Below are 55,969 nucleotides of genomic sequence, written 5' to 3' on the forward strand. Positions count from 1 at the left end.
AGCGCTGGGCGGTGCGGAAAACATTGTCAGCCTGGATAACTGTATTACCCGTCTGCGTTTGTCAGTAAAAGATATGTCGCTTGTTAACGTACAGGCTCTGAAGGACAATCGTGCCATTGGCGTAGTACAGCTCAATCAGCATAACCTTCAGGTCGTTATTGGTCCGCAGGTCCAGTCAGTAAAAGACGAGATCGCGGTTCTGATGAACACCGTACAGGCTTAAGGACAACACTATGTATGATTTTTCAAAGGTAGTGGACAGGCACGGTACCTGGTGTACTCAGTGGGATTACGTTGCCGACCGTTTTGGTTCAGCCGACCTGCTGCCGTTCACCATCTCCGATATGGATTTTGCCACCGCGCCTTGTATTCTGGAGGCGCTGACTCAGCGCCTGTCACATGGCGTGCTCGGCTACAGTCGCTGGAAAAATGATGAGTTTCTGGCAGCGATTAGCCACTGGTTTCATATGCGTCACAATACGCAAATCGATCCTCAGTCGCTGGTGTATGGCCCCTCGGTCATCTATATGGTCTCGGAGCTGATCCGCCAGTGGTCTTCTGCGGGTGATGCGGTGGTGATTCATACGCCGGCGTACGACGCGTTTTACAAAGCAATTGAAGGTAATCAGCGCGTGGTGCGCGCTGTCGAACTGGAAAAGCGCACTGACGGCTGGTATTGCGACATGGTTGCCCTGGAGAAAGCGCTTTCTCGACCAGAAAGTAAAATTCTTCTGCTTTGCAGCCCACAAAATCCGACGGGCAAAGTGTGGACTCGCAATGAACTGGAAACCATGGCGGAACTGTGCGAACGCCACGGCGTTAAGGTTATTTCCGATGAGATCCATATGGATATGGTATGGGGAGAACAACCGCACATTCCGTGGAGTAACGTCGCGCGCGAAAACTGGGCTCTGCTCACCTCCGGCTCAAAGAGTTTTAATATTCCGGCATTAACCGGGGCTTATGGAATCATTGAGGATGCGCAAAGCCGCAATGATTACCTCAGCGCGTTGAAGGGTCGTGATGGTCTTTCCTCGCCTGCGGTGCTGGCGCTTAGCGCGCATATTGCCGCTTATCAACAAGGCGCAAGCTGGCTTGATTCGCTGCGCGACTATCTTGCCAGTAATCTGCATTACGTAGCCCAAGAGCTAAATGCGGCCTTCCCCGAACTTAACTGGCAGGTTCCGCAATCCACTTATCTGGCATGGATTGACCTGCGCCCGCTGAATATTGATGACCATGCCTTGCAGGATGCTCTCATCAACCAGCAGAGAGTCGCCATCATGCCGGGATATACCTACGGAGAAGAAGGTCGAGGTTTTGTGCGTCTCAACGCCGGATGTCCACGATCCAAGCTTGAAAAAGGCGTTCAGGGATTGATTAACGCCATCCATTCGGTACGCTAACTCAGTTTGCGCAATGAAATTATTCATTGCGCAACATAGATTTTTATCCCGATTTTTTCATATAATACGACGCACTTTACCTAAATACACGAGTGCGACCATGATTGATACTTCCCTCCCACTAACCGACGTCCATCGCCATCTTGATGGTAACATCCGTGCGCAAACGATCCTCGATCTGGGTCGTCAGTTCAATTTGACGCTTCCGGCGCAAACACTTGAAACACTGATCCCTCATGTACAAATCACATCTACTGAGCCGGATTTAGTGAGCTTTTTATCCAAGCTCGATTGGGGCGTGAAGGTACTGGCCTCGCTGGATGCCTGTCGCCGTGTGGCATTTGAGAATATTGAGGATGCCGCACGTAACGGCCTGCACTATGTAGAATTACGTTTTTCCCCAGGCTATATGGCGATGGCGCATCAACTTCCCGTTGCTGGCGTAGTTGAAGCCGTCATTGCCGGCGTTCGCGAAGGCTGCAAGACCTTTGGCGTCGAGGCACGCTTAATTGGCATTATGAGTCGTACCTTCGGTGAAGCCGCCTGCCTGCAGGAGCTGGATGCGCTGTTAGCACACCGGGACCAGATTACCGCCCTGGATCTGGCCGGCGACGAGCTGGGCTTCCCGGGTAGTCTGTTCCTGTCGCATTTCAACCAGGCGCGTGACGCGGGATGGCGTATTACCGTGCATGCAGGTGAAGCCGCGGGACCAGAAAGCATCTGGCAGGCCATTAAAGAGCTGGGCGCTGAGCGTATTGGTCACGGCGTTAAAGCCGTTGAAGATCGTGCGTTGATGGATTATCTCGCTGAGCACCGGATCGGCATCGAATCCTGCCTGACATCGAACATTCAGACCAGCACCGTCGCCTCCCTGGCGACCCATCCGCTGAAGACATTCCTCGAGCACGGCGTGGTAGCCAGTTTAAATACGGACGATCCGGCGGTGCAAGGGGTGGATATTATTCATGAGTACACCATTGCCGCACCCGCTGCGGGGTTAACGCGAGAACAGATCCGCCAGGCGCAAATCAACGGACTGGAAATGGCATTTCTGAGTAACGAAGAGAAACGTGCGCTGCGTGAGAAAGTTGCCGCAGCGTAATAGCAGTATCGCAGGTCGCTAATGATTATCCGGCCTACGTTGGGTTTTTGTAGGCCGGATAACTGTGCCCGGGCACAGTTATCCGGCATTGGCGTAATCAGGCAAGGCACAATGTCGAACGATGCTTAGCTGATTCAATACCAAGCTCAATCAGTTCCATGATTTGGATCGCTTGTCTCGCCGGTACCGGGTTTTCACCGTGACCATTTAACGCATCACGAATGCCAGCATAATACGCAGGATAGTTGCCCGGTACGGTAAGCCAGGTCTCTTCAACCTGCTCTTCACCTTCAATTCGCGTCAATACGCCATCGCGCATGTCATAACCCCAATCCTCCTGAGGCAGTCGCTCGCCATTTTTCAGGCGCTCTTCCTGTGGGTCAAGACCATACTTCACATAGCTACCGCGCGAACCGTGTACAATATAACGGGCCGATTCTGCGGCTGCGAGCATGGTACCGTGCAGAATCACACGACGCTGCGGATACGTCAGAATGGCATGGAAGTAGTCCGTTGCTTGCGCCCCCGGGCGAAGTTGAGCCAGATCAACCGTCAAGCTGACGGGTAAACCAAACAGGTTAATCGCCTGATCCAAAAGGTGCGGTGCTAGATCATACCAGATACCGCTTCCCGGGCCGCCCTGTTCACGCCAACGGTCACGAACCTGCGGACGGAAACGATCGAAATGAGATTCGAAATACGCGACTTCCCCCAGCACACCATCCGCCAGCAGAGCTTTGAGCGTCAGAAAATCACTGTCCCAGCGCCGATTATGGAAAACAGACAGCACACGCCCGAGGCTACGCGCTAACGCATCCAGTTCGCGAGCTTGTGACAGTGTCACAGTGAAAGGCTTATCAACAACCACATGTTTGCCCGCTTCCAGCGCAGCCTTTGCTAACGGGAAGTGCGTATCATTAGGCGTGGGGATCACAATCAGGTCGATATTCGGATCGTTAAAAAGATGCTTAGGCTCAGCAACAACCGCGACCTGCGGCCAGTCTGCCTTCACTTTTGCTTCATCACTACTGGAAACTGCAACCAATTCCAGGCCCGGTGTGCCCACGATCAGCGGGGCATGGAAAGTTTTGCTGGCGTAACCATAGCCAATTAGCCCAACGCGGATGTTGTCGCTCATGTTATTGCCTCTCAATTCAGGACTGACCTATTTCACACCATACCCTGCAACGTCTCAATAGTTTAATAACCTTTACGCTACAAAGGTTGTTTCTTAACTTAAGTCAAACATATGCCACTTATGCTTAACTTACCGCGAAAAAGAGGGAGAAATCGTTCCCAATTATCTTGCTGTATTATTGAGAGATTAGTAACATTTGCAGCCTGTGTTTATGGATAAATCAAAGCAAATGTCATCAGTAATGAATCGTCTTATTGAATTAACAGGTTGGATTGTTCTCACCGTCTCCGTGATCCTGCTGGGTGTTGCCAATCATATTGACAATTACCAGCCGCCGGAGCCCGTTGCTACCGTGCAGAAGAAATAAGCATCTGCAGCACTTTTGCGCCCGGCAATTAACATGTGTTAGTTGCGTCATATGGCTACAAAAGATCGAATTCTGTCAAAAAAAGCGAATTATGCCGCATCCTTCTCCGCAGCATATTGCCTGTGGTAGCGAAGCGCGTTACCCTTGCTGCAGGTGTGCATAACGCCTACTTTTCCACAGGTATGAACTCTCTTCTTACATTTGCGCGTAAATCCGCTTTTACCTGTGCACGTTGTTTATTTTTTATATTATCTACTCCGTTGGTATTATTTTATTAATATGGATCTTCATTTATGACTGTTCAGGATTACTTATTAAAATTCCGCAAAATCAGTTCACTCGAAAGCCTGGAAAAACTGTTCGACCATCTTAACTACACGCTCACCGACGACGGCGACATTATCAATATGTACCGTGCGGCAGACCACCGCCGTGCAGAGCTAACTTCGGGAGGCCGCCTGTTTGATGTTGGTCAGATCCCTAAATCAGTCTGGCATTACGTGCAATAAATAAGAAAGTAGCGCTTAACGTTAAAAGCTTTATAATAATTGCCCCAAAATAAAAGGCATGCTTGATCGCGCGCGTAAACCTGGAGAAGAGATGACTACCACACCGGCACAACGTATCGGAGGCTGGCTACTTGGGCCACTGGCCTGGCTGTTAGTCGCATTGCTGAGCGCTTCGCTGGCGTTACTACTTTACGTCACTGCGCTGGCTACACCGCAAACCTTCCAAACCCTGGGTGAACAAAGTACGGCCAATTTGTTGCTATGGGGCGTCTCCTTTATTACCGCAATCGCCATGTGGTATTACACACTGTGGCTGACGATTGCATTTTTCAAGCGCAGAGCCTGTGTGCCCAAGCACTATATTCTGTGGTTGTTGATTTCCGTGCTACTGGCGATTAAAGCGTTTGCTTTTTCACCGGTCCCGGACGCCTTTGCCGTGCGCCAACTGTTGTTCCCATTGTTAGCGGCAGCACTGTTGGTACCCTACTTTAAACGCTCGCAGCGCGTAAAAACAACGTTTGTGAACCCGTAATAACCCTACAGTTAACCTGTTGTCGCCTGTTCTGGATTGTCAGATAATAGGCGGCTTTTTTATTTCAGGCCGAAAAATGACTGATTACCTGCTGCTGTTTGTCGGAACTGTACTGGTCAATAACTTTGTACTGGTTAAGTTTCTGGGCCTTTGTCCATTCATGGGCGTTTCCAAAAAACTGGAAACCGCAATGGGTATGGGCCTTGCCACGACGTTTGTCATGACGCTGGCATCCATCTGCGCATGGCTGATTGATACCTGGATTCTAATCCCGCTCAATCTCATCTATCTGCGCACGTTGGCATTTATTCTGGTTATCGCTGTCGTTGTGCAGTTTACTGAGATGGTTGTACGCAAAACCAGCCCTGCACTTTACCGTCTGCTGGGGATCTTCCTGCCGCTGATCACCACAAACTGCGCGGTGTTGGGTGTGGCGCTTCTGAATATCAACCTCGGCCATAACTTTTTACAGTCGGCACTGTACGGTTTTTCCGCCGCTGTCGGCTTCTCGCTGGTGATGGTACTGTTCGCTGCTATTCGCGAACGCCTTGCTGTGGCAGATGTCCCGGCTCCGTTTCGCGGTAACGCAATTGCTCTAATTACCGCCGGTCTAATGTCATTGGCCTTTATGGGCTTTAGTGGTTTGGTGAAGTTGTAATGAATGCTATCTGGATTGCCGTTGCCGCAGTGAGTCTACTGGGTCTGGCGTTCGGCGCTATTTTGGGTTACGCCTCACGACGCTTTGCCGTCGAGGATGATCCGGTGGTGGAGAAAATTGATGAAATTCTACCACAAAGCCAATGTGGACAATGCGGTTATCCGGGCTGCCATCCTTATGCAGAAGCGATCGGCTCTCAGGGTGAAAAAATTAACCGTTGCGCACCCGGTGGTGAAGCTGTGATGTTAAAAATTGCCGCCCTGCTGAACGTCGACCCGCAGCCGATTGATGGTGATGAACATGATGTTACGCCCGTACGTATGCTGGCGGTCATTGATGAAAATAACTGTATCGGTTGCACAAAGTGCATTCAGGCCTGCCCCGTCGATGCGATCGTGGGCGCGACGCGCGCCATGCACACGGTGATGAGCGATCTCTGCACCGGCTGCAACCTGTGCGTTGATCCGTGCCCGACGCAGTGCATCGAGTTACGTCCGGTAGCCGAGACACCAGACAGCTGGAAATGGGATTTAAACACCATTCCTGTGCGCATCATTCCCGTGGAACAACATGTTTAAGTTATTCTCTGCATTCAGAAAAAATAAAATCTGGGACTTTGATGGCGGCATTCATCCACCAGAAATGAAGACTCAGTCAAACGGTACGCCGCTGCGGCAGGTTCCGCTGGCGCCACGTTTTGTTATTCCGCTGAAACAACATATTGGCGCGGAGGGTGAACTGTGCATCAGCGTGGGCGACACTGTGTTGCGAGGCCAGGCGCTAACCATAGGGCGTGGCAAAATGCTTCCGGTACATGCGCCAACGTCAGGCACCGTGGTGGCCATTGCCCCGCACTCTACCGCGCATCCATCGGCGTTAGCTGAGCTGAGCGTTATCATTGACGCTGATGGCGAAGACCGCTGGATCGAGCGCGACGGCTGGGCCGATTATGGCTCCCGCAGCCGGGAAGAACTGATCGCGCGTATTCATCAGTTTGGCGTCGCCGGACTGGGCGGCGCAGGTTTTCCCACCGGTGTAAAACTGCAGGGCGGCGGTGATAAAATTGAAACACTGATCATCAACGCCGCTGAATGCGAGCCGTATATTACAGCTGATGACCGCCTGATGCAGGACTGCGCGGCGCAGGTCGTCGAAGGTATCCGCATCCTGGCCCACATTCTTCAGCCACGTGAAATTCTGTTGGGCATCGAAGATAACAAACCGCAGGCAATTTCCATGCTGCGCGCGGTGCTGGCTGATTCACACGATATCAGCTTGCGCGTGATCCCTACTAAGTATCCGTCCGGCGGGGCCAAACAGTTAACGCAAATTCTGACTGGCAAGCAGGTTCCCCATGGTGGACGCTCATCCGATATTGGCGTGCTGATGCAAAACGTCGGAACCGCCTATGCGATCAAACGTGCGGTAATTGACGGAGAACCGATCACCGAGCGTGTCGTGACGCTTACCGGGGAGGCCGTCAGTCGTCCAGGCAACGTCTGGGCGCGTTTAGGTACGCCAGTTCGTCATCTGCTCAACGACGCGGGCTTTTGTCCTTCCGCCGACCAGATGGTGATTATGGGTGGACCGCTGATGGGCTTTACGCTGCCATGGCTGGATGTACCGGTGGTCAAGATAACCAACTGTCTTCTGGCACCTTCTGCTAGTGAAATGGGTGAAACGCCAGAAGAGAAAGGCTGTATTCGCTGTAGCGCTTGCGCCGATGCCTGCCCGGCCGATCTCCTGCCACAGCAGCTTTATTGGTTCAGTAAAGGGCAACAGCACGACAAAGCCACGGCCCACAATATCGCCGACTGCATTGAATGCGGTGCCTGCGCCTGGGTATGCCCAAGCAACATTCCATTGGTGCAGTATTTCCGTCAGGAAAAAGCCGAGATTTACGCCATTAGTCAGGAAGAAAAACGTGCAGCTGAAGCAAAAGCGCGATTTGAAGCCCGACAGGCACGCCTTGAACGTGAAAAAGCTGCCCGTCTTGAACGTCACAAAAACGCAGCCGTTCAGCCTGCAGCGAAAGATCATGATGCCATCGCCGCCGCGCTGGCTCGCGTAAAAGAAAAGCAGGCTCAGGTGCTGCAACCCGTGGTGATTCAACCAGGCGAAAAACCTGACAATAGCGCCGTGATAGCCGCACGCGAGGCGCGTAAGGCGCAGGCTCGCGTGGCCCGAACGGAAAATCAGGCCCAGGTTGAAGAGAACAGCACAGGTAGTGACCCACGTAAAGCCGCCGTGGAAGCGGCAATCGCACGCGCCAAAGCCCGCAAGCTTGAGCAGCAGACAACAACGGAAACAGCCGAGCCGGTTGATCCCCGCAAAGCCGCCGTGGAAGCGGCAATCGCTCGTGCCAAAGCCCGCAAGCTTGAGCAGCAGACAGCAACTGAAACAGCCGAACCGGTTGATCCCCGCAAAGCCGCCGTGGAAGCGGCAATCGCTCGTGCAAAAGCCCGCAAGCTTGAGCAGCAGACAGCAACGGCAACAGCCGAGTCGGTTGATCCACGTAAAGCCGCCGTCGCGGCCGCTATCGCACGCGCTCAGGCAAAGAAAGCCGCGCAGCAGCAGGTTGTTAACGAGGAATAAATGGTATTCAGAATAGCAAGCTCCCCTTATACCCATAACCAGCGCCAGACATCACGAATCATGATGTTGGTGTTACTTGCGGCGTTGCCAGGGATCGCCGCGCAGCTGTGGTTCTTTGGCTGGGGTACGTTGTTCCAGATAGTTCTGGCCGCCATCAGCGCTATCGCCGCCGAAGCGGGCGTGCTTAGACTGAGGAAACAACCCATCGTGCCAATTTTAAAAGACAACTCCGCCTTACTCACCGGGTTGTTGCTGGCCGTGAGTATTCCTCCGCTCTCCCCCTGGTGGATGGTGGTATTAGGCACGGTATTCGCGGTTATTATTGCTAAACAGTTGTATGGCGGTCTCGGTCAGAACCCGTTTAACCCTGCCATGATTGGTTACGTCGTGCTGCTAATCTCATTTCCGGTACAGATGACCAGCTGGCTGCCGCCGCACGAAATTGCGGCTACCGTGCCTGGGTTCTTTGACGCACTGAACGTTATCCTTAGCGGCCACACTGTCAGCGGCGGGGATATGAATACGCTGCGAATGGGCATTGATGGTATCAGCCAGGCAACGCCTCTTGACACCTTTAAGACGTCATTGCATGCAGGGCGTACTGTTGAACAGGTGATGCAATACCCGATCTATAGCGGTGTGCTGGCAGGTGCAGGCTGGCAGTGGGTTAATCTTGCCTGGCTGGCAGGCGGGATCGTTCTGTTATGGCAGAAGGCGATTCGCTGGCATATCCCGGTTAGCTTTCTTCTGTCTCTCGCCGTTTGCGCCACCCTGGGATGGTGGATCTCACCGGAGTCACTCGCATCACCTCAGTTACACCTGCTTTCAGGCGCGACCATGCTGGGTGCATTCTTTATTCTTACCGACCCCGTTACGGCCTCGACAACTAACCGTGGCCGCCTGGTTTTTGGCGCACTTGCAGGTCTGTTAGTGTGGTTGATTCGCAGTTTTGGCGGTTATCCTGACGGTGTGGCCTTTGCCGTATTACTGGCAAATATCACGGTTCCCTTGATTGATTATTACACCCGCCCTCGCGTGTACGGACATCGCTAAGGAATTCCAATGCTGAAAACGATTCGTAAACACGGTATTACGCTGGCACTGTTTGCTGCGGGCTCAACGGGATTAACCGCGGCAATCAATCAATTAACCAAGTCCACCATTGATGAACAGGCCGCATTGCAGCAAAAAGCACTGTTCGATCAGGTTCTGCCAGGCGACCGCTACAATAATAACTTGTCTGAGAGCTGTTATCTGGTTAATGCGCAGGCGTTAGGTAAAGGTACTCACCGTGTGTATATTGCGCGCCAGGACGACCATCCCGTGGCAGCAATTCTTGAAGCTACAGCGCCAGATGGTTATTCCGGGGCTATTCAACTGCTGGTCGGTGTCGATTTTACGGGTACTGTGTTGGGTACGCGGGTAACCGAGCATCATGAAACGCCGGGACTGGGCGACAAAATCGAACTGCGGCTTTCTGACTGGATCACCCACTTTAGTGGCAAAACAATCGCTGCGGGTAACGACGCCCACTGGGCGGTAAAAAAAGACGGCGGTGACTTTGACCAGTTTACTGGCGCAACCATTACGCCGCGGGCGGTAGTGAATGCAGTAAAACGCGCCGGTTTGTATGCTCAAACGCTACCCGCACAGCTTCCTCAACTTAGCGCCTGTGGAGAATAAACCATGAGCGAAATTAAAGACGTTATTGTCCAGGGGTTATGGAAAAATAACTCCGCGCTTGTGCAGTTACTCGGGATGTGTCCGTTGTTGGCTGTTACCTCTACCGCCACTAACGCGCTGGGGCTGGGGCTCGCGACGACGCTCGTCCTGACGCTGACCAATCTGACGATTTCGGCCCTTCGTCGCTGGACACCGCCTGAAATCCGTATTCCAATTTATGTCATGATCATCGCCTCTGTGGTGAGTGCAGTGCAGATGCTGATTAATGCCTACGCCTTTGGCCTGTATCAGTCTCTGGGCATCTTTATCCCGCTGATTGTGACCAACTGTATTGTTGTTGGTCGTGCTGAAGCCTTCGCCGCCAAAAAAGGCCCAGCATTATCCGCGCTCGATGGTTTCTCCATCGGTATGGGGGCTACCGGCGCCATGTTTGTTCTGGGCTCACTGCGTGAAATAATTGGTAACGGTACACTATTTGATGGCGCCGACGGTTTGTTGGGTAGCTGGGCTAAAGTATTGCGCGTTGAGATCTTCCATACTGATACGCCGTTTCTGCTGGCCATGCTGCCACCAGGCGCGTTTATTGGTCTGGGCTTGATGCTGGCAGTTAAGTATCTTATTGATGAGAAAATGAAGAAACGTCGTGCCGAGGCGGCTGTCGTGGACAGTCCGGCTGGTGAAACAGGGAATGTGTCATGAACAAAGCTAAACGGCTGGAAATTCTCACTCGCCTGCGTGATAACAATCCGCATCCAACAACCGAGCTTAATTTTACATCACCTTTCGAACTGCTGATTTCGGTCTTGCTTTCCGCTCAGGCCACCGATGTCAGCGTCAATAAAGCAACGGCCAAGCTTTACCCCGTCGCTAATACGCCCGCCGCGATGCTGGAGCTAGGCGTCGAAGGCGTTAAGTCCTACATTAAAACAATCGGTTTGTTTAACAGCAAAGCGGAGAACGTGATTAAAACCTGCCGCATTTTACTGGAACAACACAATGGCGAGGTTCCGGAAGACAGAGCCGCATTAGAAGCCCTGCCTGGCGTTGGGCGCAAGACGGCGAATGTGGTGTTAAATACTGCCTTTGGCTGGCCGACTATTGCTGTAGATACCCATATTTTCCGGGTATGTAACCGGACACAATTTGCCCCTGGTAAAAACGTCGAACAGGTAGAAGAGAAGCTACTGAAAGTCGTACCCAGTGAATTTAAAGTCGATTGCCATCACTGGTTAATTCTTCATGGCCGCTACACCTGTATAGCCAGGAAGCCTCGTTGTGGTTCCTGCATCATCGAAGATCTCTGTGAATTCAAAGAGAAAGTTGATATCTGATGCTGCCGGGGCATCCTCTTTGCCCCTCGCATACATAACGATTAGTTATGCACTCCCTCGCAATAGTTTTCCCGACAATGATGCCATTCAATTACCCATCTCTAATGTAATATTCTTGTGAATTAGCGCCTGAGCAGGTTAATCGTTTTTTTAGTACTAGAAATTTCTATCTATACGTGATCAGGATCACGCAGCTAACACAATGTTAAAAAATATTTATTTTTTAGTTAAAGTGACAATCATATGACCTAAGTGAACAGTTTATAAACAAAACATTACACTAGCTATTTTTCAGATATTGGCCTATATCACTGGATTCAACCGCAAATAGCAGAACATATCGCCACATTGCGGTTTTCACCGTAATTAAACAGTGTAAAAATCTGCCATTTTCTAAATGAAGAAATTTAACGCTAGATAACATTTCAGCGCCCCGACGATTTCACCAGTCATGATATATGTAACAGATTATTACAAACCACTTGTCTGAAGGGTCAAGATAGTGAACATTACTTGCCGTTTCCCCTCCCACTATAACAATCGGACGGATGAACTTGACTCATCACGTACCTGAACACCCCCGTTGATATGGGATGTAAAAAAAGAGGTAAAAGTGTCTACTGCAAACAATAAACCAACAGAAGGCGTGAGTTTAAACGCCTTCAAACAACCAAAAGCGTTCTATCTCATTTTCTCAATTGAGCTGTGGGAACGTTTTGGTTATTACGGCCTGCAAGGAATTATGGCCGTCTACCTGGTTAAACAACTGGGCATGTCAGAAGCGGATTCCATCACCCTTTTCTCCTCCTTTAGCGCCCTGGTATATGGCCTGGTTGCGATTGGCGGTTGGTTAGGTGATAAAGTTCTGGGTACAAAACGCGTCATTATGCTGGGTGCCGTTGTGCTGGCGATTGGTTATGCGCTGGTAGCATGGTCCGGTCACGATGCGGGTATCGTTTATATGGGTATGGCGGCCATCGCTGTCGGTAACGGTCTGTTTAAAGCAAACCCATCATCCCTGCTCTCTACCTGCTATGCCAAAGATGACCCGCGTCTTGATGGTGCATTTACCATGTACTATATGTCCGTCAACATCGGTTCATTCTTCTCTATGCTGGCAACGCCGTGGCTGGCTGCGCGTTACGGCTGGAGCACCGCGTTCGCACTGAGCGTCGTGGGTATGCTGATTACCGTGGTTAACTTCGCATTCTGCCAGCGCTGGGTTAAACAGTACGGTTCTAAGCCTGACTTTGAGCCAATCAACTTCCGTAACCTGCTGCTGACCATCGTTGGCGTTGTGGTGCTGATCGCGATTGCAACCTGGCTGCTGCATAACCAGCAGATCGCACGTATGGTTCTGGGTGTGATTGCCATTGGTATCGTGTTTATCTTCGGTAAAGAAGCCTTCACCATGAAAGGTGCTGCCCGTCGTAAAATGATCGTTGCCTTCATTCTGATGCTGGAAGCGATTATCTTCTTCGTGCTGTACAGCCAGATGCCGACCTCGCTGAACTTCTTCGCGATTCGTAACGTTGAGCACTCTATTCTTGGTATTGCTTTTGAACCTGAACAATACCAGGCATTGAACCCGTTCTGGATCATCATTGGTAGCCCAATCCTCGCCGCTATCTATAACAAGATGGGCGATACGCTGCCGATGCCAACCAAGTTTGCGATTGGTATGGTGCTGTGTTCCGGTGCGTTCCTGATCCTGCCGCTGGGTGCGAAATTCGCTACCGACGCGGGCATCGTTTCCGTTAACTGGTTGATCATCTGCTACGGCCTGCAAAGTATTGGTGAGCTGATGATCTCCGGTCTGGGTCTGGCAATGGTGGCACAGCTGGTTCCGCAACGCCTGATGGGCTTCATCATGGGTAGCTGGTTCCTGACCACTGCCGGTGCCAATATCATCGGTGGTTACGTGGCTAACATGATGGCGGTCCCAGAGAATGTGACTGACCCGCTGATGTCTCTGGAAGTCTACGGTCGCGTGTTCCTGCAGATTGGTGTTGCAACGGCGGTTATCGCTGTTCTGATGCTGCTGACGGCACCGAAACTGAATCGTATGACTCAGGACGACGAAGCCGATGAGAAAGCCGCTAAGGCCGCAACAGCGTAATTCTCAGGGAAACTTTCTTTCCGGCCGCTAACTGATGTTAGCGGCTTTTTTTTTGCCTGAGGTAGCACTACCATACGGTATACCTCAGCCAAAAGGAGTTACCGATGAAACTGTTCTACAAACCGGGCGCTTGTTCTCTCGCTTCCCACATCACGCTTCGTGAGAGCGGTAAAGATTTCACGCTGGATGGTGTTGATCTGATGAAGAAACGTCTGGAAAACGGCGATGATTTTTTCGCGGTAAACCCAAAAGGTCAAGTCCCCGCGCTGCTGCTGGATGACGGAACGCTACTGACCGAAGGCGTCGCCATCATGCAATACCTGGCAGACAGCGTGCCAGACCGTCAGCTCCTGGCCCCTACAAGCAGCCTCTCCCGTTACAAAACCATCGAATGGCTTAACTACATTGCGACAGAGCTGCATAAAGGCTTTACACCACTTTTCCGTCCCGATACGCCGGAGGACTTCAAGCCAACCGTTCGCGCGCTGCTGGAGAAAAAAATGCAGTATGTGAATGACTCGCTGAAAGATAACCCATGGATCTGTGGCTCGCGCTTCAGCATTGCGGACGCTTATCTGTTCACCGTGCTGCGCTGGGCCTATGCGGTGAAGCTGAATATGGCCGGTTTAAGCAATATAGACGCGTATATGGCGCGGATGGCTGAACGCCCGGCGGTTGCAGCGGCGTTGAAAGCTGAAGGGTTAAATTAACTGCTGTTGCCGGGTAGCGCTGGCGCTTACCCGGCCTATAGTCAAACCAATGCCCGATAAGCGAGAGCGCCATCGGGCATTGATTACAGCTGCGTCGCGCTGAAGTAATGTTCAGGCCTGGCGATAGAATCCTGCGCGGCCACCACCTGCAACTCATACTCGTGCATCTCTTTGGTGGCGATCATCACTTCATACACCGCCGCTGTCACATGCTCAAGCGCCTGCTGTAAAGACGCCCCCTGCAACAGTTTAACCAGCAACAAGCCACTGGTGACATCACCGACGCCAACGGGCTGACGAGCGCCAAAATCAACTAACGGTCGGCTGATGTGCCACGCCTGGTCGGCTGTGACCAACAACATCTCGAAACGATCTGAGCTAATACCTGCACGAGCCAGATGCTTCACCAGCACAATTGCCGGTCCTTGCGCAATGAGCTCACGTGCGGCTGCCACTGCCTCATTGACGCTGTTAACCGCGTGTTCGCACAAAATTTCGAGTTCAACCAGATTCGGGGCGATAATGTCGCTGGCCGGCAACGAATGGCGCACGTGAAACTCAGCGACGCCGGGTGCAACGATACACCCTTTCTCCGGATGCCCCATCACCGGGTCGCAGAAGTATTTCGCCTGCGGATTGGCCGCTTTCACCTGGCGTACAATATCCAGAATATGCTCGCCCTGCTCTGCTGAACCAAGATAACCGCTCAGGACTGCGTCACAGGTTTGAAGTTTATCAATATCGGCAATACCCTGAACGATTTCGGTCAGGTGGCTCGGCGGCATAACGCAACCGGTCCATTTACCGTATTGTGTATGGTTAGAAAACTGAACGGTATTCAGCGGCCAGACATTTGCGCCAAGACGACGCATTGGAAACTCTGCTGCACTATTGCCCGCATGACCAAAAACAACGTGGGACTGGATGGCGAGGATATTCTTCATTTTGCTTACCACAACCCTGAAAAAATAAAGGGGCGAAGTTTCCCACGCCCCTGCTAACTAAATCTTACTTCCAGCAAATCAGACAATAATTCTTCTTACCACGGCGCAGTAAGGTGTAGCGCCCGAACAGGATATCACTCTCCTGGAAGAAATATTCCGGATCAGATTGCTTCTCACCGTTGATGGTCACCGCGTTTGACGCGATGGTCTTACGTGCCTGACCGCGAGAAGGCTGCAGTTCGGAGTCCACCAGCGCCTGCATCAGATCGGCACCCTTATCCATTTCGATCATCGGCACACCATCCTGCGCCAGCTGTTCGAAATCAGCTTCGCTCAAATCGCTCAAATTACCGTTGAACAAACTTTCGGTAATGCGTTTTGCCGCAACCAGACCTTCTTCACCGTGAACCAGACGCGTGACCTGTTCGGCCAGTACATACTGGGCACGCGGTGCTTTACCGCTGTTTTTATCTTCTTCTTCCAGCGCATTGATCTCTTCAATGTCCATGAAAGTGAAGAATTTCAGGAAGCGATAAACGTCCGCATCGGCGGTGTTGATCCAGAACTGGTAGAATTTATAAGGGCTGGTTTTCTTCGGATCCAGCCACACAGCGCCGCCTTCAGTCTTACCGAATTTGGTGCCGTCAGCTTTAGTGATCAGCGGAACGGTCAGACCAAATACCTGATTCTGATGCAGACGACGGGTCAAATCGATACCTGAAGTAATGTTACCCCACTGGTCTGAACCACCAATCTGCAGCGCCACGCCGTGCAGTTTATTCAGACAGGCAAAGTCATAACCCTGCAGCAGGTTGTAAGAAAACTCGGTAAAGGAGATCCCTTGATCGTCGCGGTTCAGACGCTGCTTCACCGCTTCTTTGTTGATCATCTGGTTAACAGAGAAGTGTTTGCCGATATCACGCAGGAAGGTCAGTACGTTCATACCGCCAAACCAGTCGTAGTTATTCGCAGCAATCGCCGAGTTGTCGCCACAGTCGAAATCGAGGAACGGCGCAACCTGTTTGCGGATTTTGTCCACCCACTCCTGCACGGTGTCTTCGGTATTCAGTTTACGCTCGGCGGCTTTAAAGCTCGGGTCACCAATCAGACCGGTTGCGCCACCTACCAGTGCGACAGGTTTATGGCCTGCCTGCTGGAAGCGTTTCAGGCATAACAATGGAACCAGATGCCCCAAATGCAAGCTGTCAGCGGTAGGATCGAAGCCGCAATAGAGCGCGATCGGGCCTTGCGCCAGTCGCTCTGCTAACGCTTCCTCGTCCGTCACCTGGGCCACCAGCCCCCGCTCTTGCAATTGTTTAATCAAGTTACTGCTTGCCATCAAAATCTCCATGTATAAAACGACTGCACCTTTGCCGGTACACGACTTTTCGCCTGATGCGAAAGAAACATAGAATAAAGCGCCGGATTGTTCAGCACCAGCGCTTAAAACAAGAAATTTGCATCTTTAGGGAGCCAGGCGATCAATTTTCCACGCGTTATCTTCGCGTTGGTATAAAAAACGATCGTGTAAGCGGTTTTCACCACCCTGCCAGAACTCCATTTGTTCAATACTCACACGAAAGCCGCCCCAGAAACTGGGCAGAGGCACTTCCCCTTGCTGAAACTTCTGTTTCAGTTCGAGGAATTTGCTTTCGAGAATACCGCGAGCGGAGATCCGACTGGATTGTTTAGATACCCAGGCGCCAATCTGGCTGTCGCGTGGGCGACTGTGGAAGTATTTGACCACTTCAAGTGTGGAAAGACGCTCAGCCTTACCGATAACCATCACCTGCCGTTCCAGCGTGTGCCAGGGGAACAAGAGGCTAATGCGTGGGTTTTTCTCGATCTGATGCGCCTTACGGCTACCGAGGTTGGTATAGAACACCAGCCCTTTATCATCATAATGTTTGAGCAACACGATACGCTGATACGGCTGACCATTTTCATCGACGGTCGCAACGACCATCGCGGTGGGATCGGCGAGTTTGGCATCACAGGCTTGCCCCAGCCAGCGCTCAAACAGTGCAAGGGGGTCGGCGGGAAGATCGCGGCGGCGAAGACCGCCTTTCGTGTATTCACGGCGCAGATGCGCTATTTGCTGCAATTCGTCGTTATCAGACATGATGTTGGCTACGGATTGTCAGTGGGTGACGCTATTGTGCGCCGCCCAGGTGAAAATCTCAACGCTTCGGGTTCTGTAACTGACAGTTATTTAGCACAATTCTGTCTCGTTTATAGACCGTTGCCTCGTTGCCTTTAGACCAGAAGACGTAGATACCATCGGTATAGCGCGCACCTGATGCCGACACGCCCTGTTTGAGGTTCAATAGCTGATTATCATATACAAAGCTTGCCATCTGACGGGTATTGTTCAACTTCACGGTAAGCGGTTTTTCGTCACAACGATATTCCAGCGTATCCGTTTGCATACGCTCGACAAATTGGTTGTACACACTACACCCGCTAAGCAATACCGGCAGACACACTAACAACAGTTTTTTCATAGCCATATCCTGAAGACTTTCCTGGTCCTGGAGGGTAATGGCACCCTCCCTATTATTCCTAGTTTACCGGCATATGGCGCTGAATAATTTCAGTTAACTCTGAGTTCGTGGGTTAGCTGGATAAATCGCCCCTAAAACGCTCGGCTCTGATGCGCCGGTGACTGAAGGCAGATTTCCCGGTAACCCTGCCAGCGTTCGCCACGCCAGCCAGGCAAAGGCTAACGCTTCCATATCGTCGCCGCTAATCCCGGCTTCATCGGTTGAGGTGACCTCTGTACCCGGCAATAATGCCGCCAGACGCATCATCAACAGCGGATTACGGCTTCCTCCCCCGCAGACCATGAGTCGTTCACAGCCGCCGCTGAGCAAGACCTGCTCTGAAATAGTCACCGCGGTCAGTTCGGCAAGCGTCGCCTGTACATCCCGCGGACTTATACCCGGGAACTGCGACAGATGACGTTCTATCCAGCCATAATTGAAATACTCACGACCGGTGCTTTTGGGTGAAGGCGCAGAAAAATAAGGATCGCTAAGCATATTTTGCAGTAAAGGCAGGATCACCGTTCCTGAACTGGCCCACTGCGCATCTTTGTCGTAGGGTTGACCACATTGCCGCCAGATCCAGGCATCCATCAGCATATTGCCAGGTCCGGTATCGTAGCCGCGAACGGGTTGCTGGGGAATAAGCAGAGACAAATTGGCAATTCCGCCGATGTTTAGCACCATCCGCCGCTCCGTTGGATGAGCCAGCAGCGCCTGATGAAAAGCCGGAACCAACGGTGCCCCCTGCCCGCCGAGGGCGATATCGCGGCGGCGAAAATCGCCTACTACGGTTATCCCTGTGCGTGCCACAATCTGATTATTGTCGCCAATTTGCAGCGTGTGCGGCGCGGGGCCTGTCGGTTCATGCCACACGGTTTGCCCATGACAACCGATCGCAACAATGTCCTGCGGTTTCATCTTTTCCTGCGCCAGCAGGGCATTCACCGCCTCAGCAAACAGATAACCGAGCTGTGCATCCAGTTGCCCAAACTGAGAAAGCGTAAGCTGCTGACCCTGACAGATATCCAGAATCGCTTGTTTTACATGACCAGGAATAGGCCAGCTCAGACTCGCCTGTTGCGCAACCATCGTTTCATCTATTGTCGCCAGCACAACATCGACGCCATCAAGGCTGGTTCCAGACATTACACCGATAAAACGGCCCGATTTCATATGTCATCCTTTTAAGCAAATTAGCCTTGACACTCAACCATAAAGTGCCGAGTAATGCCATGCTTCCTTAATGATTTTTGATGGCTAATCATTACAATGGATGCTTTATTACATCAATTATATGAATGATTCGTTTATACTCGGTATATCCGATTTCAGTTAAGATTTTCATATTGTTCCAGTAGAACATGTGAACTTGGGTTCACAAATGCCATATAATTTAGTCATGAAGGGTGCTTATTGAGCATTTCGTGGCGACAAAGGAGATTTGTAAATGATTAAACGTGTGCTGATTGTTTCATTAATGGGCGTATCTTTAGCGGGCTGCGTTAACAATGATAGCCTTTCGGGCGACGTATATACCGCATCCGAAGCGAAACAAGTTCAGAACGTGACCTACGGTACGATTGTTCATGTTCGTCCGGTGCAAATCCAGGGTGGTGATGACGCAAACGTGATTGGCGCTATTGGCGGTGCGGTACTCGGCGGGTTCCTCGGTAACACCGTTGGCGGCGGTACGGGTCGTTCATTAGCGACGGCTGCAGGCGCCGTTGCCGGCGGCGTAGCGGGTCAAAGCGTACAAGGTGCGATGAATAAAACCCAGGGTGTGGAACTGGAAATCCGTAAGGACGACGGTAATACCATTATGGTGGTTCAGAAACAGGGTGCGACCAAGTTTTCAGCCGGTCAACGCGTTGTTATGGCAAACAACGGCAGCCAGGTTACCGTGTCTCCACGCTAATCGAATTTACGTGTGGTCAGACTCTGGCCACACGCTATCTTCTGTATCAGCCTTGTGACTGTAGCTCAATAATATTATGTTCCAGTCTGGCGACCAGTTTAATCAGCAGATCAATTTCCTCAGCTGAAATCCCTTCCAAAATTTCTCCACGTGTTTTGTTGATAACCGCTTCCATATCCGCGATCAGCGGCTCTGCTTTTTCTGTCAGTCTAATTCTCTTTGCCCGGCGATCGCTGGCGCAAGTCTGGCGTGAAATGAGTCCCTTTTCTTCCAGTTGGTCAAGCGTACGTACCAGCGAAGGCTGTTCGATGCCAATCGCTTTCGCCAACTGAATCTGCGATTGATCGGGCGGCAATTGATGAATGTTGTGCAGCGTAACCCAATGGGTCTGCGTCAACTCCAGAGGTTTCAGGCGATGGTCAATCAGAGCACGCCAAATGCGCACCAACCGTGCCAGATCAGAACCTAATGGCGATTCCAATTTCATCTCCTTATAATTAGCTTGCTAAGTTATTGTGCTGATTTTAGAATAGTGTGCAGCATTTGTATTGCCAAAACAAATGTATTGCCAAATTTGCTTACCGGCAGACATTTTTTCAGACATTATGCGTTACAGAGACTCGTTGTCTCTTTTTTGCTAAACCTATAGCGATGCTCTCTTCCGCCAAGGATTTTGCCCGTGAAGTTTATGTTTAATGCAACAGGATTGCCCCTACAAGATTTAATGATCGGCGCATCTGTCTACTTCCCGCCTGTTTTCAAGGCATTTGTAGCAGGATTCCTTCTCTGGCTGGTTGTTCATCGCCTGCTTCGCGACTGGATTTATTCCGGCGAAATCTGGCATCCCCTGTTAATGGATCTGTCCCTCTTTACGCTATGCGTATGTCTGGCCTTTGTCATGCTGATTGTGTGGTGATTATGTCGCTTAAAACCGTTAAATACTTCTCCACGATTATAGTCGCTGCAATCGCAGTTTTCGCCGGATGGTGGATGTGGAATTACTATATGCAATCGCCCTGGACCCGTGACGGCAAAGTGCGCGCTGAGCAGGTCAGCATCACGCCGCAGGTTTCGGGCAGTATCAGCGAACTCAACATAAAAGATAACCAGTTTGTGAATGAAGGCGATGTCCTGTTTGTTATCGACAAGACGCCATTTCACATTGCTGAACTGAATGCACAAGCCCAGTTGGCTAAAGCACAGTCCGATCTGGCAAAAGCCAATAACGAGGCCAACCGCCGCCGTCACTTATCGCAAAATTATATCTCTGCCGAAGACCTGGATACCGCCAACCTCAACGTGAAAGCCATGCAGGCGAGCGTTAAAGCAGCAGAGGCCAGTCTGCGCCAGGCACAGTGGCAACTGACACAAACGGTGGTCAAAGCCCCCGTGGCAGGCTGGGTCACCAACCTTTCAATCCGTACCGGAGACTACGCCTCAACCGGTAAACCCCTGTTTGCCCTTGTCGACAGTCAATCTTTTTATGTAATGGGGTATTTTGAAGAAACCAAATTGCGCCATATTCGCGAAGGTGCGCCTGCGCTGATCACCCTCTACAGTGGCAATATAAAGTTACAGGGTCACGTATCCAGTATTGGTCGTGCCATCTACGACCAAAGTGTGGAAAGTGACTCCGGCCTGATCCCCGATATTAAACCTAACGTGCCGTGGGTGCGCCTGGCGCAACGTGTTCCGGTGCGCATCGAATTCGACGAGCCAGTGCAGGGTATCACGCTGGTTTCAGGTACGACCTGCAGCGTGTCTATCGGTCAGCGTAAATGAAACTGCCCCATCTGACACCTGGCAATTTGCCGTGGTTTAAAGCCACGGCGGCGCAGTGGCGCTATGCACTGCGAAACACCATTGCGATGTGTCTGGCGTTAACGTTCGCCTATTACCTGAATCTGGATGAACCCTACTGGGCGATGACCTCGGCGGCGGTGGTCAGCTTTCCTACTGTTGGTGGGGTTATCAGTAAAAGCCTCGGTCGCGTTGCGGGTAGCTTGCTTGGTGCCACCGCCGCCTTAATTATTGCCGGACATGCCCTCAATGAGCCGTGGTTGTTTTTGCTCTGCATGTCGCTGTGGATTGGTTTTTGTACCTGGGCCTGTGCCCATTTTACCAATAACGTCGCTTACGCCTTTCAATTGGCGGGCTACACCGCGGCAATCATTGCGTTTCCCATGGTTAATACCATTGAGATTACGCAGTTGTGGAATATCGCGCAGGCCCGCGTGTGCGAGGTTATCGTGGGTATCCTGTGCGGTGGGATGATGATGATGATCCTGCCCAGCACCTCCGATGGCACCACGTTACTTACCGCGCTGAAAAACATGCATTCTCGTTTACTGGAACATGCCAGCTTACTCTGGCAACCGGAGACAACGGACGCCATTCGTACGGCTCATGAAAGTGTCATCGGCCAGATCCTGACCATGAACCTGCTGCGTATACAGGCGTTCTGGAGCCACTACCGCTTTCGCCGTCAAAATGCGTTGCTCAATTCGCTGTTGCACCAGCAGTTGCGTATGACCAGCGTGATTTCCAGTCTGCGCAGGATGTTGCTGAACTGGCCTAATCCCCCGGTCAATACCCGGGAGGTCATCGAGCAGTTGCTCAGCGCGCTGGTCAAATCCAATACCGACAGCTACACCGTTGCGCGTATTATTGCCCCTCTTCGCCCAACCGATGCGCGCGACTACCGACACGTCGCTTTCTGGCAACGGTTACGCTATTTTTGCCGAATTTACCTGCGCAGTAGCCATTACCTGCATTTACTTGAAAATGGGGTCAATGCGGAACAGATTAATGTTGACCGTACGCCAGGTCTTGCGCGCCACACTGATAATGCGGAAGCCATCTGGAGCGGGTTGCGTACATTCTGCACGTTGATGCTTATCGGCGCATGGAGCATTGGCGCACAATGGGAATCAGGATCTGGCGCGCTCACGCTCGCAGCCATCAGCAGCGTTCTGTATTCTACCGTCGCTACACCATTCAAGTCACTTTCGCTGCTGATGCGCACGCTGGTTCTGCTGTCGCTGTTTAGCTTCGTGGTTAAGTTTGGCCTGATGGTGCAAATTTCCGATCTCTGGCAATTCATTCTTTTTCTCTTCCCGCTTCTCGCCACCATGCAACTCCTGAAGCTACAAATGCCTGCGCTGGCGGGCCTGTGGGGACAGCTGATCGTGTTTATGGGATCGTTTATCGCGGTAACCAATCCGCCGGTTTATGATTTCGCTGATTTCCTGAATGACAATATGGCGAAAATCATCGGCGTGGCGCTGTCCTGGCTGGCCTTCGCTATTCTGCGTCCAGGTTCAGATGCGCGGAAAAGTCGGCGTCATATTCGTGCCCTGCGTAGGTATTTTGTCGATCAGCTGAGTCGACGTCCCTCACTCAGTGAAAACGAATTTGAGTCGCTGACCTATCACCACGTCAGCCAGCTTAGCAACAGTCAGGACGCGCTGGCGAGACGCTGGTTATTGCGTTGGGGAGTAGTTTTGTTGAACTGCTCACACGTGGTGTGGCAGCTTCGCACATGGGAGGCGCGTTCAGATCCACTCGCTCGCGTCAGGGACGTATGTATCTTACTGCTCCGTGACGTGATGAGTGAACGTGGCGTCCAGCAACGACCGCTGAATGCCACGCTAAATCAGTTACAGCGCATCTGCGATACGCTTGCCCACCATCATCAACCTGCCGCGCAGGAACTGTCTGCGCTTGTCTGGCGGCTACACTGTTCGCTTTCGCAACTCGAACAAGCGCCGCCGCCGGGTACACTAAGCAGTTGATTATTTAATAACGCCACAAGCGTAGCGCGCTCCGCCACCGCCCAGCGGTTTCGGTTGATCGGACATATTATCGCCGCCCACATGGATCATCAGCGCCTTACCTTTCACCTCGTCGAGCGTTTTCAGCCGCGGTGCAAAAACTGGTGTTGTGGCGTTCCCGTCGTTATTTACCAGTAACAGCGGCAGGTCGCCCATGTGACCTGCGCCTTCCGGCCCTTCGTGTTTGCCAGTTTTGTGTGGATCATAATGGCCTCCGGCCGATTCTGCGGCTGAAGCTTTTCCTTCCTTAATAGCCGGTTGACAGCTGCCATTCGCATGCACATGGAAGCCATGTTCACCTGGCGGCAGCGCTCTAAGATCGGGCGTAAACTCCAGTCCTTTCGCGGTTTCAGCAATAGTGACCGTACCAATCGCCTGGCCGACGCCTTGCGACGTTACCAGATTCATCGTCACCTTTTCTTCACTGGCAGCCTGTGCACTTGCACAGGCGAGTAATGTGATAATGGCCAAACTCAAACGCTTCATAAGAACTCCGTCCAAAGGGTGTCTGATTGATAAGTGTAAACCAGTGACGCTAATTTGAACGGTAAAGCGCTGAAAACGCGATTAAGGTACGTCGTAACCCAGGGCGGCTTTACGAATACGGAACCACTGCTGGCGAGACATGTCCAGTGACTCAGACTCAATGGCGGCGCGGACACGTTCTATCTTACCTGAGCCAATAATTGGCAGCGGCTGGGACGGCAGGCGTAAAATCCAGGCGTACACCACCTGCTCAATAGACTGCGCGTTTAACTCTTCTGCGATCGCGGCAAGTTCATTGCGTAATGGCTGGAACGCATCGTCATTAAACAAGCGACCGCCACCAAGGCAGGACCAGGCCATTGGACGAATACGCAGTTGCTGCAGTTGATCTAAAGTACCATCCAGCAGGAGCGGCTGATGTACCGGAGAGATCTCAACCTGGTTGGTTGCCAGCGTAAACGGTAGACGCGATTGCAGCAGTGAAAACTGTGCGGGAGTGAAATTAGAAACGCCAAAGTGACGTACTTTGCCGCTATGGTGTAATTTTTTAAAAGCGTCTGCTACGTCGTCTGCATCCATAAGCGGGTCAGGACGGTGGATCAGCAGCAGGTCAATATGATCGGTCGCCAGTAATTTCAACGACTGTTCCGCACTGGCAATAATATGCGCACTATCGGTAATGTAATGGCCCAGCACATTTTCCGCGCGTGCTGTCGTCGCGATCCCACATTTAGTCACAATCTGCATTTTTTCACGCAGATGCGGGGCCAGCTTCATTGCCTCGCCAAACGCCGCCTCACACTGGTATCCACCGTAAATATCGGCGTGATCGACGGTGGTAACCCCCAGATCCAGATGCTCTTCAATAAAGCTGACTAACTGGCGCGCGGACATATTCCAGTCCATCAGGCGCCAATACCCCATCACAAAGCGAGAAAATTCAGGACCTTGTGGCGCAATAGTAATACGCTGAACCATAGCAGCTTCCTTATGAGTGAATGTGCATCGAGTATACGCAATTACACTTTTAAAAGAGTGAAGGTTGTTGCGGTTCTTCCGAAGGATTGGGTTTGTTTGCGCGTAATTTACGCATCAGACGCTGACGACAAAGCCGCAGCACTTCCTGCTTTTCGGCATCGCTCATCTTTTGCCAGTTAAAACGCTCATCCCGACTACGAAAACAGCCACGGCAAAAGCCGCGCTCGTCAGACTGACATATTCCACGGCATGGGCTCTGGACGGGGAAAAACTCCAGCTGTTCCGCCACATCCCCTCCTTTAGTAAAATTGATATACTTATTGAAGACGTTAACTGAATTTCTCGCAAGGGGCTATTGCATTAGACCGACTGGTCTATTACACTCCATCTCATGAACAAAGTCACTGAATACGATACACGCGAACATCTGCTGGCGACTGGCGAACAGCTGTGTATGCAGCGCGGCTTCACCGGCATGGGTTTAAGCGAACTACTGAAAACTGCTGAAGTTCCTAAGGGTTCGTTTTATCACTATTTTCGCTCTAAAGAAGCATTCGGTGTCGCGATGCTGGAACGCCACTATGCGGCCTATCATCAGCGACTGGCTACGCATTTTGATACAGGGGCGGGGAATTACCGCGACCGAATACTGGCCTACTATCAGGAAACCCTGAACCAGTTTAGCCAGCACGGGATTATTAGCGGCTGTTTAACTGTAAAACTTTCTGCTGAAGTATGCGATCTGTCAGAAGATATGCGCACAGCGATGGATAAAGGCGCGCGACACATTATTGCGCTGTTAGCGCAGGCGCTGGAGAAAGGTCGGGCCAACCAATGTCTGTCCTTTGTTGGCGAGCCGTTACAGCAAGCGCAGGTCCTGTATGCACTCTGGCTTGGTGCCAACCTGCAGGCCAAGATTTCTCGTAGCGCCACCCCGCTGGAAAATGCGCTGGCGCACGTTAAAAACATCATCACAACGCCTGCCGTTTAACAGGCGTTTTTATTTACTTTATTACTAGACGACCGGTCTATTCAGGAGTGCCACATGTCATCTGAAAAACTGTTTTCCCCACTGAAAGTAGGTGCCATTACGGCAGCTAACCGCGTATTCATGGCGCCACTGACGCGTCTGCGCAGCATCGAGCCTGGCGACATCCCTACTCCGCTGATGGTCGAGTATTACCGTCAACGCGCCAGCGCAGGCCTTATTATCAGCGAAGCCACGCAGATTTCCGCCCAGGCAAAAGGGTATGCTGGAGCCCCCGGCTTACACAGCGAAGCACAAATCGCCGCCTGGAAAAAAATCACTGCGGCTGTACACGCTGAGCAAGGTCATATTGCCGTTCAGTTGTGGCACACCGGGCGCATTTCTCACGCCAGTCTGCAGCCAAATGGACAGGCACCGGTTGCACCTTCTGCAATTATCGCAGGTACCCGCACCTCATTGCGTGATGAAAACGGCCTGGCAACACGCGTCGATACCTCCATGCCGCGCGCTCTGGAAACCGAAGAAATTCCAGGCATTGTAAATGACTTCCGTCAGGCTATAGCCAACGCACGCGAAGCAGGTTTCGACATGGTAGAACTGCACTCCGCTCACGGCTACCTGCTGCACCAGTTCCTGTCACCAACGTCTAACCAGCGTACCGATCAATACGGTGGTAGCGTCGAAAATCGTGCGCGTCTGGTACTGGACGTTGTCGATGCAGGTATTAAAGAATGGGGTGCCGATCGCATTGGTATTCGCATCTCCCCGATTGGCTCTTTCCAGAACGTTGACAACGGTCCGAACGAAGAAGCCGATGCGCTTTATCTGATTGAACAACTGGGCAAACGCGGCATCGCTTACCTGCATATGTCGGAACCTGACTGGGCCGGTGGCGAGCCGTATTCCGATGCGTTTCGCGAAAAAGTTCGCGCGCGTTTTCACGGTCCGATCATTGGCGCGGGCGCCTACACACCAGAAAAAGCAGAATCGCTGATCGAAAAAGGTCTGATCGACGCCGTTGCTTTTGGTCGCGCTTATATCGCTAACCCGGATCTGGTCGCGCGTCTGCAGCGTAAAGCGGAGCTGAATCCACAGCGTGCCGAAAGCTTCTACGGCGGCGGCGCTGAAGGTTACACCGATTATCCTACCCTCTAACGTCACAAACTCAGTTCTGCCATTGATAGCGGTGTAACAACGCCGCTATACTAAAACAACATTTTGAATGTATTAGCCATTTTCGAAGGGGAAAAAGATGCGTTTACTTCATACCATGCTGCGCGTGGGTGACCTGCAGCGTTCCATCGAGTTTTACACCAACGTGCTGGGCATGAAGCTGCTGCGTACCAGCGAGAACCCTGAATATAAGTACTCTCTGGCCTTTGTCGGCTACGGCCCGGAAACCAGTGAAGCGGTGATCGAACTGACCTATAACTGGGGTGTCGATAAGTATGAGCTGGGCACAGCCTACGGCCATATCGCCCTGAGTGTAGACAATGCGGCCGAAGCCTGTGAACGTATTCGTCAGAATGGCGGCAACGTAACGCGTGAAGCGGGTCCGGTAAAAGGCGGCACAACAGTGATCGCGTTCGTTGAAGATCCGGACGGTTACAAAATTGAGCTGATCGAAGAGAAAGACGCCGGGCGCGGTCTGGGCGACTAACTTCCCCCTCGGGCGCAGATCGTCTGTGCCCGTAGTTTTATACTCATCATTTTGCAATAATACGTGCTGCAATTTTCCCGTATTAAGAGACCCAGATGTCCGATAACGCTCAACTTTCCGGTCTGTGTGACCGTTTTCGTGGTTTTTATCCTGTCGTCATTGATGTCGAAACCGCAGGGTTCAATGCCAAAACCGATGCGCTGCTTGAGATCGCCGCCATCACACTGAAAATGGATGAACAAGGCTGGCTGATGCCGGACACGACGTTACATTTCCACGTAGAGCCATTTGAAGGCGCGAATTTACAGCCGGAAGCCCTCGCCTTTAACGGTATTGACCCTAACAATCCGCTACGTGGTGCGGTCAGCGAATATGACGCACTGCATGCCATCTTCAAAATGGTACGCAAAGGGATTAAAGACAGCGGCTGCAATCGGGCTATCATGGTGGCGCATAACGCTACCTTCGATCACAGTTTCATGATGGCCGCAGCAGAGCGCGCCTCTCTCAAACGAAATCCATTTCATCCATTTGTCACTTTTGATACTGCGGCATTAAGCGGTCTGTCATTGGGGCAAACGGTGTTGTCAAAAGCATGTCTGGCGGCTGGAATGGAGTTTGACGGGAATCAGGCGCACTCGGCGCTGTATGATACCGAACGGACAGCCGTACTGTTTTGCGAAATCGTTAACCGCTGGAAACGCCTCGGCGGTTGGCCTCTTCCCGTGCCTGAAGAGGCATAACGGATCGATAAAAAAAGCGACCATCACAGGTCGCTTTTTTATTTCCGCTAAAATTACTCAGCGTCTGGTTCTTCGGTTTTGTATTTCGCCGCTGTTTCTTTAATCAGCTGCTGTAACTCACCGCGCTGGTACATTTCGATCAAAATGTCACAGCCGCCAACCAGCTCACCATCAACCCACAGCTGCGGAAAGGTCGGCCAGTTTGCGTATTTCGGCAGCTCGGCGCGAATATCCGGGTTCTGCAGAATATCAACGTAAGCAAAACGTTCACCACAGGCAGACAACGCCTGCACAGCCTGAGCGGAGAAACCGCAGCTTGGCAGTTTAGGGGAACCTTTCATGTACAGGAGAATCGGGTTTTCAGCGATCTGGCGCTGGATTTTTTCGATAGTGGTGCTCATTATCTTGCTTCCTTAAACTTCTTTTACGGCAGTAGTCTGACATTGTAACGGGTCAGACAGGCAACGGAAAATAACATTTTCATTACGCCTTATTATTTTATCCCCTGACGCTAAAAGTTGCATTCATAATCTCATTTATCCCCTTGAAGCCTGTGGATTTGATTGTCCTTTCACCTGTTCCCACGTTAATTGCTGTTTTTTTTTGCGGTCGGTTACGAAACACAGTTTTAAACAAAAAAAGCTATTAACTTTCCCTCTTTCTATAGATTAGAATCATCAAGTTTTGAAAATCACACGCAGGCACTATAGACCTGCCTTACCAGAGGACTGCTCAGTGGCGCGGATAAACCGAATCTCGATCACGCTCTGTGCTTTACTTTTTACTACACTGCCCTTTACGCCTATGGCTCATGCTTCCAAGCAGGCCAGGACGACAACTACCCAATCCCACCCCATCAAAACGGTAGATAAAAAGAAAAGCGCAACAACCAGCCAAAAAACAACAAAGACCAACAAGAAAACGGCGACAAAGACCTCCAGTAAAACCAGCACCAAAACCGCTTCCTCTTCTAAAAATCGCACTGCCACTCCGGCAAAGTCGACTAAAACTGCAAACCGTCGAGGCAAAACCGCCGCAGCACAAACCGCTGCCGTGACCTGGACTGAAAAATGCACGCCGCGTAAAGGCCATAAGCCACGCTGTGTGAAAGTGAAAACCACGGCTCCGACTACGCTCGCTGACGCGCACAAGGTCAAAGTGCAGAAAGCCACTAAAACCGCCATGTCCACGCTGATGAATCAAATAGGCAAGCCTTATCGCTGGGGCGGTACATCGCCAAGAACCGGGTTTGACTGCAGCGGTCTGGTCTATTATGCCTATAAAGATCTGGTGAAATTCCGCATTCCCCGTACTGCGAACGAAATGTACCATCTACGTGATGCCGCGCCGATTGAACGTGGCGAACTGAAAAATGGCGATCTGGTCTTTTTCCGTACTCAGGGTCGCGGAACAGCCGATCACGTTGGTGTGTATGTCGGCAACGGAAAATTTATTCAGTCCCCGCGCAGCGGCCGGGAAATTCAAATCACCTCGCTGAGCGAAGATTACTGGCAGCGCCACTATGTGGGCGCTCGCCGGGTAATGACGCCAAAAACAATTCGCTAAAAACTTACCCTACAGAACATGCTGTAGGGTAAGTTCTTCTTTTGCATAACCTTTCAATTTGCTACCCTATCCTTACTCACAATGAGGCTATTGTGTGTACTCAATATAAATAATAAGGAGAGAAGCAATGTCGTTCGAATTACCTGCATTACCGTATGCCAAAGATGCTCTGGTCCCGCACATTTCTGCTGAAACGCTGGAATACCACTATGGCAAACATCACCAGACTTACGTTACTAACCTGAATAACCTGATCAAAGGCACGGCGTTTGAAGGTAAATCACTGGAAGAGATCGTTCGTAGCTCTGAAGGTGGTGTATTCAATAACGCAGCCCAGGTCTGGAACCACACTTTCTACTGGAACTGCCTGGCACCGAACGCAGGTGGCGAACCGACTGGTAAACTGGCCGAAGCCATTGCAGCCTCCTTTGGCAGCTTTGCAGATTTCAAAGCACAGTTCACCGATGCCGCTATCAAAAACTTCGGTTCTGGCTGGACCTGGCTGGTTAAAGGAACGGATGGCAAACTGGCTATCGTTTCAACCTCCAACGCGGGTACGCCGCTGACCACCGACGCGACGCCACTGATGACCGTTGACGTATGGGAACACGCCTACTACATCGACTATCGCAATGCTCGTCCTGGCTACCTGGAACATTTCTGGGCGCTGGTGAATTGGGAGTTTGTTGCGAAGAACTTCGCAGCATAAAAAAGATAACGCAGAAGGGCTTCCTTCTGCGTTTTTGCATTAATTCGCGGTAGTGCAAGCCTCTTCAGGCTGTCTTCTTGCGGAAATGAACACCAGCAGCAGCGCAAGCCCTGCCACAATCGCCCCCATCACAGGCACAAAACTGTAACCCAGTCCACCGGATATCACCGCCCCACCGGCTGCGGCCCCCAGTGCATTCCCCAGGTTAAATGCGCCAATATTGACTGACGATGATAAACCCGGCGCTTCGCTGGCAACACGCATCACTCGCATCTGCAACGGTGGAACCACTGCAAATGTCGCCGCACCCCAGACCACCATACTTACCGCCGCGCCAGGCTCATTACGTGCAAGGAAAGGAATGGCCAGCATAATAACCATTAACAGCAGTAAAAAGCCTTTCAACGTACCATTGACTGAACGGTCAGCCAGCTTGCCGCCAAAATAGTTACCGATTGAGAAGCCCACGCCAATCAGCACCAGCATACCGGTCACAAATGCTGGTGTGGCATGAGTGATAGTGTGCAGCACCGGTGAGATGTAGGTATAAAGCGTGAACATCGCCCCTGCTCCCAGAACGGTCGTCAGCAGAGCCGACAGCACCTGAGGACGCATAAGTACCGCCAGTTCGCTGCGGACATCCGGACGCTCTCCCGCCCCGCCTTTGGGTAATGAGAAGAACAGACTGACCATGGCGATAACGCCGAGCCCTGCCGTTGCCATGAACGACATGCGCCAGCCGATGCTTTCACCAAGCCAGGTCGCCGCCGGAACGCCGCCAATATTGGCAATGGTTAACCCCATAAACATGGTTGCCACGGCACTGGCCTGTTTATGTTTGGGCACCACACTTGCAGCAACCACAGAGCCAAGGCCGAAAAATGCCCCGTGATTAAGACTGGTCAAAATGCGCGATAACATCAGCGTGGAGTAATCCGGTGAAATCGCCGAGAGGACATTACCCAACGTGAAAATCGCCACCAGGAAAATCAACGCATTACGTCGCGCACGATGAGACAATAATAATGTCATCAGCGGAGCCCCCACCATCACGCCAACCGCATACGCGCTGATTAACATGCCGGCGGCCGGAATCGAAACATCCACTCCTTTGGCTATGACGGGCAATAATCCCATTGGCGAAAATTCGGTGGTGCCAATGCCAAACGCTCCGATCGCCAGCGCCAGTAAAGGATAATTGAGTTTCATATTGCGACTCCGTAACGTCGAGCCGTGGCGCGACATAAAATAAGAGTCAAAAGCATGACATTGATCGCAAAATTAATAAAGTTAACAAAATTGCAAAAGACTTTTGCTTATTCGCAAACAATAGAAGAGATAGACGAGCGGAAAGAGTGAGGGAGAGCTAACTCCCTCGAGGAAATTAATGCAGCGCTGCGGTCAGGCCACCCGCGACGATCAAACCCAGAACAATAATGGTAGTTACTAACGAAAATTTCAGATCGGTGCTCATCAAGTTTTCTCCTTTTTATTCCCACACAAAAAGTGATATTGCGCATTTTTACACACTTGAAAGCAAAAATCTCTCACGATTTATATTGATAACTGCTTTTAACTCTTCCCCTTTTCGTTAAGATCAGACAAAATTCCACGCTTACTTGATTAGCGTACCGGCCATTGACCCCTTCCTGACGTTCCGTGTCGTTTTCCCGGCGTGCCGCAACCCTTACGTTGCGCTAAGGGTGTGTGAAGGCAAACGTTTACCTGGAGTATTCTCAGGAGCTTAGGATATGGTCTGGAGTGAGATGTAATGGCAACAATTAAAGATGTAGCGAAGCGAGCAAACGTTTCCACTACAACCGTATCACACGTGATTAACAAGACGCGCTTTGTCGCGGAAGAAACGCGTAATGCTGTCTGGGCGGCAATCAAAGAGCTGCACTATTCTCCGAGCGCAGTTGCGCGCAGCCTGAAGGTGAATCACACCAAGTCTATTGGCTTGCTGGCCACCAGCAGTGAAGCGGCCTATTTCGCTGAAATTATCGAAGCCGTTGAGAAAAACTGTTTCCAGAAAGGCTATACCCTGATTCTGGGTAACGCATGGAACAGCCTTGAAAAACAGCAGGCTTATCTGTCGATGATGGCGCAAAAGCGCGTTGATGGTCTGCTGGTGATGTGCTCTGAGTATCCGGAGTCGCTGCTTTCGATGCTCGAAGAATACCGCCATATCCCGATGGTCGTCATGGACTGGGGCGAGGCCAAAGCCGACTTTACCGATACCGTCATTGATAATGCCTTCGAAGGTGGTTACATGGCGGGTCGGTATCTGGTCGAACGCGGTCATCGTGAGATTGGCGTGATCCCAGGCCCAATGGAACGTAACACCGGAGCCGGGCGTCTGGCTGGCTTTATGAAAGCGATGGAAGAAGCGCTGATAAAAGTACCGGACAACTGGATTGTCCAGGGGGATTTTGAGCCTGAATCCGGCTATCGCGCCATGCAGCAAATTCTGTCACAGCCGCATCGTCCGACCGCCGTCTTCTGTGGTGGCGATATCATGGCGATGGGTGCGCTGTGCGCCGCTGATGAGATGGGACTGCGGGTACCGCAGGATATCTCGCTTATCGGCTACGACAACGTGCGCAACGCCCGTTTCTTCACGCCGGCTCTGACGACCATTCACCAGCCTAAAGATTCGCTCGGTGAAACGGCCTTCAATATGCTGTTAGACCGTATCGTGAATAAACGCGAAGAGTCGCAATCTATCGAGGTGCATCCGCGTCTGGTAGAGCGTCGCTCCGTTGCCGACGGCCCGTTCCGCGATTACCGTCGTTAAGACCGTTGTGCGGGAGCCTCATCTGGCTCCCGCAGCCACTCTTTGTTCAGCGTTTCGCTATCCCCTAAATAGTCCAACAGCCAGCTCAATGCAGGTGACGTATCGTTCTGTTGCCATGTCAGACAGCATGCGGCATCAGGAAATGGATTTTCCAGCTGTAGCGCGACCCACTTGCCGCTATCGATCCACGGTTTGGCAAAATGCGTCGGTACCATGCCAACACACAACCCTGCGGATAAGCAGGTAGCGGAAGATTCCCAGTCAGGCACCACGACACGTTTTTGGTTATCCAGCAGCCAGGTAATGCGTTTTGGCAGCGTACGGGAAGTATCTTCACGCACCAGCGACGGCCAGTTGCGCAACGTGTCGTCGCTAAGCGGCCCAGGCATTGACGCCAACGGATGATGGCTGGCCACCACGCAACTCCAGCTCAGCATTCCCATGTCGCGAAAGGTATAGCGTCCCCCCACCGGAATCGCCTGCGTGGCGCCAATTGCCAGCTCAACGCGACCATCGGACAGCGCATCCCAGACGCCGTTAAACACTTCCTGAAAAACCAACAGTTCCACATCATCAAAATGACGATAGAAATCCACGATCATCTGTCGGGTGCGATCCGGGCGAACAATGTTATCTACCGCAATCGCCAGCTGTCCGCGCCAGCCGTTGGCAATTTGCTGACATTGCTGGCGGGTGATCTGCATTTTTTTGATAACAGAGCGGCCTTCTTTGAGAAACCACGCACCGGCAGGCGTCAACTCCACATCCCGATGACGTCGCTCAAAAAGCGGCACCGCCAGCCACTCTTCCAGCTGACGTACAGTGTAGCTTACCGCTGAGGGTACACGGTGCAACTCCTGCGCGGCCGAACTAAAGCTGCCATTACGCGCAACCGCATCAACCACTTCAAGTGAATATTCCGACCACATATTCTGCCTGCAAAAAATTTGAAATCAGTAAACAAATATTAGCGTTTCACAGCAAGAATTACACTCACTACACTCAGCGGCATTGTTCTACTGCTAAAAAAAGAGAAATGATGATGCAACCTGGGAAAGGGTTTTTAGTCTGGCTGGCGGGTCTTAGCGTGCTCGGCTTTCTGGCAACGGATATGTATCTACCTGCCTTCGCCGCAATTCAGTCCGATCTGCAAACGCCTGCATCAGCCGTCAGCGCCAGCCTTAGCTTGTTCTTAGCCGGTTTTGCCGTGGCACAGCTTCTGTGGGGGCCACTTTCCGACCACTACGGCCGCAAACCTATTTTGTTGCTGGGTTTATCTATCTTTGCTCTGGGTAGTCTGGGCATGCTGTGGGTTGAAAACGCCACAGGCCTGCTGGCGCTGCGTTTTGTTCAAGCCGTTGGTGTCTGTGCGGCATCGGTAATCTGGCAGGCGCTGGTCACTGATTATTATCCGTCACAAAAAGTAAATCGCATCTTTGCCACCATTATGCCGCTGGTCGGATTATCTCCGGCATTGGCGCCGTTGTTAGGCAGTTGGATCCTTGTACATTTTTCCTGGCAGGCCATTTTCGCCACCCTGTTTGCCATAACCCTAATTCTGATGCTTCCTGCCCTGCGCTTAAAACCAACGGCTAAAGCGCGCGACGACAGCCAGGATAAACTGACATTCGCCACCCTGCTACGCTCGAAAACCTATCGCGGGAACGTACTGATTTATGCCGCCTGTTCCGCGAGCTTCTTCGCATGGCTGACGGGCTCCCCGTTCATCCTCAGCGAAATGGGCTACAGCCCGGCAGTGATTGGCCTGAGCTATGTACCGCAAACCATCGCCTTCTTAGTCGGCGGTTACGGCTGTCGCGCTGCGTTACAAAAATGGCAAGGTCGTCAACTGCTGCCATGGTTACTCATCCTGTATGCGATTAGTGTCGTTGCCACCTGGGCTACCGGCTTTATTCACCATGTTGCGCTCGCTGAAATCCTGATCCCATTCTGCGTGATGGCGATTGCCAACGGTGCCATCTACCCTATCGTTGTCGCTCAGGCATTACGCCCGTTCCCGCAGGCGACCGGACGAGCAGCCGCATTGCAGAATACGTTGCAGTTGGGTTTATGCTTCCTGGCAAGCCTTGTGGTTTCCTGGCTGATCGCCACCCCGCTGCTCACCACTACCAGCGTGATGCTGACTACGGTGCTACTGGCGGCCGTAGGGTACAAAATGCAATCACAGAAAGCTGGCACCCCTCAAACAGACGACCGTGTGCAAATTGTCCACGGAGAGTCTCATTAATAATTACCGCGGGCTATTAATTAGCCCGCTAACAATTATATGTTGAATCATCAAAAATTCAGGCCTATACTGATTTCCGGTTTTTAAAAAAACGATAATTTTTATGCGGTAACGGGAACAAGAACGTTCTCGTATTCCCACGGATGGTCTTTTCGGCAAGGGTTCTTCCCTTCCTCTGTTCTACGTCGGATTATAGATTCACGGATTAATTTCGTGAGATTTCTCACACAGCCCAAAAAAGCGTCTACGCTGTTTTAAGGTTCTGATCACCGACCAGTGATGGAGAAGCTATGAGTTCATCGTGTATAGAAGACATCAGCGTACCGGATGATAACTGGTACCGCATCACCAGTGAATTGTTAAGCCGTGCAGGCATCGCCGTTAATGGTCCGGCACCAGCAGATATTCGCGTTAAGAACCCTAAATTTTTCAAGCGCGTATTGCAGGAAGGATCGTTAGGGTTGGGTGAAAGTTATATGGATGGCTGGTGGGAATGCGACCGGCTGGACATGTTTTTTAGTAAAGCCCTGCGTGCCGGTCTTGAAAACCAACTCCCCCGCCATTTCAAAGATACACTGCGAATTGCAGCGGCTCGCCTGTTTAATTTGCAGACCAAAAAACGTGCGTGGGTTGTCGGCAAAGAACATTACGATTTAGGCAACGATCTCTTTTCCCGCATGCTCGACCCTTATATGCAGTATTCCTGCGCCTACTGGAAAGATGCCGACACCCTGGAATCTGCCCAGCAGGCGAAGCTGAAAATGATTGCCGAAAAACTGCAGTTGCAGCCAGGAATGCGGATACTCGATATAGGCTGCGGCTGGGGTGGCTTGTCCCAGTTTTTGGCATCACAATATGGCGTAAGCGTGGTAGGCGTGACCATTTCTGCAGAACAACAGAAAATGGCGCAAGCGCGTTGTGCGGGGCTGGATGTCACCATTTTGCTGCAGGATTATCGCGACCTGAACGACAAATTTGATCGCATTGTCTCCGTCGGCATGTTTGAACATGTAGGACCGAAAAATTACGCGACCTATTTTGACGTAGTCGATCGCAATTTAAAACCGGACGGTCTCTTTTTGCTGCATAGCATCGGTTCTAATAAAACCGACAATAACGTTGACCCGTGGATCAATAAATATATCTTCCCGAACGGCTGTTTACCGTCAGTTCGCCAAATTGCCAACGCCAGCGAGCCGCATTTTGTGATGGAAGACTGGCATAATTTTGGTGCGGATTACGATACCACCCTGATGGCCTGGCACGAACGTTTCATGAGTTCCTGGCCTGAAATCGCCGATAATTACACCGAGCGCTTTAAACGGATGTTCAGCTATTACCTGAACGCTTGCGCAGGCGCATTTCGCGCTCGCGACATTCAGCTATGGCAGGTGGTTTTCTCCCGCGGAGTTGAACACGGCCTACGCGTTCCCCGCTAATTATTATCGCCCCCGTGCTAACGGGGGCTTTACTCTCAGGCTCCTGCTTCACCTGTGACGTTGCTGATAGCGCTTTCTCGCGCCGCCAGCACACGCTCAACGGTATCAACCACCGCCTGCGTTTGCGGATCGATTTCGATATTGACCCGCGCACCCAGTTTTTTCTTGCCAAGCGTCGTACGCTCCAGGGTTTCCGGAATCAAATGCACGCAAAAGCGTGTCGGTGTGACTTCGCCTACCGTCAGGCTGATGCCGTCAATACCGATAAATCCTTTGTACAGGATATATTTCATCAGTGACGGATCCTGAACTTTAAACCACACCTGGCGATTGTTTTCTGAGGTCAGAATTTTCGATACTTCGGCAGTAGTCATAATATGGCCCGACATTAAATGCCCGCCGATTTCATCACTAAATTTTGCCGCGCGCTCAACATTGACCAAATCTCCGACCTTCAGATCCCCCAGATTTGTGATACGCAACGTTTCTTTCATCAGATCAAAGCTTATCTGGTTACCGTTGATTTCGGTGACCGTCAGGCAGCACCCATTGTGGGCAACCGATGCGCCGGTCTCAAGCGCATCCAGCATATATTCAGGTAACTCCACAACATGCGTACGAAAATTTGGTTTTTCATCAATAGACACCAATTTCGCGGTGCCCTGCACAATACCCGTAAACATACTTCTAACTCCTGAACTCAATTAAGACATCTCTGCACAGCACAATAGCAGGTGGAAATTCAGGTTGCCAGCGATGCGCCGCTACTGCCTGTTTTTTCACTGGAGAATTACGTATTCCTCGCTACAATAGACTGAAATTTCCCCAGCTTTTTCTCCTTGCTGCCAGATAAGGCGGCTTTTTTAGTCTCTCAAATAACAACAATATAGTGGTGTACACGTGCAAAAGTATGTAAGTGAAGCGCGTCAGTTATTAGCTCTGGCAATTCCGGTGATTCTTGCGCAAATCGCTCAAACTGCAATGGGATTCGTTGATACCGTCATGGCGGGTGGATACAGCGCCACGGACATGGCTGCCGTCGCTATTGGAACGTCCATCTGGCTGCCAGCTATTCTGTTTGGCCATGGACTGTTACTGGCTCTGACGCCGGTCATTGCGCAACTCAATGGGTCCGGACGCCGCGATCGGATTGCCCATCAAATACGTCAGGGATTCTGGTTGGCGGGTAGCGTCTCCGTTCTGATTATGATCGTGCTATGGAACGCAGGCTACATTATTCGCTCCATGCATAACATCGACCCGGCTCTGGCGGATAAAGCCGTTGGCTATCTTCGCGCGCTGCTGTGGGGCGCACCGGGGTATTTGTTCTTCCAGGTAGCCCGTAACCAGTGCGAAGGTCTGGCCAAGACCAAACCCGCAATGGTGATGGGATTTCTCGGCCTGCTGGTGAACATACCGGTTAACTACGTTTTCATTTATGGGCATTTAGGCATGCCGGAACTGGGCGGCGTGGGTTGTGGCGTCGCTACGGCAGCGGTTTACTGGGTAATGTTTATCGCGATGCTGTCTTACATTAAACGCGCACGCTCAATGCGCGACATCCGTAATGAGCGTGGTTTCCAGAAGCCGGACACCGCAGTAATGAAGCGTCTGGTGCAATTGGGTTTACCTATCGCGCTGGCGTTGTTTTTCGAAGTGACGCTGTTTGCAGTAGTCGCGTTGCTGGTTTCCCCACTGGGGATTGTTGACGTCGCCGGACACCAGATCGCGTTGAACTTCAGCTCGTTAATGTTCGTTCTGCCGATGTCTCTGGCTGCCGCCGTCACCATTCGTGTCGGTTATCGTCTGGGTCAGGGTTCCACGCTGGATGCCCAAACCGCAGCCAGAACGGGTCTGGGCGTCGGTGTCTGCATGGCCGTGGTAACGGCGATTTTCACCGTGACATTCCGTGAACACATTGCCCTGCTCTACAACAATAACCCGGAAGTTGTCGCTCTGGCAGCACAGCTCATGTTGCTGGCGGCGGTGTATCAAATATCTGACTCTATCCAGGTTATTGGCAGCGGTATCCTGCGTGGTTATAAAGATACCCGTTCAATTTTCTTTATTACCTTTACGGCCTACTGGGTGCTGGGTCTGCCGAGCGGCTATATTCTGGCGCTGACCGATCTGGTGGTTGACCGGATGGGGCCAGCAGGATTCTGGATGGGCTTTATTATCGGCCTGACTTCTGCGGCGGTGCTGATGATGCTGCGAATGCGTTTTCTACAACGCCAACCGTCAGCGGTTATATTGCAACGAGCTGCACGATAATACCCAAATAGCCGCCGTTGGCGGCTTTTTTCATCCTCAGAACGGACTGGCATTTTGGACATTCATCCATTCCTGACTGATGGGATGCCTGAAATGCAATTCACTGGCATGCAGCATCAGTCGCGGCGCCCTTTCAGTGCCTGGCAGCAGACAACCTCCATACAAATCACAGCCTAAAATCGGATGTCCTAACAACTGACAGTGGATCCGCAGTTGATGGGTACGCCCGGTTTCAGGCGTCAGTTGTACCCGGGTCAGGCAGAGTGACGCCCCATTTTCCTGGCGATAATGAAAACGCTCAACAACCTGATAGCGCGAGCGCGCGGGTTTGCCGTTGAAGGCGCAAATCGACATCCGTGGAAACAACGCCGGGTCTTTGGCTATCGCTGCGTCTATAACCCCTTCATCATTTTTCAGATGCCCACATAACAGCGCGCTGTACATTTTGCTTACCGTACGTCGACTGAACTGCTGGCAAAGCGCGGCGTTGATCGCTTTGTTACGGGCAACCACCATCAACCCTGAAGTGCTAAAATCGAGCCGATGTACCAGCGTGCAACCGGGATAAATCTGTACCAGCCGATGATGTACCGAATCGAGATTTTGCGGATTTTTCCCCGACAAACTTAGCAGCCCGGCAGGTTTATTGATAAGCACCAGATGTTCGTCCTGATAGAGGATCTCTATCTCGTCATGACAAGGCGGGGCAATAAAAGTATCGAGGATCGTAGACATGTGCGGCCAGAATGAAATGTGGGAGCAGATCATATCCAATTTTCACCAGACTGGCGAATTTGAGTCGTACAGGCATGATAGAGTGTGGGTTATCCCGAGTACGATGAGAGGGTTACACCGTGCAACAAATCGATTTCTATATGGTAGATGCCTTTACCACCACCACGTTTGGCGGTAATGCCGCAGCAGTATGTCCGCTCCCAGACTGGTTGCCCGATGAAACATTATTGAAAATGTCGCAGCAGCATAACCAGTCAGAAACCGCTTTTTTTGTCGTCAACGAGAATGGCTTTGAGCTGCGCTGGTTTACCACTCAGGGAGAAATCAATCTGTGTGGACATGCCACGCTTGCCGCCGCACATGTCATCTTTGAACATCTGGACTACCCAGGTACGACCCTCCATTTTGCCACTCGATTCGTGGGGCCACTGACGGTCACGCGCAGCGGTGAATGGCTGACGCTTGATTTTCCTGCCTGGCAAAGCGAGCCCACCGAACCGCCCGCCTTACTGCTGGAAACATTAGGCATCACCGAATACAAAGAAGTGCGTGTCGCGCGCGATTATATGATTGTTTTGGATAATCAACAGCAGGTTGAGGCTGTACGCCCGGACATCCACGCCATGCTTCCGTTGCGGAAAATGGTTTGTATCACCGCGCCGGGTGACGGGCAATACGACTTCGTCAGCCGTTTCTTCTGTCCGGGTGAAGCCGTAGCGGAAGACCCTGTCACGGGCTCGGCACATAGCATGCTGATTCCTTACTGGGCAGCAAAACTCAATAAATCACAGATGCTGGCGCGCCAGGTCTCTGCGCGCGGCGGAGATTTACGCTGCCAGTTGGCAGGAACGCGTGTTTATATCGGCGGACAGGCAATCACTTATCTAACTGGGAAAGTGCTGTTGCGCTAGCAGCTCTCCCCGAATTAACCAATCCAAGGAGGATTTATGGCGAACAAACTCGTGCAGATACACTTTGATTTTCATGGTCCGTTTGGCGCTGAGATGTCGAATCAGCTTGTTGAACTGGCCGAATCCATCAACCAGGAGCCGGGGTTCATCTGGAAAATCTGGACCGAGAACGAAGCAAACCACGAAGCCGGTGGCATCTACCTGTTTCAGGATGAAGTCAGCGCGCTAGCCTATATCAAAAAGCACACTGCCCGTCTGAAGCATCTGGGAGTGGAAGACGTGACGTTCAAAATCTTCGATATTAATGAGCCGTTAAGTAAAATTAACCACGGTCATATTGGCTAATTTTTTGCTTCAGACGCCCCTCCCCGGGGCGTTTCACCACTGATACTGCTTTCCCCTCGTTAAAACCGAAACCTCCCTGTTCCCACTCAGCATAGCTTTTACGTTAACCACATTTGCAATAGTTCACAAAATCAGCACCTGTGAAAATTATCACTAGCCTGACGTTGCATGAAAGCGTATAAAATAATACAAAATGTATTATTTTATACAAAATGAATTATCATCAACATCAGGAGATTCTTTATGTCTGTGGAGATTACATTGAACGCATCTGCAGGGGGCTTTCCACCTGCTGGTCATTACTCGCACAGTACAACGGCTGGCGGGTTCGTCTTCATTTCCGGCCAGTTGCCGGTCACTATTGATGGCGAAAAGAAAACGAATGCTTCTTTTGAAGAGCAGACGCGACTGGTGCTACAGAATATTGATGCCTGCCTGGCTGGCGCTGGAATTTCCCGACAGCATTTGGTGTCAGTACGCGTCTATGTGACAGATATCAACCAGTGGCCAACGTTTAACAAAATCTATGGCGAGTGGATCGGTGATTTCCGCCCATCTCGAGCAGTAGCCGGTGTTGCAGAGCTTCATTATGGTTTCGCGCTGGAAATCGAAGCTATTGCCTTGGCCCCACAAGCGTGACGTTTAACGACATACAGGTGAACAAGAATGACTGAAATGACACTGCCTGATTATAACGATGTTGCCGCTGCGGCAGAGCGCATCGCCGAGTATGCCAACAAAACACCGGTGATGACCTCCCGAACGGTTAATGACGAATTTGCGGCTGACGTTTTCTTCAAATGCGAAAACTTCCAGAGAATGGGCGCGTTTAAATTTCGCGGAGCTATGAATGCGCTGCGCCAGTTTACACCAGAACAACGCGCTGCAGGCGTCGTCACCTTTTCTTCCGGCAACCATGCGCAGGCCATTGCCCTGTCGGCAAAGTTGTTGGGGATCCCGGCGACGATTATCATGCCGCACGATGCCCCGGCAGCTAAAGTTGCGGCAACAAAAGGCTATGGTGGAAATGTGGTGATTTACGATCGCTATACCGAAGATCGTGAGAAAATAGGCCGGGAGCTGGCAGAGAAACACGGTTTGACGCTAATCCCGCCTTACGATCATCCGCACGTGATTGCGGGCCAGGGCACTGCCGCAAAAGAGCTGATTGAAGAAGTGGGTCAATTGGACGTTCTGTTCGTGTGTCTGGGTGGCGGCGGCCTGCTTTCAGGATCCGCACTGGCAGCCCGACATCTCTCCCCTGACTGCCTCATCTATGGCGTCGAACCCGAAGCGGGAAACGATGGGCAACGGTCGTTTCGCAGCGGAAAAATTGTTCATATTGATACGCCCAAAACCATCGCTGACGGTGCGCAGACCCAACATCTCGGGAAGATAACGTTTCCGATCATTCAGCAAAACGTTAACGATATTCTGACCGTCTCAGATGATGAACTGGTCGCCTCGATGAAATTTATCGCTGAGCGCATGAAAATCGTCGTGGAGCCGACCGGATGCCTGGGTTTTGCTGCTGCGCGAACCCGCAAGGCAGAACTTCTCGGTAAGAAAATCGGTATTATCATTAGCGGCGGGAACGTGGATATCAGCCGCTACAGTGAATTCCTCGTAAGTTGATCAAAAAGGTATCTGCTATGCGGATACCTTATTACTGTCTGTATATTCCTGTCTGGATAAGCGAACCTTGCTCACTGTAAACTGCTCGCAATCGTGGCTACAGGCATCACCACAGGAGACTGGCATGCCCAAAACTGACAACAACTCGCTTCTCAGCCAAATTGACACTATCGCCAGGGGGCTCGGCGAGACCTTCTCTCCATTTTGCGAAGTGGTGGTTCATGACCTCAAGAATCCTGAACATGCCATTTTGTCCATCCATAACAATTTGTCAGGACGCAAACCCGGCCAGCCGGCAACAGAACTGGGTCTGGCGCGAATCGCATCGCCCGAATTTCCCAGCATCATTGCGAATTACAGCAACCAGTTTGCCGATGGCCGCCCGGTGAAAAGTACATCCATTGGCATCAAAGACGAAGAAGGTAAATACGTAGCAGCACTCTGTCTGAACGTGGATATGACGCTGTTTCGTGGCATGCAGAGTGCCCTTGCACAATTTACTGAAACCGAAAACTCGCCTATTAAGGAACATATCGACCCTGGCAGTAATGAAGTCATCCGCCAGCGTATCGATGACTTTGCCGCTAAACGCGCAACGACGGCCCGCGCCCTTAAACCTGAAGACCGTAAGCTGCTGATTCAACAGTTACGCAAAGAGGGGTTGCTGAACGTACGAAAATCAATGGATACCGTGGCACAGCATCTGGGGGTATCCAGAGCTACCGCTTACCTGTATGCCCGTCAGTCGACACCGTTAAATGAGTAAGATGGTCATATAAGGTATGCCTTAGCGCAGGTCAGTGACATGTCATTCATTACTGGCACAAAGTGCTCCGCCACATGCTGAGGGGGCGTTGTGCCGACATAGCCATCCGCAAGAAAAACAGTATTACCTTGTGACTACACAAAAGATAAACCTTTGCATCTCTGCGTGTTTAATTATCCCAGTTAAACATGCAGGTTGCTTTTTGTACAAATCAATAAAGATTAACGCCCTTCTAATAACTTCATCAACCTTGCTTGAGCAACTTTAAAAGCAAGCAAACCCTAACTATCTGATTTTTATCAATAAAAATATATTCACGTTTATTCAACAAATATTAACCAGGCCGCATATATAATTAACATAATATCTAAATTATAATTCTTTTACACATCCGGTAGCCGGTGAGGTCAGAATGCGATTAATCGCCATGTTGTTAAGCTTTATGCTCGTCACCCAGGTCTATGCCAGCGAACTGCCCAAACCTGCAGGTAAAGTCCTTTTAACACTGTCCGGAAATATTGAAAATACAAATGAAGACGGGAAAGCCGTTTTTGATACCGCCAGCCTTGAGAAACTGGGAATGGTAAGTTTCCAGACCACCTCCCCCTGGTATAATGGTCGCACGACCTTTACGGGCATTCCATTACAAAAGCTCATGGATTATGTCGGGGCAAAAGGATCGGTTGTAAAGGTGACTGCGCTCAATGACTACACGACCGTTATCCCTCTCAGTGATTTCAAAAAATACGATGCTATCCTTGCTTTAAAAATCAACGGAAAATATATGCGCATCCGTGATAAAGGCCCGTTATTCATTGTGTACCCCTATGACAGCATGCCGGAACTGAATAACCAGATTTATTACTCCAGGTCTGCATGGCAGGTCAGTAGTATGGATATCGAGTAGGCGTTCAGAGGAACATCATGAACAGAATACTGGCTGGTATCATCTTTTTTCTTTTTATATCTACTGGATATATCTCATTCCTCGTGCATGAAAGACAACAAGAGTTACAGAAGCTAACTCACTACACCGATTCCTGGTCTGCTGCACAGCTGGTATCTCAATATTATCGATTTGAATCATTGTTAGCTCTTTACACTATCGATGATACGATGAATCTCGATAATGTACGCATGCGTCTCGACATTATGCTCAGCCAGAGTGATTTGATCAAAGAGGGTGATTTGGGGCGCTACATTGAAAGCAATATAGCGCACCGTCAACTGGCGGTAAAACTTGAAAACACCCTGAATTTTCTGGATGTTAATCTGGAAAAAATGAACCGTTCAGCACTCCAGGACTATCTAAAAAAAATGCATACTCTGGATGCGCCACTTGGTCGTCTTTCGTCCGGCGCGTTAAACAAGGATGTTAACTCGATCAATAACGCCAACCAGAAAATTCAAACACTGTACTACATATATTCAGCAACCTCTGTGCTACTGATAATACTGAGTGCGATTCTGGGCGTGCTCATTTTCTATCAAAACAGAAATATCCTACGTGCACACCTTCAGGTTAAGAGTCTTGCCGAAGAACTGCAGATATCTAAAGAAAAGCTACAAATCCAGAATGCTAAACTGGAATATGACGTCTACCATGACTCTCTTACCGAGATGAATAATCGCCAGCTATTCTGGGGTGATTTAAATAAAACAATCGAGATGGCAGAAAAAAATAACGACTCTGTGATTGTGATGTTGTTTGATTTAGATCGCTTCAAGGAGGTAAATGATACCTATGGTCATGATGCCGGTGACATTTTACTACGTCAGATATCAAACCGTCTGACTTCGATAAGCCTGACTTCGGATACACTGTATCGATTAGGTGGAGATGAGTTTGCGTTTCTCTCAAGCGGTTTGACAGAAAGTCGCGCAGTTTCACGAGCTCAGAAAATATGTGAATATATCAGCCAACCCTATACTATTTACAACACAATTATCAATATAACTACCTGCGTTGGTATTGTTATCTCAGATACTGAACGTCGCCCCGACTATCTTTATAAATTTGCCGATCTGGCGCTTTATGAAGCCAAAAACGACGGTTCTGGCAAGATAAAGGTCTTCCGGCAACGAATGTTAGAAAAGCTGCAAGAAAGCAGAACACTTGAGCATGATATGGCCCTGGCAATTGTGAACAAAGAATTCGTGGTTTATTATCAGCCTATTGTCGACTCTTTCAGCCAGAAAATTTACAGTTACGAAGCACTTATTAGATGGCTCCATCCTCTTAAGGGCCTCCTGTCACCGGATAGCTTCATTCCCGTTGCTGAAAAAACAGGAATGATTAATGAGATGGGGAAAGCCGTGCTCGAAATTGCTTGCCGGGAGGCAGCTTGTTGGGCAATTCCGGTTAAAATTTCAGTCAATGTCTCTCCCGTTCAGCTAAGCAGCAAAACCTTTGCCGGTATCGTGCTGTCCATTCTGAAAGAAACAGGACTACCACCTGATCGTCTTGAACTGGAGGTGACAGAATCCTCTATCTTTACTGAGAGTACAACGCCGATGAATACCCTGAATAAACTCAGAGCCCTTGGCGTAAAAATCTCCATCGACGATTTTGGTACCGGATACTCTTCTCTTTCGCGACTGAGCAGGCTTGCCTTCGATAAAATCAAAATAGACAAGTCCTTTGTGCATTCGATATCTACACAGGAAGATGCCCTTAATATCATCAAACTGATCACTGGCATGGCGAAGTCCCTTAATATGAAGGCTGTCGCAGAAGGTGTTGAAACGCAGGAACAACTGGAAAGACTGCAGGCTCTCGGCTGCGATTTCGCACAAGGATATCTGTTTGGTAAACCTCAACCTTGTATTGATAAGGAAATCAGACATGGTTAAATCACAAACGCCTCCCCAGCTCTGAATGGTCTGGCCTTGGGAAAAAGGATGTTAATTAAGCTTTAGTCACTGACTGACATCCTGCAGTCGCCGTTAAAAATTAATGTACCCTGTTTTAAAACAGGGTACATCTGTGAAATTGAAAAAGAATTAATTTTTCATTTCATGGTTTTTATTCATATTATCTTTTTTCATATTGTCCATTTTTCCCATACTGTCTTTGGTCATTGGTTTTTTGCTCATAGTGTCTTTGCACATATTGTCTTTACACATGTTGTCATGTGTCTTTGACATTGTGTCTTTAGCCATACCGTCTTTGCCCATCGAATCGGCGGCCTGTACGTTTGCCATAAACAGAGCGGAAAATACGGTTGCGGCGATGATCATCTTTTTCATGGTAGTTCCTCGTTGTGTTGTAGTATTAACTGCCACCAAACCAGTTGTAACCCTGATCTTCCCAATAACCGCCCGGGAAACGATTCGTGATTTCAATGACCTGGATATGTTTGGGATTCTTGTACCCCAGCTTGGTAGGGATACGTAGCTTTATGGGGTAGCCATATTCTGCCGGGAGGATCTGGTTATCCCACGTCAATGCCATCAGCGTCTGAGGGTGTAACGCCGTGGCCATGTCTATGCTGGTGTAGTAGTCATCTGCACAGCGAAAGCTGACGTACTTCGCGCGCAAATCGGCACCAACGAGCGTCAAAAAGTGGCGAAACGGCACACCACCCCATTTTCCAATTGCACTCCATCCCTCAACGCAAATGTGACGGGTAATCTGACTTGTCTGCTGCATGTTGTGCAGCTCCGTCAGCGTCCAGTTGCGGTTGTCACGCACCAGCCCGCGAATTTCAAGGCGATAGTCCCGGCCATCCACCTGCGGAATATCTTCTGGCCCGTAAAAAGCATTAAATGGAAAAGGACGCGTGATCTCTGCGGATGTATATTCAGGCGCAAGCGCACGGTCGCTGAATAAAAACCCCTGCACCCGATCGTTAAAACGTGACATACGTGAGAGCACATTTTCCACATCCGTGTTATCGCTGATATCGCAACCGGTAAGCATCATGATGCCGCCGAGCGTCAGTCCCTGGCGCAGTAAACGACGGCGGTCCGGGCTGAGTAATTTTTCCGCTTCTTTGACCAGGTAATGCGTGTCAGTGTCGGAGAGAAATCGGGATTTTTTCATGATGTATTTCCTTAGCGCCCCCGTAACATTGCCAGCAACGTGCGCGGAACCAGCAGGACCATTAGCAGATGAATGACAATAAACAGCGCAAGTGCGCTCATGGCGAAGAAATGGACATACCGCGCAGAATCATATCCACCGAATAAGGTCCGTAAAAACGGGAACTGTACGGATTTCCACAGTACCAGACCGGATAAAACCAGCACGATGCCATCGAGAAGAATGAACAGATAGGCTATTTTTTGCACCATATTGTAGTGGCGCAGATCGGCGTGCTGGAGTTTCCCTCGCAGCGCCTGCAAGAGATCGTCCTTCAACTGTCGATATGACAACGGAAAAAACTTTTGCCGAAAACGGCCACTGGCTATGCCTAGCGAGAGATAAATTGCGCCATTTAAGGCCAGTACCCACATCATGGCAAAGTGCCACTGGAGTGCGCCCCCCAGCCAGCCACCGAGGGTTATTTGTGCAGGAAACTCAAATGAAAATAGCGGTGCGGCGTTGTAGATGCGCCAACCGCTAAACAACATGCCCGCGATAGCAACGACATTTACCCAATGGCAACAGCGCAGCCAAAGCGGGTGTACCGTTTCTGAAGTTGATGGTCGCATGATGCGCTCTCCATGAATGACATGAGCGCATCATGGCAGCATTGTGATCACCACATCCTCACGGAAGTTTAAATAAAATGTGATAACTTCCCGTATTCGCCAACAGTAAGCTAATTAACCATTAAACGAAGCGCTAATTCATTCGGATAAGGATCAAAATAGTTCTGGCCAAGCAGGTAGCTGTCCGGGTATTCAGCCAGGTAGTGCTTGAGTAGCGTGAGTGGAGCCAGGATTGGCAAAAGTCCACTGCTGTAGTTGAGGATGACGTCACGTAACTCTCCGCGCTGGCGAGCGCTCAATTGCTCACGGAAGTAACCCTGAATATGCATCAGCACGTTGGTGTGATTCTTCCGCGATGCGGGCTTTTTAAGAATAGCCATAAGCTTTTCACGATAGGCCACGAAAAAAGCATCCAAATCATCCCACTGGTGAAGCGAGGCAACAAAGGGGCCAATTTCCCGATAACCCGCCTGGTTATGAGCCAGCAGCTGGAGCTTATAGCGACTATGAAAGTGTATTAATCCGTGGCGAGTAAGGCCATTGGCTCGCAACTTATTTAGCTCATGTAACGCGAACACTCGCGCGACAAAATTTTCCCTCAGCACCGGATCGTGCAAGCGGCCATCTTCTTCGACCGGCAACCACGGGTAGGTTTCCATTAATGCACCAGTAAATAAACCCGTCCCCTCTTTTCGCCCACGATTTCCCTTTTCGTCATACAGCCTTACTCTTTCCATCCCGCAGCTCGGTGATTTAGCACAAACGATAAAACCCGCCAGACTACCAAGTCCCTGTAGATATGAGGCGGTGAATTCGGACATTTTATCTGTTACATCTTCACCCGGCGCATGGCTAAAACACATGCGAATATCCCCTTGGGAAGTCTGAACCAGACGCAACGCGGGACGTGGTACAGGCAAACCGATGGACATCTCCGGACAGACAGGTTTATAAGTCACCCACTTAGCCAGATCGTCCATCACAAACCCCATCCGCTTATGCCCACCATCGAATCGCACGGCTGAGCCGGTCAAACATCCACTAATCCCGATAACAGGTTGAGTATGCATAACGATCCCCTCTTTTGTTTGCGCCCCTTTTCGGGAAGGATTCGTGTGACTGTTCCATTAAGTAAAGCATATTTAAACGACATACTTTCGTGAGCTTTAATTTTTAATGTTCGGATACATTAATCATAAATAACGAATATTTGCAGTGAAAGTTGGTAATTTCCCTGAACAGTTCTATAGTCGGGACTGCTTCTCATTACAGGGTTCACTAATGCGATTTAACGGACTGACTAAAGGTTTCTTCATTTTCATCCTTGCCCTCGTTACCTGGGCGTTTTTCGATGTATTGTCCCCCTACTTTTCTGCTATTTTGTGGGCTGCCATCCTGACCACAATATTCAACCCGGTGAAAAACAGGCTGCGCAGTGCCCTTGGCGAACGCAACGGGCTGGCATCACTGCTCACCATCGGCATTATCTGTCTGATTGTCTTTATCCCACTGATGGTGATCCTCTCCTCATTGGCGATTGAGTTGAACGTGGTGTATACCAAATTACAACAAAACGACACACAGTTCCCGGAAGTGGTCACCTCCATTATTTCGCATCTTCCTGACTGGGCCAGAGGATTCCTCGCCGAACATAATCTGGATAACGTTGCACAGCTCCAGAAAAAACTGTCGGACGTTGCGCTGCAGGGTGGCCAGTACCTGGCAGGTAGCGCGTTCCTGATTGGTAAAGGGACATTCGGCTTTGCTATTAGCTTTGGCATCATGCTGTATCTGCTGTTTTTCTTACTAAAGGACGGACCTTATCTGGTACGCCAGATTCTGGACTCATTACCGCTTTCTGATTTTGCCAAACAGCACCTGTTCGCTAAGTTCGTTGGCGTGACACGGGCTACGGTTAAGGGCACGGCGGTAGTCGCGTTGGTTCAGGGGATTCTTGGCGGCATCGCGTTTGCTGTTGTTGATATCGACGGCAGCGTACTGTGGGGCGCGCTAATGGCGTTTCTCTCCCTCGTGCCCGCTGTCGGCTCAGCGATCGTCTGGGTACCTGCGGCAATATTCCTTTTCGCCACGCATCAGCTATGGCAAGGGCTGTTTATCGTCGGCTTCTTCGTGATTATCGTCGGGCTGGTGGACAATATCCTGCGCCCGCTGCTGGTCGGTAAAGACACCAAAATGCCTGATTACCTGATCCTGATAAGCACCCTCGGCGGGATGGAGATCTACGGTATCAACGGCTTTGTAATTGGCCCGCTAATTGCCGCGCTGTTCATTACCTGCTGGAATCTGTTTTCCGGACGTGACCATGAAGGTAACGTGGAAGGAATCGACGAAGCTTTTATGGAAGAAGGAAAAAATCCTCCAGATCTGTGATGGCTGGACGATAACAAAAGGCGGTCTCAGGGCCGCCTTTTGTTTTCACGCAAAATCATACGTTTCCTATAATTTCAATCATGCTTATTCATTAATCGTCGCAAAAGGAACTCATCAGTGCGAATAGCCACAATTACCAACTGGGCCTATAGCGCGACGGTATGTCTGACCATCGCCTCCGGCATTGTCATGCTGATGGCCTCCAGCGCCGATAATACCGAACGCCAGGTGGTGGAGCAGCGTTATCAATTCGATCAACTGACCGAAGAAGTGGAGCTTGACGCCTGGTCTCTATCAGATCTGGCACGCGAATATGTTATTGCAAAAGATTCAGAAGCACTTAACACCTACCGCCAGAAAGAAGCGTCGCTAAAAGCGGTTGAACAGCGATTGTCGAAGCTAAAAGACCTTGGGGCAACGGATGAAGAGCTGGCGCTATTGCATGAAGGGCTGCAGATTGTGGATGCCCTGCAGGATGAGCAGGCCACGGCGCTTGCCAGCGTCGCGCGTGGAGAAGAGTCGCAGGCCATCGCCCTGCTGTACGGGAAAGCCTATGAACAGGAACTGGAGCGAGCTCAGGATCGCATAGACCATTTCCGCCAGTTGCTCGACAACCGCGTGCGTAATGCCATTGAAGATGCAACCCAAACATCGCGTAAGCTGCGTACGGCCTCTGAAGTGATGGTTGGGCTTACGGCTCTGCTATTTTTGTTCGTCCTCGGCTTTATTTTAAAACGCCGTGTACTGCGTCCCGTCGTGCGTTTGAGCGATGTGGTCAACCGTTTGGCATCGCAGGATTACGCCGTTGAGACGCCAAGCTTTAACCAGATTGATGAAATCGGCGATATGGCGCAGGCGATCCGCATTTTTCGCGAAAACGGCCTGGTACGGCAACAGCTGGAGCAAGAACGAGACGCTGACTGGGCAATTCGCGAACTGTTGGCGCGTATGACACAACGCTTACAGGGCTGCGAGAGTTTTGCTGATGTCATCAATGTGGCTGAGCTGTTTGCACCGAATATTGCCCCAGGTATTGCTGGACGACTTTACATTCTTGACCGGGAGCCCTGGCAGATGCGCTCCGTTGCACAATGGCTCTCACCGCAGGGCAAAGCAGATGCTTTCCATCCGGATGAGTGCTGGGCAGTGCGCCGCGGTCAGAGCCATCCGCCGGTGCAAGGCGAACCCGATATCGCCTGCTACCATCTGCCGGAATCATGCCAGCAACATACTCTGTGCGTGCCACTGATTGCCCAGGGTGAAGCCATTGGCCTGCTTTCATTCCAGAATCTCAGCAATGAGTCAGCTCCTTCGCGTGCGTATCTGGAGCTGATGGCGGAAGCACTCGGTTTGGCCTTAGCCAACCAGCGCCTGCGCGATGCGCTGCTGGAGAAAGCGCTCTACGATCCGCTAACCGGTCTGCGCAACCGTCATCATCTGGAAGATTCCTTACGCACTCAGATGAGCCAGGCCGTACGCAACCAGGAGCCGATCAGTTGCCTGATGATCGATATCGACCATTTTAAAAATATTAACGATCGCTTTGGTCATGAGGCAGGAGATAGCGTGATAAAAAGTATCGCCGCGACTATTCAGCGCGTGGTCCACGACAGCGGCATGGCTTTCCGCTATGGCGGTGAGGAATTTCTGGTGCTGCTGGCCAATACGGATGAGCAGGCCGCCAACCGCTTTGCGACGGATATTTATAACGGTGTACGGGAACTGTCGCTGCGCTTTGGCGTCTCTGAAATTGGTCACGTCGATGTCTCTATTGGCGTAGCCAGCTATCCTCAGCACGCCCAGAGCGACAACCTGCTGCGTGCTGCAGACGTGGCCTTGTATCGCGCTAAAGAGCTGGGACGTTCGCGCATCGTGAGCTTTGGCATGCTGGAAGCGAGCTGAACATGGCTTTACCTCGATGCCAGGCGGTGATATGTTATTTCAATGAACACAAAACACGATATCACCGCTTTTAATCACAACCTGTGGTGGCTGCCTTCTTAAAGGCGGTCAGAATGTGTTTTCCCCATTTTAGATAACCGCCGAAAGGCGGTTATTTGCATTTGAAGACCCCTTTCGGTTTTATGACTAAGGAGTCTTATATGAACAACAAAACCATTATCCTCACTGGCGATCGACCTACCGGCCCGTTGCACCTCGGTCATTATGTTGGCTCGCTGCGTCAGCGCGCCATGCTGCAACACGATTATCAGCAGTTTGTATTAGTTGCTGACCTCCAAGGGCTGACCGATAACGGCAGCACACCGCAAAAGATCCGCGACAATATTCCCGAAGTGCTGGCCGATTATCTTGCTGCAGGAATAGATCCTTCACTGACCACTATTTGTTTGCAATCGGCCCTGCCTGCCCTTGCGGAGCTGACCGCGCTATATATGAACATCGTCACCGTGGCTCGCGTGGAGCGTAATCCTACGGTCAAAAACGAAATTGCGCAGAAAGGGTTTGCCCGCTCGTTACCGGTTGGTTTTCTGGTTTATCCCATCAGCCAGGCGGCAGATATTACAGCCTTCAAAGCCGAAGTGGTTCCCGTTGGCGACGATCAGTTGCCAATGATTGAACAGACCAATGAAATCGTGCATAAAATGAATAGTCTGTTACCTGCCCCCGTCTTGTCGCATTGTAAAGCGCTGCTGAGTGAAACCAGCCGTCTTCCGGGGATCGACGGTAATGCCAAAATGTCAAAATCGCTTGGCAATACATTACTCTTGTCCGCCAGCGAAGAGGCCATTCATCATGCGGTCAGCGCGATGTACACCGATCCCAATCATCTAAAAGTGTCCGATCCAGGGCAGATTGACGGCAATATGGTATTCACTTACCTCGATGCTTTTCATGCGGATAAAGCAAAAGTCGCGGAGATGAAAGCGCATTATCAGCGCGGCGGGCTGGGCGACCGTGCATGCAAAAACGAGCTGGAGATGTGCTTGCAAGAGCTTATTGCCCCGATGCGCGAGCGGCGCGCAACTTACATCCAGGATAAAGGCATACTGATGGCGATGCTCAAAAAAGGCAGCGAACAGGCGCATGAAGTCACACAGCAGACATTAAGAGAAGTGAAGCTAGGGCTGGGTTTGCCGGTGTTTTGAACTCGACCTGTTACAGTTGGCTCAATAAGTAAAGACAGCTCCCGACGAGTTACCTTCGCCGGGAGTTTTCAGAATCTTATCCACGTTTTATCAGCAAAATTCAGAGTGAAGATTAATCGCCCTTAACCCGTTGAAAAATCCTTTCCCTTCCTCTCAACTTAGTCATTTTATTAATCTGGCAGTTGCTACCATAATAACAAGTCACGAAGCGAAGCCTGTAACCCGCAGGCAATATGAGTAATGCAACCATATTTGAGGATTCCGGTATGACCACCTTTCATCAACTCACTGCCACCAGTCTCAATGGCCAACCCATCTCGATGGCCGATTACGCTGGCAAACTGGTGCTGGTGGTGAATACCGCCAGCCATTGTGGCTTCACGCCACAATATGCAGGCCTCGAAGCACTCTACAAGAAGTACGCCGCGCAGGGTCTGGTGGTGCTGGGTTTCCCCTGCAACCAGTTTGGTAAGCAGGAACCTGGTGGAGCCGATGAAATCGCTCAAACCTGTCACATCAACTACGGTGTGAGCTTCCCAATGTTTGAGAAAGTGGACGTCAACGGCGCTGCTACACATCCGGTGTTTCGTTTCCTTAAAGACGAATTACCCGGCATGCTGGGTGGGCGGATCAAGTGGAACTTCACTAAGTTCCTGATCGGGCGTGACGGCAAGCCGCTTAAACGTTTTGCCCCCTTCACGACCCCAGAGAAAATAGAAGCCACGATCCTTGCAGCGCTAAAAGACTGAGTGCTCATGTCATTCAAACCGTTCACATTATGCCCCTGCTTGCTGCCTGAATAAAAAACACGCTGCAAAATCAACAAAATATAGTCAACTTGCTTAATTACTCTGCAATCGCGTGAGATCAGGAAGAAAAATGCTATTTCCCTCTTGCCTCATTCGGTCTGTGCCGCTAATATTCGTCCCCGTTGTCACCTACAACGTTGCGTTCATAGCTCAGTTGGTTAGAGCACCACCTTGACATGGTGGGGGTCGTTGGTTCGAGTCCAATTGAACGCACCATCTTGCGTCCGTAGCTCAGTTGGTTAGAGCACCACCTTGACATGGTGGGGGTCGGTGGTTCGAGTCCACTCGGACGCACCAAATTATCTCAATGATTTGGTGCTGCTTCCCATAGTTATTCCTCAATAAACCTTCTGTTTTTATCCTTCAGTTCAATTAATTGTCCGCATAATGCTGTTAATAAACGATGCACTAAAACCTACTAAACGCCGTGTTCAGCGCGTATCATTCATCTTCTAAGCAAAACCTTTTGCGTTTGAGATCGAATACTATGCCCTCTTCCATGGTAGCAATGCTGTGCCACAATCCCTTTTCCCCCCTCCTTCTCAATGCTGTCGCCCAAAGCAGGCCGCGTGCCGGTTAGCGTATCGAGCAGCGTACTCTTCCCCAGACCATTACGCCCCAGCCAGAACACGATATTGGGTAATGTCTCTTCAGTATCAGCCTGATACTGAATCAGGCTCACCAGCGCGGCAAAAAAGCCGCTCAAGATAATACCCGACAGGATCAGCACCAGCGTATCCTCCAGCCCCTGCAACGCAGCAATGGCATACACCAGGATCAGCGCCGTCAGACCGAAGAAAAACGTTGAGCCCATCATCAACCACGGCGACAGGCCGAGCAGAATAGCCAACGTTCCGCCAAAAGCAGCCCCCGATGTCACACCGATAATATGCGGGTCGACCAGCGGATTATGAAATACCCCTTGCAGCGTCGCGCCGCATAAACCCAGCGCGCCACCTGCCAGCAACGCCATCACAATACGCGGCAGCCTGACCGTCCAGATAACCTGACCGGCAATCCCTTCAGCGCCGCTAAAGTGCGTCAGATGATAAAATACCTCACGTAACGACAGCGGATACTGCCCAAGACACAGCGAACTGGTGCCCAGCAACAGGACCACCGCGATTAAGAGCGGTTGCTGGGGTGGAATGCGCTTACTTAGCGGCATCTGAATGCCAATTCACGCGATAAAAGCGCTGATAGTAGTCTTGCGCCTGCGCATCGACATCCACGTCTTTATAGGCATCCGGATACAGTTTTTTGGCCATCCACAGCTCACCTATCGCCAGCGCTTCCGGCATCGGATAGCCCCAGGCTTTGGCGTATTCAGGCATCAGC

General features: G+C 50.9%; 59 protein-coding genes, 2 tRNA genes and 3 pseudogenes (2 of these 64 running past the window's edge). 42 read left to right on the forward strand and 22 right to left on the reverse strand.

The window, feature by feature from the left end; genetic code table 11:
• From malX to add, 3 genes are all read left to right on the forward strand, one after another.
• Positions 1-223, forward strand: partial view of a maltose/glucose-specific PTS transporter subunit IIBC gene (malX, locus tag OGX99_RS20690; protein ID WP_151225419.1) — the 3' portion only. It extends 1,370 nt beyond the left edge of the window; only the last 223 of its 1,593 coding nucleotides appear in the window; its start codon lies beyond the left edge, outside the window; its stop codon occupies positions 221-223.
• A gap of 10 nt (positions 224-233) precedes the next feature.
• Positions 234-1,406, forward strand: a complete 1,173-nt coding sequence (locus tag OGX99_RS20695; RefSeq protein WP_210905040.1) for a MalY/PatB family protein — start codon at positions 234-236, stop codon at positions 1,404-1,406.
• A 100-nt stretch (positions 1,407-1,506) separates the two neighbouring features.
• Positions 1,507-2,508, forward strand: a complete 1,002-nt coding sequence (gene add / locus OGX99_RS20700; RefSeq protein WP_151219119.1) for an adenosine deaminase — start codon at positions 1,507-1,509, stop codon at positions 2,506-2,508.
• Positions 2,509-2,605: 97 nt separating this feature from the next.
• Here add and OGX99_RS20705 read toward each other — a convergent pair whose 3' ends face one another.
• The gene (locus OGX99_RS20705; RefSeq protein ID WP_151225417.1) at positions 2,606-3,646 is read right to left on the reverse strand and encodes an oxidoreductase; all 1,041 of its coding nucleotides are present in this window, start codon (positions 3,644-3,646) and stop codon (positions 2,606-2,608) included.
• A gap of 241 nt (positions 3,647-3,887) precedes the next feature.
• Between OGX99_RS20705 and blr the strand changes: the two genes are divergently transcribed.
• The 12 genes from blr to gstA all read left to right on the forward strand — a co-directional run bounded on the left by blr (position 3,888) and on the right by gstA (position 14,150).
• Positions 3,888-4,013 (forward strand): division septum protein Blr, encoded by a 126-nt coding sequence (gene blr, locus OGX99_RS20710; protein WP_210905250.1) that lies wholly within the window; start codon positions 3,888-3,890, stop codon positions 4,011-4,013.
• Between the two features lie 293 nt (positions 4,014-4,306).
• On the forward strand, positions 4,307-4,522 hold the full coding sequence (gene ydgT, locus OGX99_RS20715) for a transcription modulator YdgT (protein WP_151219116.1): 216 nt from the start codon (positions 4,307-4,309) through the stop codon (positions 4,520-4,522).
• Between the two features lie 91 nt (positions 4,523-4,613).
• Entirely contained in the window at positions 4,614-5,054 is a 441-nt protein-coding gene (locus OGX99_RS20720; protein WP_151219115.1) for a DUF2569 domain-containing protein, read from the forward strand.
• 76 nt (positions 5,055-5,130) lie between these two features.
• Complete coding sequence (rsxA, locus tag OGX99_RS20725; RefSeq protein WP_003029144.1) at positions 5,131-5,712, forward strand: electron transport complex subunit RsxA; 582 nt, start codon at positions 5,131-5,133, stop codon at positions 5,710-5,712.
• A complete protein-coding gene (rsxB, locus tag OGX99_RS20730; protein ID WP_006684670.1) occupies positions 5,712-6,290 on the forward strand; it encodes an electron transport complex subunit RsxB in 579 nt (192 codons plus the stop codon). The genes rsxA and rsxB overlap by 1 nt, the downstream gene beginning before the upstream one ends.
• Positions 6,283-8,307, forward strand: a complete 2,025-nt coding sequence (rsxC, locus tag OGX99_RS20735; protein ID WP_252838355.1) for an electron transport complex subunit RsxC — start codon at positions 6,283-6,285, stop codon at positions 8,305-8,307. Before rsxB ends, rsxC begins: the two co-directional genes overlap by 8 nt.
• Positions 8,308-9,360 (forward strand): electron transport complex subunit RsxD, encoded by a 1,053-nt coding sequence (gene rsxD / locus OGX99_RS20740; RefSeq protein WP_252838354.1) that lies wholly within the window; start codon positions 8,308-8,310, stop codon positions 9,358-9,360.
• A 9-nt stretch (positions 9,361-9,369) separates the two neighbouring features.
• Entirely contained in the window at positions 9,370-9,990 is a 621-nt protein-coding gene (gene rsxG, locus OGX99_RS20745) for an electron transport complex subunit RsxG (protein ID WP_151225413.1), read from the forward strand.
• A gap of 3 nt (positions 9,991-9,993) precedes the next feature.
• The gene (locus OGX99_RS20750; protein WP_151219099.1) at positions 9,994-10,689 is read left to right on the forward strand and encodes an electron transport complex subunit E; all 696 of its coding nucleotides are present in this window, start codon (positions 9,994-9,996) and stop codon (positions 10,687-10,689) included.
• Positions 10,686-11,321, forward strand: coding sequence for an endonuclease III (nth, locus tag OGX99_RS20755; protein WP_003029161.1), 636 nt, complete (start codon positions 10,686-10,688; stop codon positions 11,319-11,321). The genes OGX99_RS20750 and nth overlap by 4 nt, the downstream gene beginning before the upstream one ends.
• A 613-nt stretch (positions 11,322-11,934) precedes the next feature.
• The gene (gene dtpA / locus OGX99_RS20760; RefSeq protein ID WP_187252496.1) at positions 11,935-13,440 is read left to right on the forward strand and encodes a dipeptide/tripeptide permease DtpA; all 1,506 of its coding nucleotides are present in this window, start codon (positions 11,935-11,937) and stop codon (positions 13,438-13,440) included.
• A 104-nt stretch (positions 13,441-13,544) separates the two neighbouring features.
• Entirely contained in the window at positions 13,545-14,150 is a 606-nt protein-coding gene (gstA, locus tag OGX99_RS20765; protein WP_151219098.1) for a glutathione transferase GstA, read from the forward strand.
• 83 nt (positions 14,151-14,233) lie between these two features.
• Here gstA and pdxY read toward each other — a convergent pair whose 3' ends face one another.
• The 5 genes from pdxY to anmK form a co-directional block, all read right to left on the reverse strand.
• On the reverse strand, positions 14,234-15,094 hold the full coding sequence (pdxY, locus tag OGX99_RS20770; protein ID WP_151219097.1) for a pyridoxal kinase PdxY: 861 nt from the start codon (positions 15,092-15,094) through the stop codon (positions 14,234-14,236).
• Positions 15,095-15,158: 64 nt separating this feature from the next.
• Complete coding sequence (tyrS, locus tag OGX99_RS20775) at positions 15,159-16,433, reverse strand: tyrosine--tRNA ligase (protein WP_003029168.1); 1,275 nt, start codon at positions 16,431-16,433, stop codon at positions 15,159-15,161.
• A 126-nt stretch (positions 16,434-16,559) separates the two neighbouring features.
• Positions 16,560-17,216 carry a pyridoxamine 5'-phosphate oxidase gene (gene pdxH, locus OGX99_RS20780; RefSeq protein WP_087878779.1) on the reverse strand — a complete coding sequence of 219 codons (657 nt, stop codon included), beginning with the start codon at positions 17,214-17,216 and terminating at the stop codon, positions 16,560-16,562.
• 58 nt (positions 17,217-17,274) lie between these two features.
• Positions 17,275-17,604, reverse strand: coding sequence for a C-type lysozyme inhibitor (gene mliC / locus OGX99_RS20785; RefSeq protein WP_151219096.1), 330 nt, complete (start codon positions 17,602-17,604; stop codon positions 17,275-17,277).
• An 87-nt stretch (positions 17,605-17,691) separates the two neighbouring features.
• Positions 17,692-18,813, reverse strand: a complete 1,122-nt coding sequence (gene anmK, locus OGX99_RS20790) for an anhydro-N-acetylmuramic acid kinase (RefSeq protein WP_151219095.1) — start codon at positions 18,811-18,813, stop codon at positions 17,692-17,694.
• Positions 18,814-19,087: 274 nt separating this feature from the next.
• Here anmK and slyB point away from each other — a divergent pair, with 274 nt between their 5' ends.
• Complete coding sequence (slyB, locus tag OGX99_RS20795; RefSeq protein ID WP_151219094.1) at positions 19,088-19,555, forward strand: outer membrane lipoprotein SlyB; 468 nt, start codon at positions 19,088-19,090, stop codon at positions 19,553-19,555.
• Positions 19,556-19,601: 46 nt separating this feature from the next.
• On the opposite strand, the gene slyA is transcribed toward slyB, so the two are convergent.
• Positions 19,602-20,042, reverse strand: coding sequence for a transcriptional regulator SlyA (gene slyA, locus OGX99_RS20800; protein ID WP_151219093.1), 441 nt, complete (start codon positions 20,040-20,042; stop codon positions 19,602-19,604).
• A gap of 192 nt (positions 20,043-20,234) precedes the next feature.
• Here slyA and OGX99_RS20805 point away from each other — a divergent pair, with 192 nt between their 5' ends.
• From OGX99_RS20805 to OGX99_RS20815, 3 genes and pseudogenes are all read left to right on the forward strand, one after another.
• Complete coding sequence (locus OGX99_RS20805) at positions 20,235-20,471, forward strand: DUF1656 domain-containing protein (protein WP_103770040.1); 237 nt, start codon at positions 20,235-20,237, stop codon at positions 20,469-20,471.
• A gap of 2 nt (positions 20,472-20,473) precedes the next feature.
• Positions 20,474-21,337: an efflux RND transporter periplasmic adaptor subunit gene (locus OGX99_RS20810; protein ID WP_210905035.1), complete on the forward strand. Its 864-nt coding sequence runs from the start codon at positions 20,474-20,476 to the stop codon at positions 21,335-21,337.
• A pseudogene (locus OGX99_RS20815) lies at positions 21,334-23,374 on the forward strand (FUSC family protein). Before OGX99_RS20810 ends, OGX99_RS20815 begins: the two are co-directional and overlap by 4 nt.
• On the opposite strand, the gene sodC reads toward OGX99_RS20815, so the two are convergent.
• The 3 genes from sodC to OGX99_RS20830 form a co-directional block, all read right to left on the reverse strand.
• The gene (sodC, locus tag OGX99_RS20820) at positions 23,350-23,874 is read right to left on the reverse strand and encodes a superoxide dismutase [Cu-Zn] SodC (RefSeq protein WP_151219090.1); all 525 of its coding nucleotides are present in this window, start codon (positions 23,872-23,874) and stop codon (positions 23,350-23,352) included. The pseudogene OGX99_RS20815 and the gene sodC sit on opposite strands and share 25 nt — an antisense overlap.
• Before the next feature lie 81 nt (positions 23,875-23,955).
• A complete protein-coding gene (locus OGX99_RS20825; protein ID WP_151219089.1) occupies positions 23,956-24,852 on the reverse strand; it encodes an aldo/keto reductase in 897 nt (298 codons plus the stop codon).
• Positions 24,853-24,901: 49 nt separating this feature from the next.
• Complete coding sequence (locus OGX99_RS20830) at positions 24,902-25,141, reverse strand: DUF1289 domain-containing protein (protein ID WP_151219088.1); 240 nt, start codon at positions 25,139-25,141, stop codon at positions 24,902-24,904.
• 102 nt (positions 25,142-25,243) lie between these two features.
• Here OGX99_RS20830 and OGX99_RS20835 point away from each other — a divergent pair, with 102 nt between their 5' ends.
• The 4 genes from OGX99_RS20835 (at position 25,244) to rnt (ending at position 28,243) form a co-directional block, all read left to right on the forward strand.
• On the forward strand, positions 25,244-25,843 hold the full coding sequence (locus OGX99_RS20835) for a TetR/AcrR family transcriptional regulator (RefSeq protein ID WP_187259505.1): 600 nt from the start codon (positions 25,244-25,246) through the stop codon (positions 25,841-25,843).
• 54 nt (positions 25,844-25,897) lie between these two features.
• Positions 25,898-26,995, forward strand: a complete 1,098-nt coding sequence (locus OGX99_RS20840; RefSeq protein ID WP_151219086.1) for an alkene reductase — start codon at positions 25,898-25,900, stop codon at positions 26,993-26,995.
• 97 nt (positions 26,996-27,092) lie between these two features.
• Positions 27,093-27,500 carry a lactoylglutathione lyase gene (gloA, locus tag OGX99_RS20845; RefSeq protein ID WP_003029198.1) on the forward strand — a complete coding sequence of 136 codons (408 nt, stop codon included), beginning with the start codon at positions 27,093-27,095 and terminating at the stop codon, positions 27,498-27,500.
• A 95-nt stretch (positions 27,501-27,595) separates the two neighbouring features.
• Positions 27,596-28,243, forward strand: coding sequence for a ribonuclease T (gene rnt / locus OGX99_RS20850; RefSeq protein WP_003029200.1), 648 nt, complete (start codon positions 27,596-27,598; stop codon positions 28,241-28,243).
• Positions 28,244-28,296: 53 nt separating this feature from the next.
• Here the strand turns inward: rnt and grxD are convergent, their stop codons facing one another.
• Positions 28,297-28,644 carry a monothiol glutaredoxin 4 gene (grxD, locus tag OGX99_RS20855; protein WP_003832760.1) on the reverse strand — a complete coding sequence of 116 codons (348 nt, stop codon included), beginning with the start codon at positions 28,642-28,644 and terminating at the stop codon, positions 28,297-28,299.
• Between the two features lie 334 nt (positions 28,645-28,978).
• On the opposite strand from grxD, the gene OGX99_RS20860 reads away from it, so the two are divergent.
• Together OGX99_RS20860 and sodB are read left to right on the forward strand one after the other, a co-directional pair.
• On the forward strand, positions 28,979-29,809 hold the full coding sequence (locus OGX99_RS20860) for a C40 family peptidase (protein ID WP_187252502.1): 831 nt from the start codon (positions 28,979-28,981) through the stop codon (positions 29,807-29,809).
• A 127-nt stretch (positions 29,810-29,936) separates the two neighbouring features.
• Positions 29,937-30,518, forward strand: coding sequence for a superoxide dismutase [Fe] (gene sodB / locus OGX99_RS20865; RefSeq protein WP_151219085.1), 582 nt, complete (start codon positions 29,937-29,939; stop codon positions 30,516-30,518).
• Positions 30,519-30,557: 39 nt separating this feature from the next.
• Here the strand turns inward: sodB and OGX99_RS20870 are convergent, their stop codons facing one another.
• Together OGX99_RS20870 and cydH are read right to left on the reverse strand one after the other, a co-directional pair.
• On the reverse strand, positions 30,558-31,727 hold the full coding sequence (locus OGX99_RS20870; protein ID WP_286544967.1) for an MFS transporter: 1,170 nt from the start codon (positions 31,725-31,727) through the stop codon (positions 30,558-30,560).
• Positions 31,728-31,902: 175 nt separating this feature from the next.
• Positions 31,903-31,992 (reverse strand): cytochrome bd-I accessory subunit CydH, encoded by a 90-nt coding sequence (cydH, locus tag OGX99_RS20875; protein WP_003029209.1) that lies wholly within the window; start codon positions 31,990-31,992, stop codon positions 31,903-31,905.
• A gap of 297 nt (positions 31,993-32,289) precedes the next feature.
• On the opposite strand from cydH, the gene purR reads away from it, so the two are divergent.
• Positions 32,290-33,315, forward strand: a complete 1,026-nt coding sequence (purR, locus tag OGX99_RS20880) for an HTH-type transcriptional repressor PurR (RefSeq protein ID WP_151219082.1) — start codon at positions 32,290-32,292, stop codon at positions 33,313-33,315.
• On the opposite strand, the gene punR is transcribed toward purR, so the two are convergent.
• The gene (punR, locus tag OGX99_RS20885; protein ID WP_151219081.1) at positions 33,312-34,244 is read right to left on the reverse strand and encodes a DNA-binding transcriptional activator PunR; all 933 of its coding nucleotides are present in this window, start codon (positions 34,242-34,244) and stop codon (positions 33,312-33,314) included. The genes purR and punR overlap by 4 nt on opposite strands.
• A gap of 113 nt (positions 34,245-34,357) precedes the next feature.
• On the opposite strand from punR, the gene punC reads away from it, so the two are divergent.
• Together punC and cfa are read left to right on the forward strand one after the other, a co-directional pair.
• Positions 34,358-35,563: a purine nucleoside transporter PunC gene (gene punC, locus OGX99_RS20890; RefSeq protein ID WP_151219113.1), complete on the forward strand. Its 1,206-nt coding sequence runs from the start codon at positions 34,358-34,360 to the stop codon at positions 35,561-35,563.
• A 290-nt stretch (positions 35,564-35,853) separates the two neighbouring features.
• Positions 35,854-37,002, forward strand: a complete 1,149-nt coding sequence (cfa, locus tag OGX99_RS20895) for a cyclopropane fatty acyl phospholipid synthase (RefSeq protein WP_187252503.1) — start codon at positions 35,854-35,856, stop codon at positions 37,000-37,002.
• 35 nt (positions 37,003-37,037) lie between these two features.
• Here the strand turns inward: cfa and OGX99_RS20900 are convergent, their stop codons facing one another.
• On the reverse strand, positions 37,038-37,685 hold the full coding sequence (locus OGX99_RS20900; RefSeq protein WP_016152982.1) for a riboflavin synthase: 648 nt from the start codon (positions 37,683-37,685) through the stop codon (positions 37,038-37,040).
• Between the two features lie 217 nt (positions 37,686-37,902).
• Here OGX99_RS20900 and mdtK point away from each other — a divergent pair, with 217 nt between their 5' ends.
• On the forward strand, positions 37,903-39,276 hold the full coding sequence (mdtK, locus tag OGX99_RS20905) for a multidrug efflux MATE transporter MdtK (protein WP_151219079.1): 1,374 nt from the start codon (positions 37,903-37,905) through the stop codon (positions 39,274-39,276).
• A gap of 36 nt (positions 39,277-39,312) precedes the next feature.
• On the opposite strand, the gene OGX99_RS20910 is transcribed toward mdtK, so the two are convergent.
• Positions 39,313-40,011, reverse strand: a complete 699-nt coding sequence (locus tag OGX99_RS20910; RefSeq protein WP_210905032.1) for an RluA family pseudouridine synthase — start codon at positions 40,009-40,011, stop codon at positions 39,313-39,315.
• Positions 40,012-40,130: 119 nt separating this feature from the next.
• On the opposite strand from OGX99_RS20910, the gene OGX99_RS20915 reads away from it, so the two are divergent.
• The 7 genes from OGX99_RS20915 (at position 40,131) to OGX99_RS20945 (ending at position 46,521) form a co-directional block, all read left to right on the forward strand.
• Complete coding sequence (locus tag OGX99_RS20915) at positions 40,131-40,922, forward strand: PhzF family phenazine biosynthesis protein (RefSeq protein ID WP_187252505.1); 792 nt, start codon at positions 40,131-40,133, stop codon at positions 40,920-40,922.
• A gap of 36 nt (positions 40,923-40,958) precedes the next feature.
• Positions 40,959-41,267: a monooxygenase gene (locus OGX99_RS20920; RefSeq protein WP_151219077.1), complete on the forward strand. Its 309-nt coding sequence runs from the start codon at positions 40,959-40,961 to the stop codon at positions 41,265-41,267.
• A gap of 243 nt (positions 41,268-41,510) precedes the next feature.
• A complete protein-coding gene (locus OGX99_RS20925; protein ID WP_151219076.1) occupies positions 41,511-41,906 on the forward strand; it encodes a RidA family protein in 396 nt (131 codons plus the stop codon).
• A gap of 27 nt (positions 41,907-41,933) precedes the next feature.
• Positions 41,934-42,902 (forward strand): threo-3-hydroxy-L-aspartate ammonia-lyase, encoded by a 969-nt coding sequence (locus OGX99_RS20930; RefSeq protein ID WP_286544971.1) that lies wholly within the window; start codon positions 41,934-41,936, stop codon positions 42,900-42,902.
• 124 nt (positions 42,903-43,026) lie between these two features.
• A complete protein-coding gene (locus tag OGX99_RS20935; protein WP_151219074.1) occupies positions 43,027-43,668 on the forward strand; it encodes a helix-turn-helix transcriptional regulator in 642 nt (213 codons plus the stop codon).
• A gap of 412 nt (positions 43,669-44,080) precedes the next feature.
• Positions 44,081-44,575, forward strand: coding sequence for a putative pterin-binding protein (locus OGX99_RS20940; protein ID WP_151219073.1), 495 nt, complete (start codon positions 44,081-44,083; stop codon positions 44,573-44,575).
• A 17-nt stretch (positions 44,576-44,592) separates the two neighbouring features.
• On the forward strand, positions 44,593-46,521 hold the full coding sequence (locus OGX99_RS20945) for a putative bifunctional diguanylate cyclase/phosphodiesterase (RefSeq protein ID WP_151219072.1): 1,929 nt from the start codon (positions 44,593-44,595) through the stop codon (positions 46,519-46,521).
• A gap of 150 nt (positions 46,522-46,671) precedes the next feature.
• On the opposite strand, the gene OGX99_RS20950 is transcribed toward OGX99_RS20945, so the two are convergent.
• The 4 genes from OGX99_RS20950 to OGX99_RS20965 form a co-directional block, all read right to left on the reverse strand.
• Entirely contained in the window at positions 46,672-46,917 is a 246-nt protein-coding gene (locus OGX99_RS20950; RefSeq protein ID WP_151219071.1) for a pentapeptide MXKDX repeat protein, read from the reverse strand.
• Positions 46,918-46,942: 25 nt separating this feature from the next.
• Positions 46,943-47,713: a molybdopterin-dependent oxidoreductase gene (locus OGX99_RS20955; RefSeq protein WP_151225404.1), complete on the reverse strand. Its 771-nt coding sequence runs from the start codon at positions 47,711-47,713 to the stop codon at positions 46,943-46,945.
• An 11-nt stretch (positions 47,714-47,724) separates the two neighbouring features.
• Positions 47,725-48,324: a cytochrome b/b6 domain-containing protein gene (locus OGX99_RS20960; protein ID WP_151219069.1), complete on the reverse strand. Its 600-nt coding sequence runs from the start codon at positions 48,322-48,324 to the stop codon at positions 47,725-47,727.
• A 110-nt stretch (positions 48,325-48,434) separates the two neighbouring features.
• The gene (locus OGX99_RS20965; protein ID WP_151225403.1) at positions 48,435-49,394 is read right to left on the reverse strand and encodes a YbgA family protein; all 960 of its coding nucleotides are present in this window, start codon (positions 49,392-49,394) and stop codon (positions 48,435-48,437) included.
• A gap of 211 nt (positions 49,395-49,605) precedes the next feature.
• Here OGX99_RS20965 and OGX99_RS20970 point away from each other — a divergent pair, with 211 nt between their 5' ends.
• The 6 genes from OGX99_RS20970 (at position 49,606) to OGX99_RS20995 (ending at position 54,928) form a co-directional block, all read left to right on the forward strand.
• A complete protein-coding gene (locus OGX99_RS20970; RefSeq protein WP_187259516.1) occupies positions 49,606-50,715 on the forward strand; it encodes an AI-2E family transporter in 1,110 nt (369 codons plus the stop codon).
• A 117-nt stretch (positions 50,716-50,832) separates the two neighbouring features.
• Positions 50,833-52,617 (forward strand): diguanylate cyclase, encoded by a 1,785-nt coding sequence (locus OGX99_RS20975; protein ID WP_286540745.1) that lies wholly within the window; start codon positions 50,833-50,835, stop codon positions 52,615-52,617.
• Positions 52,618-52,817: 200 nt separating this feature from the next.
• The gene (trpS, locus tag OGX99_RS20980; RefSeq protein ID WP_151219066.1) at positions 52,818-53,822 is read left to right on the forward strand and encodes a tryptophan--tRNA ligase; all 1,005 of its coding nucleotides are present in this window, start codon (positions 52,818-52,820) and stop codon (positions 53,820-53,822) included.
• 266 nt (positions 53,823-54,088) lie between these two features.
• Positions 54,089-54,571: a glutathione peroxidase gene (locus tag OGX99_RS20985; protein ID WP_151219065.1), complete on the forward strand. Its 483-nt coding sequence runs from the start codon at positions 54,089-54,091 to the stop codon at positions 54,569-54,571.
• Between the two features lie 199 nt (positions 54,572-54,770).
• A tRNA-Val gene (locus OGX99_RS20990) sits at positions 54,771-54,847 on the forward strand.
• Between the two features lie 4 nt (positions 54,848-54,851).
• Positions 54,852-54,928 (forward strand) — tRNA-Val (locus tag OGX99_RS20995).
• A gap of 322 nt (positions 54,929-55,250) precedes the next feature.
• Here OGX99_RS20995 and OGX99_RS21000 read toward each other — a convergent pair.
• Positions 55,251-55,799 (reverse strand): annotated as a pseudogene (locus OGX99_RS21000) (FecCD family ABC transporter permease); the annotation flags it as partial.
• Positions 55,786-55,969, reverse strand: a pseudogene (locus tag OGX99_RS21005) (ABC transporter substrate-binding protein); it runs 628 nt beyond the window's last position. The pseudogenes OGX99_RS21005 and OGX99_RS21000, both read right to left, overlap by 14 nt.

It is taken from the genome of Citrobacter sp. Cu096 (assembly GCF_030332285.1).
In the GTDB taxonomy this organism is placed as follows: Bacteria; Pseudomonadota; Gammaproteobacteria; order Enterobacterales; family Enterobacteriaceae; genus Citrobacter; species Citrobacter meridianamericanus.

What these genes read in the sequence shown, in the direction of transcription:
- OGX99_RS20695 (WP_210905040.1), top strand. Translation starts at nt 234, where the DNA reads ATGTATGATTTTTCAAAGGTAGTGGACAGGCACGGTACCTGGTGTACT.
- add (WP_151219119.1), top strand. Translation starts at nt 1,507, where the DNA reads ATGATTGATACTTCCCTCCCACTAACCGACGTCCATCGCCATCTTGAT.
- OGX99_RS20705 (WP_151225417.1), bottom strand. Translation starts at nt 3,646, where the DNA reads ATGAGCGACAACATCCGCGTTGGGCTAATTGGCTATGGTTACGCCAGC.
- blr (WP_210905250.1), top strand. Translation starts at nt 3,888, where the DNA reads ATGAATCGTCTTATTGAATTAACAGGTTGGATTGTTCTCACCGTCTCC.
- ydgT (WP_151219116.1), top strand. Translation starts at nt 4,307, where the DNA reads ATGACTGTTCAGGATTACTTATTAAAATTCCGCAAAATCAGTTCACTC.
- OGX99_RS20720 (WP_151219115.1), top strand. Translation starts at nt 4,614, where the DNA reads ATGACTACCACACCGGCACAACGTATCGGAGGCTGGCTACTTGGGCCA.
- rsxA (WP_003029144.1), top strand. Translation starts at nt 5,131, where the DNA reads ATGACTGATTACCTGCTGCTGTTTGTCGGAACTGTACTGGTCAATAAC.
- rsxB (WP_006684670.1), top strand. Translation starts at nt 5,712, where the DNA reads ATGAATGCTATCTGGATTGCCGTTGCCGCAGTGAGTCTACTGGGTCTG.
- rsxC (WP_252838355.1), top strand. Translation starts at nt 6,283, where the DNA reads ATGTTTAAGTTATTCTCTGCATTCAGAAAAAATAAAATCTGGGACTTT.
- rsxD (WP_252838354.1), top strand. Translation starts at nt 8,308, where the DNA reads ATGGTATTCAGAATAGCAAGCTCCCCTTATACCCATAACCAGCGCCAG.
- rsxG (WP_151225413.1), top strand. Translation starts at nt 9,370, where the DNA reads ATGCTGAAAACGATTCGTAAACACGGTATTACGCTGGCACTGTTTGCT.
- OGX99_RS20750 (WP_151219099.1), top strand. Translation starts at nt 9,994, where the DNA reads ATGAGCGAAATTAAAGACGTTATTGTCCAGGGGTTATGGAAAAATAAC.
- nth (WP_003029161.1), top strand. Translation starts at nt 10,686, where the DNA reads ATGAACAAAGCTAAACGGCTGGAAATTCTCACTCGCCTGCGTGATAAC.
- gstA (WP_151219098.1), top strand. Translation starts at nt 13,545, where the DNA reads ATGAAACTGTTCTACAAACCGGGCGCTTGTTCTCTCGCTTCCCACATC.
- pdxY (WP_151219097.1), bottom strand. Translation starts at nt 15,094, where the DNA reads ATGAAGAATATCCTCGCCATCCAGTCCCACGTTGTTTTTGGTCATGCG.
- tyrS (WP_003029168.1), bottom strand. Translation starts at nt 16,433, where the DNA reads ATGGCAAGCAGTAACTTGATTAAACAATTGCAAGAGCGGGGGCTGGTG.
- pdxH (WP_087878779.1), bottom strand. Translation starts at nt 17,216, where the DNA reads ATGTCTGATAACGACGAATTGCAGCAAATAGCGCATCTGCGCCGTGAA.
- mliC (WP_151219096.1), bottom strand. Translation starts at nt 17,604, where the DNA reads ATGGCTATGAAAAAACTGTTGTTAGTGTGTCTGCCGGTATTGCTTAGC.
- anmK (WP_151219095.1), bottom strand. Translation starts at nt 18,813, where the DNA reads ATGAAATCGGGCCGTTTTATCGGTGTAATGTCTGGAACCAGCCTTGAT.
- slyB (WP_151219094.1), top strand. Translation starts at nt 19,088, where the DNA reads ATGATTAAACGTGTGCTGATTGTTTCATTAATGGGCGTATCTTTAGCG.
- slyA (WP_151219093.1), bottom strand. Translation starts at nt 20,042, where the DNA reads ATGAAATTGGAATCGCCATTAGGTTCTGATCTGGCACGGTTGGTGCGC.
- OGX99_RS20810 (WP_210905035.1), top strand. Translation starts at nt 20,474, where the DNA reads ATGTCGCTTAAAACCGTTAAATACTTCTCCACGATTATAGTCGCTGCA.
- sodC (WP_151219090.1), bottom strand. Translation starts at nt 23,874, where the DNA reads ATGAAGCGTTTGAGTTTGGCCATTATCACATTACTCGCCTGTGCAAGT.
- OGX99_RS20825 (WP_151219089.1), bottom strand. Translation starts at nt 24,852, where the DNA reads ATGGTTCAGCGTATTACTATTGCGCCACAAGGTCCTGAATTTTCTCGC.
- OGX99_RS20835 (WP_187259505.1), top strand. Translation starts at nt 25,244, where the DNA reads ATGAACAAAGTCACTGAATACGATACACGCGAACATCTGCTGGCGACT.
- OGX99_RS20840 (WP_151219086.1), top strand. Translation starts at nt 25,898, where the DNA reads ATGTCATCTGAAAAACTGTTTTCCCCACTGAAAGTAGGTGCCATTACG.
- gloA (WP_003029198.1), top strand. Translation starts at nt 27,093, where the DNA reads ATGCGTTTACTTCATACCATGCTGCGCGTGGGTGACCTGCAGCGTTCC.
- rnt (WP_003029200.1), top strand. Translation starts at nt 27,596, where the DNA reads ATGTCCGATAACGCTCAACTTTCCGGTCTGTGTGACCGTTTTCGTGGT.
- grxD (WP_003832760.1), bottom strand. Translation starts at nt 28,644, where the DNA reads ATGAGCACCACTATCGAAAAAATCCAGCGCCAGATCGCTGAAAACCCG.
- sodB (WP_151219085.1), top strand. Translation starts at nt 29,937, where the DNA reads ATGTCGTTCGAATTACCTGCATTACCGTATGCCAAAGATGCTCTGGTC.
- OGX99_RS20870 (WP_286544967.1), bottom strand. Translation starts at nt 31,727, where the DNA reads ATGAAACTCAATTATCCTTTACTGGCGCTGGCGATCGGAGCGTTTGGC.
- cydH (WP_003029209.1), bottom strand. Translation starts at nt 31,992, where the DNA reads ATGAGCACCGATCTGAAATTTTCGTTAGTAACTACCATTATTGTTCTG.
- purR (WP_151219082.1), top strand. Translation starts at nt 32,290, where the DNA reads ATGGCAACAATTAAAGATGTAGCGAAGCGAGCAAACGTTTCCACTACA.
- punR (WP_151219081.1), bottom strand. Translation starts at nt 34,244, where the DNA reads ATGTGGTCGGAATATTCACTTGAAGTGGTTGATGCGGTTGCGCGTAAT.
- punC (WP_151219113.1), top strand. Translation starts at nt 34,358, where the DNA reads ATGCAACCTGGGAAAGGGTTTTTAGTCTGGCTGGCGGGTCTTAGCGTG.
- cfa (WP_187252503.1), top strand. Translation starts at nt 35,854, where the DNA reads ATGAGTTCATCGTGTATAGAAGACATCAGCGTACCGGATGATAACTGG.
- OGX99_RS20900 (WP_016152982.1), bottom strand. Translation starts at nt 37,685, where the DNA reads ATGTTTACGGGTATTGTGCAGGGCACCGCGAAATTGGTGTCTATTGAT.
- OGX99_RS20910 (WP_210905032.1), bottom strand. Translation starts at nt 40,011, where the DNA reads ATGTCTACGATCCTCGATACTTTTATTGCCCCGCCTTGTCATGACGAG.
- OGX99_RS20920 (WP_151219077.1), top strand. Translation starts at nt 40,959, where the DNA reads ATGGCGAACAAACTCGTGCAGATACACTTTGATTTTCATGGTCCGTTT.
- OGX99_RS20925 (WP_151219076.1), top strand. Translation starts at nt 41,511, where the DNA reads ATGTCTGTGGAGATTACATTGAACGCATCTGCAGGGGGCTTTCCACCT.
- OGX99_RS20930 (WP_286544971.1), top strand. Translation starts at nt 41,934, where the DNA reads ATGACTGAAATGACACTGCCTGATTATAACGATGTTGCCGCTGCGGCA.
- OGX99_RS20935 (WP_151219074.1), top strand. Translation starts at nt 43,027, where the DNA reads ATGCCCAAAACTGACAACAACTCGCTTCTCAGCCAAATTGACACTATC.
- OGX99_RS20940 (WP_151219073.1), top strand. Translation starts at nt 44,081, where the DNA reads ATGCGATTAATCGCCATGTTGTTAAGCTTTATGCTCGTCACCCAGGTC.
- OGX99_RS20945 (WP_151219072.1), top strand. Translation starts at nt 44,593, where the DNA reads ATGAACAGAATACTGGCTGGTATCATCTTTTTTCTTTTTATATCTACT.
- OGX99_RS20950 (WP_151219071.1), bottom strand. Translation starts at nt 46,917, where the DNA reads ATGAAAAAGATGATCATCGCCGCAACCGTATTTTCCGCTCTGTTTATG.
- OGX99_RS20955 (WP_151225404.1), bottom strand. Translation starts at nt 47,713, where the DNA reads ATGAAAAAATCCCGATTTCTCTCCGACACTGACACGCATTACCTGGTC.
- OGX99_RS20960 (WP_151219069.1), bottom strand. Translation starts at nt 48,324, where the DNA reads ATGCGACCATCAACTTCAGAAACGGTACACCCGCTTTGGCTGCGCTGT.
- OGX99_RS20965 (WP_151225403.1), bottom strand. Translation starts at nt 49,394, where the DNA reads ATGCATACTCAACCTGTTATCGGGATTAGTGGATGTTTGACCGGCTCA.
- OGX99_RS20970 (WP_187259516.1), top strand. Translation starts at nt 49,606, where the DNA reads ATGCGATTTAACGGACTGACTAAAGGTTTCTTCATTTTCATCCTTGCC.
- trpS (WP_151219066.1), top strand. Translation starts at nt 52,818, where the DNA reads ATGAACAACAAAACCATTATCCTCACTGGCGATCGACCTACCGGCCCG.
- OGX99_RS20985 (WP_151219065.1), top strand. Translation starts at nt 54,089, where the DNA reads ATGACCACCTTTCATCAACTCACTGCCACCAGTCTCAATGGCCAACCC.